At 60.9% G+C, this 44,126-nt stretch carries 35 protein-coding genes, 2 tRNA genes and 1 pseudogene (1 of these 38 only partly in view); 18 read left to right on the top strand and 20 right to left on the bottom strand.

The window, feature by feature from the left end; all coding sequences use genetic code 11:
* Positions 1-312: 312 nt before the first annotated feature.
* From JFX23_RS05235 to JFX23_RS05225, 3 genes are all read right to left on the bottom strand, one after another.
* Positions 313-400 (bottom strand) — tRNA-Ser (locus tag JFX23_RS05235).
* Positions 401-514: 114 nt separating this feature from the next.
* Positions 515-604, bottom strand: a tRNA-Ser gene (locus JFX23_RS05230).
* 393 nt (positions 605-997) lie between these two features.
* Complete coding sequence (locus tag JFX23_RS05225; protein ID WP_198776015.1) at positions 998-2,338, bottom strand: AGE family epimerase/isomerase; 1,341 nt, start codon at positions 2,336-2,338, stop codon at positions 998-1,000.
* Between the two features lie 517 nt (positions 2,339-2,855).
* On the opposite strand from JFX23_RS05225, the gene pgm reads away from it, so the two are divergent.
* From pgm to JFX23_RS05195, 6 genes are all read left to right on the top strand, one after another.
* A complete protein-coding gene (gene pgm, locus JFX23_RS05220) occupies positions 2,856-4,526 on the top strand; it encodes a phosphoglucomutase (alpha-D-glucose-1,6-bisphosphate-dependent) (protein ID WP_198776014.1) in 1,671 nt (556 codons plus the stop codon).
* 356 nt (positions 4,527-4,882) lie between these two features.
* Positions 4,883-5,281: a DUF6941 family protein gene (locus JFX23_RS05215; RefSeq protein ID WP_005962513.1), complete on the top strand. Its 399-nt coding sequence runs from the start codon at positions 4,883-4,885 to the stop codon at positions 5,279-5,281.
* Positions 5,282-5,287: 6 nt separating this feature from the next.
* The gene (locus JFX23_RS09640) at positions 5,288-5,527 is read left to right on the top strand and encodes a DUF4258 domain-containing protein (protein ID WP_131247193.1); all 240 of its coding nucleotides are present in this window, start codon (positions 5,288-5,290) and stop codon (positions 5,525-5,527) included.
* Between the two features lie 26 nt (positions 5,528-5,553).
* On the top strand, positions 5,554-5,910 hold the full coding sequence (locus tag JFX23_RS05205; protein ID WP_131247195.1) for a DUF2283 domain-containing protein: 357 nt from the start codon (positions 5,554-5,556) through the stop codon (positions 5,908-5,910).
* Positions 5,911-6,247: 337 nt separating this feature from the next.
* On the top strand, positions 6,248-7,465 hold the full coding sequence (locus JFX23_RS05200; protein WP_198776013.1) for an MFS transporter: 1,218 nt from the start codon (positions 6,248-6,250) through the stop codon (positions 7,463-7,465).
* Positions 7,466-7,540: 75 nt separating this feature from the next.
* A complete protein-coding gene (locus tag JFX23_RS05195) occupies positions 7,541-8,929 on the top strand; it encodes an App1 family protein (protein WP_198776012.1) in 1,389 nt (462 codons plus the stop codon).
* Between the two features lie 576 nt (positions 8,930-9,505).
* Here the strand turns inward: JFX23_RS05195 and JFX23_RS05190 are convergent.
* Positions 9,506-10,177, bottom strand: a complete 672-nt coding sequence (locus JFX23_RS05190) for a LytR C-terminal domain-containing protein (RefSeq protein ID WP_198776011.1) — start codon at positions 10,175-10,177, stop codon at positions 9,506-9,508.
* 125 nt (positions 10,178-10,302) lie between these two features.
* Here JFX23_RS05190 and JFX23_RS05185 point away from each other — a divergent pair, with 125 nt between their 5' ends.
* Positions 10,303-11,448 (top strand): acyl-CoA dehydrogenase family protein, encoded by a 1,146-nt coding sequence (locus JFX23_RS05185; RefSeq protein ID WP_198776010.1) that lies wholly within the window; start codon positions 10,303-10,305, stop codon positions 11,446-11,448.
* A gap of 361 nt (positions 11,449-11,809) precedes the next feature.
* Here the strand turns inward: JFX23_RS05185 and JFX23_RS05180 are convergent, their stop codons facing one another.
* The 5 genes and pseudogenes from JFX23_RS05180 to JFX23_RS05165 all read right to left on the bottom strand — a co-directional run bounded on the left by JFX23_RS05180 (position 11,810) and on the right by JFX23_RS05165 (position 18,365).
* Entirely contained in the window at positions 11,810-12,394 is a 585-nt protein-coding gene (locus JFX23_RS05180) for a hypothetical protein (protein ID WP_198776009.1), read from the bottom strand.
* Between the two features lie 972 nt (positions 12,395-13,366).
* Positions 13,367-13,528: pseudogene (locus tag JFX23_RS09690) on the bottom strand (variant leucine-rich repeat-containing protein); the annotation flags it as partial.
* 705 nt (positions 13,529-14,233) lie between these two features.
* Complete coding sequence (locus JFX23_RS05175) at positions 14,234-15,010, bottom strand: anaerobic ribonucleoside-triphosphate reductase activating protein (RefSeq protein ID WP_233050598.1); 777 nt, start codon at positions 15,008-15,010, stop codon at positions 14,234-14,236.
* Between the two features lie 23 nt (positions 15,011-15,033).
* Positions 15,034-16,914, bottom strand: coding sequence for a ribonucleoside triphosphate reductase (locus tag JFX23_RS05170; RefSeq protein WP_198776008.1), 1,881 nt, complete (start codon positions 16,912-16,914; stop codon positions 15,034-15,036).
* A 479-nt stretch (positions 16,915-17,393) separates the two neighbouring features.
* The gene (locus JFX23_RS05165; RefSeq protein WP_233050597.1) at positions 17,394-18,365 is read right to left on the bottom strand and encodes a phosphatase PAP2 family protein; all 972 of its coding nucleotides are present in this window, start codon (positions 18,363-18,365) and stop codon (positions 17,394-17,396) included.
* Between the two features lie 290 nt (positions 18,366-18,655).
* On the opposite strand from JFX23_RS05165, the gene JFX23_RS05160 reads away from it, so the two are divergent.
* From JFX23_RS05160 to JFX23_RS05140, 5 genes are all read left to right on the top strand, one after another.
* On the top strand, positions 18,656-19,183 hold the full coding sequence (locus JFX23_RS05160) for a YbjN domain-containing protein (RefSeq protein ID WP_276671032.1): 528 nt from the start codon (positions 18,656-18,658) through the stop codon (positions 19,181-19,183).
* Positions 19,180-19,662 (top strand): YbjN domain-containing protein, encoded by a 483-nt coding sequence (locus tag JFX23_RS05155; protein ID WP_198776006.1) that lies wholly within the window; start codon positions 19,180-19,182, stop codon positions 19,660-19,662. Before JFX23_RS05160 ends, JFX23_RS05155 begins: the two co-directional genes overlap by 4 nt.
* 497 nt (positions 19,663-20,159) lie before the next feature.
* Positions 20,160-22,946 carry a DEAD/DEAH box helicase gene (locus tag JFX23_RS05150; RefSeq protein WP_233050596.1) on the top strand — a complete coding sequence of 929 codons (2,787 nt, stop codon included), beginning with the start codon at positions 20,160-20,162 and terminating at the stop codon, positions 22,944-22,946.
* Between the two features lie 419 nt (positions 22,947-23,365).
* Positions 23,366-23,539 carry a hypothetical protein gene (locus JFX23_RS05145; RefSeq protein WP_198776005.1) on the top strand — a complete coding sequence of 58 codons (174 nt, stop codon included), beginning with the start codon at positions 23,366-23,368 and terminating at the stop codon, positions 23,537-23,539.
* An 889-nt stretch (positions 23,540-24,428) separates the two neighbouring features.
* Positions 24,429-24,920 carry a Dps family protein gene (locus JFX23_RS05140; protein WP_005962530.1) on the top strand — a complete coding sequence of 164 codons (492 nt, stop codon included), beginning with the start codon at positions 24,429-24,431 and terminating at the stop codon, positions 24,918-24,920.
* Between the two features lie 550 nt (positions 24,921-25,470).
* Here JFX23_RS05140 and JFX23_RS05135 read toward each other — a convergent pair.
* The 6 genes from JFX23_RS05135 to JFX23_RS05110 form a co-directional block, all read right to left on the bottom strand.
* Positions 25,471-25,833, bottom strand: a complete 363-nt coding sequence (locus JFX23_RS05135) for an Rv3654c family TadE-like protein (protein ID WP_198776004.1) — start codon at positions 25,831-25,833, stop codon at positions 25,471-25,473.
* Positions 25,830-26,201: a hypothetical protein gene (locus tag JFX23_RS05130; RefSeq protein WP_198776003.1), complete on the bottom strand. Its 372-nt coding sequence runs from the start codon at positions 26,199-26,201 to the stop codon at positions 25,830-25,832. Before JFX23_RS05130 ends, JFX23_RS05135 begins: the two co-directional genes overlap by 4 nt.
* Complete coding sequence (locus tag JFX23_RS05125; RefSeq protein WP_198776002.1) at positions 26,198-26,467, bottom strand: DUF4244 domain-containing protein; 270 nt, start codon at positions 26,465-26,467, stop codon at positions 26,198-26,200. Before JFX23_RS05125 ends, JFX23_RS05130 begins: the two co-directional genes overlap by 4 nt.
* Before the next feature lie 370 nt (positions 26,468-26,837).
* On the bottom strand, positions 26,838-28,055 hold the full coding sequence (locus JFX23_RS05120; protein ID WP_332874679.1) for a type II secretion system F family protein: 1,218 nt from the start codon (positions 28,053-28,055) through the stop codon (positions 26,838-26,840).
* A 116-nt stretch (positions 28,056-28,171) separates the two neighbouring features.
* On the bottom strand, positions 28,172-29,446 hold the full coding sequence (locus tag JFX23_RS05115; RefSeq protein ID WP_198776001.1) for a TadA family conjugal transfer-associated ATPase: 1,275 nt from the start codon (positions 29,444-29,446) through the stop codon (positions 28,172-28,174).
* Between the two features lie 86 nt (positions 29,447-29,532).
* Positions 29,533-30,387 carry a hypothetical protein gene (locus JFX23_RS05110; protein ID WP_198776000.1) on the bottom strand — a complete coding sequence of 285 codons (855 nt, stop codon included), beginning with the start codon at positions 30,385-30,387 and terminating at the stop codon, positions 29,533-29,535.
* Between the two features lie 378 nt (positions 30,388-30,765).
* Here JFX23_RS05110 and JFX23_RS05105 point away from each other — a divergent pair, with 378 nt between their 5' ends.
* A complete protein-coding gene (locus tag JFX23_RS05105) occupies positions 30,766-31,584 on the top strand; it encodes an HAD family hydrolase (protein WP_198775999.1) in 819 nt (272 codons plus the stop codon).
* A gap of 238 nt (positions 31,585-31,822) precedes the next feature.
* Here the strand turns inward: JFX23_RS05105 and JFX23_RS05100 are convergent, their stop codons facing one another.
* Positions 31,823-32,740, bottom strand: coding sequence for a hypothetical protein (locus JFX23_RS05100; RefSeq protein ID WP_198775998.1), 918 nt, complete (start codon positions 32,738-32,740; stop codon positions 31,823-31,825).
* Positions 32,741-32,811: 71 nt separating this feature from the next.
* On the opposite strand from JFX23_RS05100, the gene JFX23_RS05095 reads away from it, so the two are divergent.
* Complete coding sequence (locus JFX23_RS05095; protein ID WP_198775997.1) at positions 32,812-33,780, top strand: hypothetical protein; 969 nt, start codon at positions 32,812-32,814, stop codon at positions 33,778-33,780.
* 480 nt (positions 33,781-34,260) lie between these two features.
* Here JFX23_RS05095 and JFX23_RS05090 read toward each other — a convergent pair whose 3' ends face one another.
* Positions 34,261-34,680: a hypothetical protein gene (locus JFX23_RS05090; protein WP_198775996.1), complete on the bottom strand. Its 420-nt coding sequence runs from the start codon at positions 34,678-34,680 to the stop codon at positions 34,261-34,263.
* Between the two features lie 10 nt (positions 34,681-34,690).
* On the opposite strand from JFX23_RS05090, the gene JFX23_RS05085 reads away from it, so the two are divergent.
* Positions 34,691-35,800, top strand: a complete 1,110-nt coding sequence (locus JFX23_RS05085) for a hypothetical protein (RefSeq protein WP_198775995.1) — start codon at positions 34,691-34,693, stop codon at positions 35,798-35,800.
* A gap of 191 nt (positions 35,801-35,991) precedes the next feature.
* Positions 35,992-36,675 (top strand): Crp/Fnr family transcriptional regulator, encoded by a 684-nt coding sequence (locus JFX23_RS05080; protein WP_005962542.1) that lies wholly within the window; start codon positions 35,992-35,994, stop codon positions 36,673-36,675.
* Positions 36,676-36,936: 261 nt separating this feature from the next.
* On the opposite strand, the gene JFX23_RS05075 is transcribed toward JFX23_RS05080, so the two are convergent.
* The 3 genes from JFX23_RS05075 to JFX23_RS05065 form a co-directional block, all read right to left on the bottom strand.
* Positions 36,937-40,377 (bottom strand): Cna B-type domain-containing protein, encoded by a 3,441-nt coding sequence (locus JFX23_RS05075; RefSeq protein WP_198775994.1) that lies wholly within the window; start codon positions 40,375-40,377, stop codon positions 36,937-36,939.
* A gap of 454 nt (positions 40,378-40,831) precedes the next feature.
* Positions 40,832-40,993 (bottom strand): DUF4177 domain-containing protein, encoded by a 162-nt coding sequence (locus JFX23_RS05070; RefSeq protein WP_198775993.1) that lies wholly within the window; start codon positions 40,991-40,993, stop codon positions 40,832-40,834.
* Positions 40,994-41,094: 101 nt separating this feature from the next.
* A complete protein-coding gene (locus JFX23_RS05065; RefSeq protein ID WP_005962546.1) occupies positions 41,095-41,430 on the bottom strand; it encodes a WhiB family transcriptional regulator in 336 nt (111 codons plus the stop codon).
* A 149-nt stretch (positions 41,431-41,579) separates the two neighbouring features.
* Here JFX23_RS05065 and JFX23_RS05060 point away from each other — a divergent pair, with 149 nt between their 5' ends.
* Both JFX23_RS05060 and JFX23_RS05055 read left to right on the top strand, forming a co-directional pair.
* Positions 41,580-43,664, top strand: coding sequence for a transglycosylase domain-containing protein (locus tag JFX23_RS05060; RefSeq protein ID WP_198775992.1), 2,085 nt, complete (start codon positions 41,580-41,582; stop codon positions 43,662-43,664).
* A gap of 85 nt (positions 43,665-43,749) precedes the next feature.
* Positions 43,750-44,126, top strand: the start of a protein-coding gene (locus tag JFX23_RS05055) for a metallophosphoesterase (RefSeq protein ID WP_198775991.1). It continues 730 nt past the right edge of the window; only the first 377 of its 1,107 coding nucleotides appear in the window; it begins with the start codon at positions 43,750-43,752; its stop codon lies beyond the right edge, outside the window.

Here is a 44,126-nt window from a genome sequence, read left to right as displayed (position 1 = left end):
ACGGGCCCACACACTACGACAACGCCTACAGCCCCGACACCGGCTTCCACACCCGAAAAGGCTGGGCCGGACGCACATAACCCCCACGACACGCCCGAGCGATGCCACACTTTCCTGCCGGTAACCCCAAAGTTGGCCCCCAACAACTTTGAACCAGACTTTCTCGCACCACAAAGCCGAAAAGTCGGGTTCAGTCCAACTCTTTTCGTCCTTTAAGGGAAGTCATCGCCCCAAGGCCCGAACCAACTACCCAGGGCCCGAGCGCGGGGAGCGAAAAACCCCGGGATCTTCACGATCCCGGGGTTTATTCCGCGGAGACGAGGGGATTCGAACCCCTGAATCGCGCAACACGATTAACTCCTTAGCAGGGAGCCCCTTTCGGCCGCTCAGGCACGTCTCCAGTACCGACAAGCCTAAAGCATGAACCCCGAGCGTTGAAATCGTGGACCCCAACACCACACAGGGCTCAGCCGGAGCCTGGCTCGAAGAGCAAGAGCTCCCGACGAAATCGGCCTGGCGGAGGGCGAGGGATTCGAACCCCCGGTGCCATTGCTGACACAGCGGTTTTCAAGACCGCCACCTTCGGCCACTCGGTCAGCCCTCCAGACTCGTTGATCTTACCCGACTGACACCACTCAGGCAGAGCACCGTCCGTTGTGTCTGTCACGACAGACGGCACTCACACGCCGCACTCAGCTACAAGCACCCGCCACGCTCAGTTATCAGCTCGAAGAAAACTCGCGTCGCACCACCTTTCCCATCTGGGCAAATTCCGGCGTCTCACACCCGAGGAAAACCCTGGTCGTGCTTTCGTCCTCGGGACTCTCGGCACCACAGCGCGCACCCACAGAAGAAGCCGCACCGAACCTCGTACGCAGGAAGAGTCCAGAGCGAACTTCACACGTGGGGCAAGTCGAAGCTCCTACACGGGAAAGACCCGCACCGCGCCTCGTAGCTCGCCAAGAACCTCACTGAGGAAAAGAGGCGGAGCAGAGAATCAGTGGCGACGGAAGAAACTGTTCCACGACTTCTTGTCCGAGGGCGCTTCCTTCGGCTTATCGAGCAGGTCTCGCGACAACGCCGAAGCGTAGGGTGGCCACAGGGGCACCCGCACGGCGAGCGTCGTCTGGATGGAGTGGTAAACATCCCAGGGCGAGCACTTCAGAGTTGCATACCTCTTGTTATTCGCGTCGAGACTGCGCAGCCACCGGCCGGGCTTGAGAATCAAGTAGTCGTTCACATAGTCGAGGAAGGAACGGTAGCAGTGCTCGAAGTGTTCGATTTCGCCGGGTGTGGCACCATCGTCAAGCATCGCACGACGGATTGCGACGGTCGCACAGATTCCCTCGCACACGACCCACTGCTGGTGTTCGTCCTCGCCCGTGACAGGGCTACCTTCAAAGTCGACTGAAGTTGCAAAACCGGGTTCCCCATTGTTACGGCGCCACCCATCGACGCGAGCCCGCTCAAACAGGTTGACAGCGCACTCCATGAGGTAATCGGGCTGGGGTCGGCCGAGTGAACGTAAAGCGGCGCGCAGCTGCAGCATGATGCGCGTCCACTGCATGGCGTGCCCGGTCACGTACCCGTGGTAGATGCGTCGACCGTCCACGTACCCTTCGGGTTCTTCGCCTAGGGGCTTCCAATTCTCGTCGTAGTATTCGGGAAGGCGAGAGCTCTTTTCAGCGGCGACCTTATTCGCGAAGGCTGCCATCTGCTCGGCCCGGTCGATCCACACTGGGTCGGTCGTCGCCTCCGCTGCCGCCAGATATGCCTCGGCCGTGTGCAAAAGGGTCCCCAGAGTGCGCCGAGGCAGCGCATGAGTGAAGGCCTCATCGTATTGGTCGCGCACGAGCCCATTCGGCTCGATCCAGTGCCGCTCCTGATCGTGAAGGGCGTCGTTGAGGAGTTCGTAGGCTCCCTGACGGTTCGCGACCGTCGCCGCAGCGAGGCCGAGGATCACATAAGCATTGTGGTACTGGGACTTCGAGCGACCCTCCTCATCCCAGGGGATGCCGTGACCGTCCTCGTCCGGCTCGGGTTTGATGGAAATCCACAAGCCCCCATTGACCGGGTCTTTGAAGTAGGTGCCGATGCTCTTGAGCGCATGGTCCGCGTAGCGCCGTGTTCCGGGCAGCCCCATGAGGACGCCGAGGGAGAAGACGTAGAGCATGCGCCCGGTGACGGCGAGGTCGATGCCTCGTTCAGGATCCGGTTCGCCCTCTTCGGTGAGATGAGCGAAACCCGTGGGGACGATCGCTCCTTCTGCTTCGGCGATCAGCGCCTGCATCTGCGTCGATAGCCATCTGTTGTGCTCAACGGAGTCAAACCACCCCACGAGAGCCTCCTTCGCATCATCATCGTTGCACCGTGAGTGACCGGCCTAACACAGCGTAGCGGCATATTTCGCCATCTCATATGACCATTGGCCAAGATCATCGCCTCGATGACTCCAAAGAGAACGAGGGGAGCGGAAGGAGAGTCTGCGAAGGGACAGTCAGAGCAGAACAGGAGACGAGGCCGAGGAGGGAGAGTCTGCGGAGAGACAGCCAGAGAAGGATGGGAACGTGGCCGGGCCTCGCCCAAGAAAGACGGGAGACGAAGACGGGGGCGGCGCGGTAGTAGCGCCCGAGAACGATGCGCCACTGACACCACACCCGAGAACGTCGCGCAATGGACACCAAACCCGAGAAAGCCGAGTCAAGGACACCAAGCCCAAGAAATGCCGAATCACGGACGAGGAGTCAAACGAAGAACGGGCCCGCTTCGCGAACACGGAGCCATTGCTTCACAAGAGCAAGGCCGGACTTCGAGAATCCCTTCCGCGAGCGCACCCAAAGTGAAACACTGTGGGCATGCATGAGAGAGCTGGCACACTTGCCCTTCCCGAAGACCTCATCAACGTCGAAGAGGTCCTGTCCGCCTATTACGACATCGAACCCGACCCGAGCATTATCGACCAGCGTGTGTCCTTCGGAACTTCCGGACACCGCGGATCCTCGCTCGACGGCAAGTTCAACGAAGCACACATCGTCGCGATCACCGCAGCGATCGTCGAGTACCGAGCGAGCCAGGGCATTGATGGCCCGCTCTTCATCGGCCGTGACACCCACGCACTGTCCGAGCCCGCCTGGCGCACCGCCCTCGAGGTTCTTGCTGCTGCGGGAGTGAGTGTGAAGATCGACTCGCACTCCTCCTACACCCCGACCCCCGCCGTGTCCGTGGCGATCCTCGGCGCAAATGGAGCCCCGCAGGCGCTGCGCACCTCCGGGCCTGGTCTCGCCGACGGTATCGTCGTCACCCCCTCGCACAATCCCCCGCGCGACGGCGGCTTCAAGTACAACCCGCCTCACGGCGGACCTGCCGACACGGACGCGACCGGATGGATCGCGAACCGCGCCAACGAGATCCTCGAGGAGGGCTGGCGCAAGATCCCGCGCATCATCGGCGCGCCGCTCTTCGAAGACGAGCACTTGGAGAAGTTCGACTACCTCACCTACTACGTCGATCAGCTTGACCAGGTCATCGACATAGATGCGATTCGCGAGGCCGGGGTCCGCATCGGCGCAGACCCCCTCGGCGGAGCCTCCGTCGACTATTGGGCGGCGATCGCGGAACGCTACGGCCTCGAACTCACGGTCGTGAACCCCGTTGTGGATCCGGCCTGGCCTTTCATGACGCTCGACTGGGACGGCAAGATCCGCATGGACTGCTCTTCCCCGAACGCCATGGCTTCCCTGCGTCGCGCCATGACACCGGACGAGAACGGCAACACCCCCTACGACATTGCGACCGGCAACGACGCCGACTCGGATCGTCACGGGATCGTGACGCCCGACGGTCTCATGAACCCGAACCACTACCTCGCGGTCGCGATCGACTACCTGTTCCAGCATCGCCCGGGATGGAAGGAGGATGCTGCGGTCGGCAAGACCCTCGTCTCCTCCGCCCTCATCGACCGCGTTGTCGCCTCAATGGGCCGCAAGCTCATCGAGGTCCCCGTTGGCTTCAAGTATTTCGTTCCCGGTCTGCTCGACGGCTCCGTCGGTTTCGGCGGCGAAGAGTCCGCCGGAGCCTCCTTCCTACGTAAGGACGGCACCGTGTGGTCGACGGACAAGGACGGCATCATCCTCGCGCTGCTCGCCTCGGAGATCCTCGCGGTCACCGGCAAAACCCCCTCGCAGTTGCACGCTGAACTGGTTGAGCGTTTCGGCGCCTCCGCTTATGCGCGCATCGACGCCCCCGCGAACCGCGAGCAGAAGGCGAAGCTCGCCGCCCTCTCACCCGAGGACGTGACCGCGACTGAGCTCGCGGGGGAGCCGATCACTGCTCGCCTGGTCCGCGCGCCTGGGAATGACGCTGCGATCGGCGGCTTGAAGGTCACGACCGAGAATGCGTGGTTCGCTGCACGCCCCTCGGGCACCGAGGACGTGTACAAGATCTACGCCGAGTCCTTCAAAGGCGCCGAGCACCTCGCCGAAGTCCAGGAGGAAGCGAAGAAGGTCGTCTCCGACGCCTTCGGCTAAGACACACTGATCTGGGGTGTCACCCCGATTTTTGGCCCCGTCCTCGTCCCGCTCGACGAGGACGGGGCCAAGTCTTCGAACACCGACACTCACGCGGAGCGGAGGGGATTTCTCTTCCATGCCCAGGAAATACGCTTATTCACCGATGAGGGCGTAGCGGCAGCTCGGGATCTGTAGTTCTGGAAGGTGTGGCGCGCGGGTTTAAGCAGAGCAGTAATGGTCACCCTCGAACCGCTCGCGTCTGAGTTCATGGCGCCCGAGTTTAAGGAGGGCTGTGATGACTGGAAGGCGGTCTTTGTCGCGCCCCGAAGGTAAGTATCCCTTCGAGGGTTACGTGGGCGTGTTAGATTCGAAACGTGATTGAACTGGATTACGCGTTCCTGGCTGATTACGCTGCGATTCAGGAATCAAAGCTGACCGCAGTAGGAGCGAGCTTCACTCGCATGGTAGTGCGCGAGATACCCAGTCAAATCATGCTCAGTGTTGCCGGTCGAGTTCGGGTATCGACGGATATTGATGAACTCAATCTCGCCATCAGGGCCACAGTTCCGCAGCAGAGCTATCAGTTGGATGGAACCTTGAGGATTTCCGACCTGAAGAACTTACCCGAGTATGGAGAAGGCAAACGCGGAGCAATGTTTGCACTACAGTTCAGTCTTCCCCTCATGGAATTAGGAACCTACGTGATTGAGGTTGACATCCTCGAGACTGAGGGAGTGGACCGCGTCCTCAAGTTTGAGGCCGTTTCTCTCTAAACGCCCATGCCTCGGATTAAACGCATCAGCTATCACGGTCGTCGAAGAGCGGCCGAACGGCAGATCAGCGAGCAAGAACTCCTTGAGGTTCTGAACGACTACTCCTTGTCGAGACCGGCAGCTAATGGCGACAGAATGCTCTTCGAGGGGTATGTACATGCTGACGGAAGCCGAGTGTGCGTCGTTGTATCCTGGCCCCCGGACGAGACTGACGGCGTCGTAGTGGTCACTTGCTGGCGAAAATGACTTTCTCAGACACTAGGGTGGAGGGCATGAACGCACAGACGATCAAGGTCGAGCTGGATTGGACGGCGCGAGCGTGCTACATCCGTCTGTCGGATGCGACCGTCGCACGCACAGAACCCTTTGACGACGATATGTGTCTGTTCGTTGATCTGGATGATATGGACGAGGTTGTCGGAATTGAGATTCTCGACCTGGATCGGGATATTCCGCTGAGTGACTTGTGTCGACAGTTTCATATCCGTGAGAAGAGAGCGGCGATGATCGCTCACCTTTTGCCTAGCGTCACCAAGACTCCTCTGTTCACCGTCGTGGCAGACCCGGTGATTGGCCACGGTCAGACCATCACCATGCAGAAGAACACCTCCCGGCTTGCACAGCATTAGTGCGACAGTCCGCCGAGGGCAGTCTCGGAGGCCACAGGGATCGCGGATCCTGCGATCACGTCACCTCCGATGATGAGGGTGGTCGCGTACCGCACAGCAAGTACTACATGGAGACTTCTGCACAGGGACACACCACCTAACCCTCGTTACCACTAAAGACTGCGCCAACACCGTCATAGCCAACAGCAGCTCGTTTTGAGCGGCTCCACGGTCACCAACTGAGGATCGGCAGAGTCTCGACAAGGCGGGGAGGCGCTCAAGCTCAGCCGAGCTGCGGGTGCGCGATCTGACACGAAGGAGTGAGGTTTTCGCACTTGCTGGTCGATAGGATCAACGGGTGCTCGGCCCCTATCTCGACGTCTTGAAACTCGACGGCTCTTGGAAATTCTCCCTCGCCGGACTGATCCTGCGCCTACCGATGTCGATGACCTCCATCTCCATCGTCCTGCTCATCAAAGCAAGCTACGGGAACTACTCTCTCGCGGGCTTCATGGCAGCCCTCAATGTCATCGCAACCGCACTATGCGCTCCCATCATCGCCCGCTACGTCGATCGTTTGGGCCAGCGTAAGGTCATGGTTCCGCTCCTCACAATCGAGGTCGCGGCGAACGCCGCTTTCCTCCTTGGCGCAATCATGCACGCCTCCCCAGTCCTCGTAGCTCTCATCACCGTCATCGCGGGTGCAACGTGGGGAGCTCCCGGAGCCTTCGTGCGAGCCCGATGGACGAACGCACTGAAAGACCACCCCAAAGGCCTGACGACCGCCTTCGCTCTCGAGTCCGCCATCGACGAGTTCGTCTATATCATCGGCCCTGTCCTTTCAACGGTGCTCGGCACGCTCTTCCACCCCGGTGTCGGTCTCGTCCTCATCTGCCTATTCCTCGGGGGCGGCGGATTCTGGTTCTTCTCGCAGAGCGCCTCCGAACCCGCTCCCCGTCCCAAAGTCGAAGGACAGCATCACCGTTCGGTCCTGCGCAATCCCGCTGTGATCGTCATGGTCCTCACCTACATCGCAATGGGCTCCATGTTCGGCGCAAACGATGTCGCCGTCGTCGCTTTCGCCGCTGCCCTCGGCGCCCCCTCCATGTCGGGCGTTCTCCTCGCTTTCTTTTCCATCGGGTCACTGCTCGCGGGCCTGTGGTACGGCTCGCGAAAGTGGACGCAGCCACTGTGGAGCCTCTTCGCCTTCGGCGTCGTGCTTCTGGCGATCGGCACCTCGACCTATCTCTTGGCCCATTCGATTCCCGTCATGGCGCTCGTCATGACCCTAACGGGGATCACCTGCGCGCCAACAATGACGAATGTCAACACTGTGATCGCGAGGATCGTCGCACCCGAGCGCCTCACCGAGGGCCTGACCTGGGTTGGTACCTCTCTCAATATTGGCTTGTCCCTCGGCTCGGCCATGGCGGGCCCTGTGATTGATGCCGGTGGGGCCCGCTCCGGCTACTTCGTCATGGTGGGCGCAGCTTGGGTGATGGTTGCGATCATGGTCCTCGGTCTTCCTTCCCTGCGTCGGGCGACCACCTCACTGCACCCCAGGATTGAAGAATAAGGCCCGTGTACGAGGGGCCTTGTCTTCTCTTCATCGCAAATTCGGGCAGAATAGGCCTGTCCCGCTAGGAGGCCCATGTTCGCCAGACCACTCATCGACGATGAGTCACCGTCCCTGCTTCTCACCCTGAGTTCCTCTTTCGGGGAAGCGGGTTCGAAAGCGCTCTCCAGATTCCTGAGTGAATGGGGTTTTCACCCGGGGATCGTTGGCTTCGGCGGCCACGGCTCCACTCACCGCGCGCGCGTCCTCGGCCGCGTCATCATGGAGCGCTCCGGTGATGAACGCTCCTGGCTGGCGCAACGGCGCGGGTGGCGTCAATTCTTCGACGCGCAAGTCCCCCGCCAGCCCGTCCTCGTCACCGTTGGGGATCAAAAGCGCATCGCCTTCGCAGATCGGGGCGGCTATATCGACCTGTCCGTTTCAGGACACGGTCTTGCGGCGGGGTGGCACAGCGCGTGGATGCAGGTTCTTCACGAGGGCGATGTGCGCGCTGCTGGTCTTCACGAGGGCGACGCCCTCTACTCGGCCCCTACGAAGAAGGGCCTTGTCAAGGAGCGCCCCCTAGAAGACCCTCTCCCCGGCGACAAGGTCTCAAATGGGGTCTGCGCGCTTGAGCCTTGCTTGGATGAGTCCCTCCCAGGCGAGACCTGGCTGGACGAGGCCTGCACCTTTGAGCCCTGCTTGGACAAGCCCTGCCCGCATGAGCCCTGTGACTGTCAGTCCCCTGCGACTCATCGTGTCGGCAGGGTGCGCGCGGGGACACCCGTGTCCGTCGCGCTACGCATTGTCGGCGACGAGGAGCGGATCGGCGTCGTCTCAGACATTGACGACACCGTCATGGTGACAATGCTGCCGCGTCCCCTCGTCGCAGCGAAACACTCCTTCGTCGACCGCGTCTCCGCACGCGAAGCCGTGCCCGGAATGGCGAACTTTCTTCGCTGCCTCGCCCGGAGGGGAGCTCGCGGACGCGCTGTGGCCACCGAGTATGCGCCTGCCTTCGGCGCTCCCATCATCTACCTGTCAACCGGAGCGTGGAATGTCGTGCCCACTCTGCGCGATTTCCTTCAACGCCTCGGCTACCCGCGCGGCGGATTCCTCATGACGGATTTTGGACCGTCGAACACCGGTTGGTTCCGTTCTGGACCCGAGCACAAGCGGCGCGAATTGCGTCGGCTCGCCCGTATGTTCCCGACGATGAAATGGTTCCTCGTGGGCGATGACGGGCAGCACGACCCTGAAATCTATGCCGAGTTCGCCCGCGAGTTCCCACTCAATGTTGCGGGGATCGCGATTCGTTCGCTTTCCGAGATCGAACAGTTCCTCTCGCACGGCACCTTTGAAGCTCTTGTTCCCGATGCCCTATGGACCGTTCCCCGCAGGATTCCAGTGTGGTTCGGTTCAGACGGGGACGCCCTCGTCAAGGAGATCCACGAGGGCGGGATCTCCCGGAATGAGAGGCCTTGAAATGAAGGGTGCGGGGCTGAGGGCTGCACGGTGAAGGGGCTGCTCGAAGGGGGATCTCTCGGCGCCCACGCTCTGTTTCCCCGCTGTGATGTTTACCCTGCCCTGGTTCCCCTGCCCTGTTTTCTGAGGGACCCGGTTATGAAGAACCTGGCTACGGGGACCTGCTTCCTCTGGGAACACTTCTCCGCACTAGGGGAACGCTTTTTCTCCGCCTAGTGACGCCTCACGGGAGGACACAGAATCTGCAACTTGCTCCCGTGAACACCTCGTGAGCTGACATGGGCTCTGCCGCCTGCCCCGGTGAACACCTCGTGAGCGGACACAGAATCTGCAGCCTGCCCCAGAGAACACCTCGTCTCCAGCACGGGGAGAGCTCTGCTCCACCCTGGGAACGCCTCCGGGCCGCGTGTTCTCCTTCAACACTCCCCATAGAACAGCTCGACCCCATTCAGATCTCCAAGCAGCCAGGGGAGCTCAAAGGCCGCAACTGTCCTCAACGCCCCTCCGGCAAGTTCACAGCTCAAAGCCGCAAGCAGCCCGATCCCCTACCTTGGTTTTGAGCTCGCAGCTCGAGCTTCAGTTCTCCGATTGCGAATCGGCGTCCGACTGTCCTTCCGCAGAATCTGATTGCGCAGCCGCCAGCTCGGCCTTCTTCAGACTCTCCTCCGAAAGGGGAAGACACCCCGAAGGCCCCTTCAAGGGGTCCTTCGATTCTGCGATACGGCCGACCTCATCGGAAACGGAGGAAGAATCGTAGAAAGTCCCCAAGAGGACCGTCACCGTCTTATCAGTCGACTCACTGAGAACGACCTTCGACTTCGGGAAGAAACGAGCAACCGTATACGCCTCATCCACTGCGGCCGGGCCAACGTCGATCTGCACGACTCCAGCGTATTCAGGGCTGGCATTGCTCGGCTCGAGAGGCTCATAACCGGCATTGACGAGCAGAGTCGTCGCCTCACTGGCCAAGCCCTGACGCGAAGTCGTATTGAGGACTCGCACCTGAATCGTCGAGGGATCAACAGGAGTTGCGCCCTCGGCCGGACACGGGATCGTCCCCGGGGTCGCGTACTTCGTGCCCTTGGAGAAGTCATTCGCGAAAGGCACAGGAATCAGCCCAGTCAAAACGAGGAGACTGATCAGCGCGAGGGCGAGCATCACAGCTCCAGTCGAAGCGAAGACGATGTTCTGTCGGCGCTGCCTTTGCTTGAGGAAACGCTGACGCGGAGTGAGGGGATACGAAGTCACAAGACCAACCTACTTCACCCAGAGTCAACACCGGGAGTGCGACACATCCTGCACCCATCTCGGGCACTCCTTGACCTGGCGCGCTAGCGTTGGCCCATCCGTCGAGCTTCATTGAAAGGACCAGCATGGGTTTCCTGAGCAACGATCTTCTCACGCGCATTCACGAGCGCGCTGGCGCTCACGACCTCGCAAATGAGTTCCCCGTGGATGACCTCAAGGATCTTCGAGAAGCGGGGTACCTCTCAGCTTTCGTGCCGGAAGAGTACGGAGGCGCAGGACTGAGCCTGGAGGAGATCGCGGCCGAGCAGACTCGCCTCGCAAAAGCGGCTCCGGGCACCGCCCTGGGCATCAACATGCACCAGATCATTGTCGGCCTGGGGCGCCACCTCCTTCGTAATGGGAACCCTCGTGGTGAGATCATTTTGCGCGACGCCGTTGCCGGTGAGCTCTACGGTTTCGGTATTTCTGAACCTGGCAACGACCTCGTCCTCTTCGGCTCCATCACGAAAGCCCTACCCGACTCTGAGGGCGGCTATTCCTTCGAAGGAGTTAAGGTCTTCACCTCCCTCGCTCCGGTGTGGACGCGCCTGATGACCTTCGGCCGCGATGATTCGGGGGAAGACGGGCCACGCTCGGTATTCGCGATTCTCAAGCGCGAGGACGGGGGCTTTTCAATCAAGGACGATTGGAACACCCTGGGTATGCGCGCCACCCAGTCGAATACGACGATCCTCGAAGGCGCATACGCGCCCGAGGATCACATCCTCACCCGCTGTGAGCCCGGCCCCTCGAAAGACCCGGTCGTCTTCGGCATCTTCTCGCACTTCGAGATTCTTCTCGCCGCAACCTACATGGGCATTGGGGAACGCGCGATCGAGGTTGCGGCTGAGCACGTCAAGACCCGTCGCTCCGTGAAGAACCAGAGCGTGTACGCCAATGATCCTGATATCCGTTGGAGGATCGCCGAGGCCGCCATCACCATGAATGCCGTCGGCCCGCAGATCCGCGAACTCGCCCGAGACATCGAAGGGGGCGTAGATCGGGGTCCGATCTGGATGCCGCAGCTGTCTGCTGTGAAGAATGCTGCTGCGGAGGCGAGTCTGCGTGCGGTTGAGCAGTCGATCCGTGCCTGCGGCGGAGGCGCCTATTACAACGGACACGAGCTTTCTCGCCTTTACCGGGATGTTCTGGCTGGGCTGTTCCAGCCCAGCGACCAAGAGTCGTTGCACGGTGCGTGGGCGAAGGTGGTCCTCGGACCCGTCACCGAATAGTCCTGGATTGTCCTGGTGTTTGGTGGTCCCTGCCTTTACTCGCCCTCTGGACACTCCCTGCCTTGCCTCCCCGCGCTGGGCGACCCCTGCCTTTACTCGCCCTCTGGACACTCCCTGCCTTGCCTCCCTGCCCTGGGCAACCCCTGCCTTTACTCGCCCTCTGGACACTCCCTGCCTTGCCTCCCTGCCCTGGGCGACCCCTGCCTTTACTCGCCCTCTGGACACAAATCGGACAATGGCTGCGTCAAGCACCGTTTGACGGTTTTGTTTTCCCTGATCAAAGACTCTTCAGTCTCGTCGCGGATGGTGCGCGCACTCCAGCGGGGGTGCCATTGTCCGACTTGTGCCCAGGCAGGGAGCTTCACCAGGTGAAAGCGTCGGGTGTGATCTCACCTTGGGAGGAAGTCATCCAACCGCCCCTCGCGAGGGCGAAGGACTTGCCATTGGCCTGGTTCCAACACGAGATGCCGTCCATCGTGGAGGTACAGGCGATCTGCCCATTCTTCGCGTACTCGCCGTAAGCAAGCACCGGTGCCTGCGCGAGGTCCAGGGCGACACAGGATGCCTCCGCACGGTTCCCCTTGAGGGAGAGGACTCCGACGCCCTCATCTCCTCGGCAGGTCTGATATGCGGTGCCCTCCCAGGAGTTCTGGGCGATCTTGCAAGTGGCCTGATCATCCGACAAGAAACAGACAATGTTGCCCGAAGGTGAGGAGAATCCGGGCATGGTCTTCGCGGTGGCCGGAGCCGGGAAAACGATAGTGCTCTGGGCGGTATCGGGCTGTTGAGGTTTGTTCTCAGCTTCAGGTGCCGTGGGCTGTGTCTGATTTGTTTGAGAATCCGTAGAGTTCGGGGAGGTGGAATCTCCTTTGCCACTGGAGAAGTCAAAGAAGATAAAACCGAGGATCGCGAGCAGAGCCACAACAAGTCCGATCAGGATCCACATGGTTTTCCTATCGCGGGGCGCAGCTTTCTTTTGAGGGGGAGTGCTGAACTCGGGGAAAGACGCTGTGGCGGAGCTAGGCGCAAAGGCAGGAGACGGTGAAGCAGAAGGAGCTTGTGTACGAAGCGTTGGCGGATAGGTCTGGGCACGAGTGGACGCTGTGGGACCGACAGGGGGATGGGCAGGCCCTGAATTCGGCGCGGCAGGGCCAACAGGAGGATGCGCCACCCCTGGATTCTGTGCAGGAAGGCCGACAGGGGGATAGCCAAGACCTGGATTCGGTGTGGGAGGGCGAACAGGAGGATAGCTCAGCGTCGAATCCGGCCCCCTGGACGCAGCAGACGGATAGCTGAGCGTCGGATCGGGCAGCATGGGAGCACGCTGCGGATAAGTGAGCTCAGGGCCTGAGGGCACATCGGTGGGACCTGAATGAACAGGTGCAGCAGGGCCAACAGGGGGATGGGCCACCCCTGGATTCTGTGCAGGAAGGCCGACAGGGGGGTAGGCAAGACCTGGATTCGGTGTGGGAGGGTGGACAGGAGGATAGCTCAGCGTCGAATCCGGCCCCGTGGGAGTGGCAGGCGGAGTCGGCACTGCAGACGGATTGGGCACCACTTCGGGATGATTTGGGTAGACCAGAACAGAATCAGGCGTGACGGGATCTGGCCCTCGAACAGGAAGCGCAGACTCGGGGGTCATGGGAGCGGGCCGCGGATAAGTGAGTTCAAGATCCGCAAGCGCGTCGCCTGGCCCCGGATGAGTAGGCCGCGCATCGGGAACGCTGCTCTTCTGGGGAGTGTTGTCCGACTCGGGCCTCTGAGAAGCGACGGCCGGGAAGATGGACCGCCGGTCCACGGCCACGTCCTCGTCTTGGGGAAGATCCTGAATGGGAATGATGGCCGTTGCCTCAGCATCGACGGACACGGCGGCAGGCCTAAGGGGTTCACCAGAGTCTGCTCTACGGCGTTCGCCGACCAGCGCAACGATCTCAGGGTCCCCTATGTCCTCCAACCAGTCGAGTAGCCCCGGATACACCTTCGGGTGACGAATGACTTGGGCGCGCAGATCCGGCGCGAAGTAGGCGATGAGTCTGAGCTGTTCAGCCGATGTCGTGGGATCGACGACGAGGCCTTCCATTTCAGCGAGGGTCATCGGGCTTTCCATCAGTCCTCCAAAGGGGTGTCGCCCCTCCACTCTAGCTGCGGGCGGCTCCTTCTCGGTCTTGTCTGCACAACACACATGCTCATTGACGAGGAGGCGGGGGCTGTGCGCAGGTCAGTGGCATGCGCCCGCGCGCTAGAGCCGTCCCCGATTCCGCATTGTCGTGGGCGACTGAACTCAGAGGCATGCACGTGCGGGCCAGAACGGATGCTGACGAGGACACTCCCCCGGGCCCACAGGTCAGTGGCGTACGCGTGGGCCAAAGCCGCCCGGTGCACGGGGGATCAGCTCTACGCGCTTAGAGGCATGCATGTGCGGGCCAGAACGGATGCTGCGAGAGAAAACCCAAGCCCCACAGCTCAGGAAACATGCACACGCGAACCAGAGAGCCACGCCTGAACATCCTGGCGGATATCGCTAAAATCAAGGAGGTTCATTACTAACAGAGCCCCCACGTCTACGCATCAGGCGAGTGCAGCGACATGTGAAGAATGCACGAACCCGGCGACAAAAGCGCGTGCGTCAACTCGCGATAGCCGCCTGTCTCTAACGGACCACGAACTTTCTCGAAGCGTCCGACACCTTCGAAGCATCAGAAACGTTCACAGCATCCGAAGAGGCGATGCAGAATCCGACGGAAAGACCACGAACTACGTCTACACTTCGAGGCGTCTTGCCAGATCAGTCGGGACGGAACTCGAAACTCTCGAAGCCCAGGGCTGTGCAATCACGCGCGAGCGCCGCGACCTGATCGTCCCAGCCCGCCCCCTTCGCCTCGAAGCCTTCCGGGGCTCCGAAAGCCCGAGCCTGCTGCAAGGCGAAAGCCCTCACTCCACGCTCTTTGAGTTCTCGGGCGACTTCAAGCCCATCGAAGGGGCCACCCGGATAGACGGTGAGTCGGACCTCGTGCGCAACTTCCGGATGAGCAAGAACGAGATCGAGGGAGGCCCAAGCCTTCTCAGCCGCACCGGCTCTGCCCGACACCTGCTCGTAGTTCTCCGGCATTGCCTTCACGTCGATCCCCACCCAGTCGACAAGGCCCTCTTCCAGGATCGTCTCCAGTCGCTTCGGATAGGCGCCCGCGGTGTGCAGTCCAACGTGGAAGCCGAGTTCCTTCACTCTGCGCATCGCGGGAAGGAGGGCGAGCTGGCGCGTCGCCTCCCCGCCGGAGAAAACGACCCCATCGAGAAGTCCGTGCCGACGCGACAGCAGATCTTCCACGGCGCTCCACGCAACCACACCGGGGATCTTCGGATCCAGGATCGCCGAGTTCTGGCAGTACGGGCACCTCCAGGGGCATCCCTGGCAAAAGACCGAGGCCACGAATCGTCCTGGCCAGTCCACGGTCGATAGGGGAACGAGTCCGGCGATCTGCAGATCATCGGGGGTGAATCCTCCGATGCGGAGCGGGGCCCCGGCCTGCTCGGCCCGGGCCCCAGCTTCACTCGATTCGCTCATGATGAGTGATTCGACCTCGCTTTTCAGCGCTGGTCGACCGGCGGGAAGGCGGACACCAGTTCACCGTGCTGACCAGCCGCGTCCTCGGAGAACATCTGGCGTTCCGCGTATTCGCCCTTCTTGCCGATGTTGAAGGACTGGACGGGGCGGAAGTACCCCATGACCCGGGTCCAGACCTCGCAGGCCTGGGGTTCACGCTCGGGGTGCGCTTCCTGGCACTTCGGGCATTCGAAGTGTTCACCGGCGAGGTAACCGTGGACCGGACAGATCGAGAAGGTCGGTGTGATCGTGATGTACGGGAGTTTGAAGGCGGTCAGCGAGCGCTTCACCATTTCCTTACAGGCCGCTCCCGAGCTCATGCGCTCCCCCATGTAGAGGTGCAGGACCGTGCCTCCCGTGTACTTGCCCTGAAGGACTTCCTGATCCTCAAGAGCCTGGAAGGGGTCGTCGGTGTAGCCGACAGGCAGCTGAGAGGAGTTCGTGTAATAGGGCTGCTCTTCGGTTCCTGCCTGGAGGATGCCGGGGTAGCGTTTGCGGTCCTCTTTCGCGAAACGGTATGTCGTGCCCTCAGCTGGGGTTGCTTCGAGGTTGTAGAGGTGGCCGGTCTTTTCCTGGAGTTCCACCATGCGTTCACGCACGTGGTCGAGGATGCGCACGCACATGTCGAAGCCGCGTGGGTCGGTCAGGTCGTACTCGTCATGCGTGAAGTTGCGGACCATTTCGTTCATGCCATTGACGCCGATGGTGGAGAAGTGGTTGTCGAGGTGGCCCAGGTAGCGCTTCGAGTAGGGGAAGAGCCCGTGGTCCATGTGGAATTGGATCGTTTCGCGCTTGCGCTCGAGGGAATCGGAAGCGAGGTCGATGAGCCGGTCGAGTTCAGTGACGAGGGCGTCCTCGTCGCCTGCGAAACGGTAGCCGAGTCGTGCCATGTTCATCGTGACGACGCCGATGGAGCCGGTGAGTTCAGCCGAGCCGAAGAGGCCGTTGCCGCGCTTGAGGAGTTCACGCAGGTCGAGCTGGAGGCGGCAGCACATGGAACGGATCATGTGCGGGTCGAGATCGGAGTTGATGAAGTTCTGGAAGTAGGGAAGGCCGTACTTCGCGGTCATGTCGAAAAGGAGGTCCGTGTTCTCACTGTCCCAGTTGAAGTCCGGCGTGATGTTGTAGGTCGGGATCGGGAAGGTGAAGACCCGACCGTCCGCGTCGCCGTGGGTCATGACCTCGATGAATGCCTTGTTGATGAGGTCCATTTCGTGCTGGAGTTCGCCGTAGGTGAAGTCGCAGACCTCATCGGCGATGAGGGGGTACTCGTCTCGCAGGTCGTCCGGGCACGTCCAGTCGAAGGTGAGGTTCGTGAAGGGGCATTGGCTGCCCCAGCGTGAGGGGACGTTGAGGTTGTAGATGAGCTCTTGCATGTTCTGGACGATCTGCTTGTAGGACATGTTGTCCAGACGCACGAAGGGCGCCATGTAGGTGTCGAAGGAGGAGAAGGCTTGAGCGCCGGCCCACTCGTTTTGGAGGGTGCCGAGGAAGTTGACGATCTGGCCGCACGCGGAGGAGAAGTGGGCGGGAGGCGCGGAGGCGATTGCGCCGGGAACGCCGTTGAAGCCCTCCTGGATCAGGCGCTTGAGGGACCAGCCCGCGCAGTAGCCGGCGAACATGTCGAGGTCGTGGATGTGGTAGTCGCCGCGGCGGTGAGCCTCACCGATCTGCGGGGTGTAGACCCGTTCAAGCCAGTAGTTCGCAACGACTTTGCCTGCGGTGTTGAGGATCAGTCCGCCAAGAGAGTAGCCCTGGTTCGCGTTCGCGTTGACTCGCCAGTCAGAGCGGTCGAGGTACTCCTCGACGGTGGCGATGGCATCGACGTCATACCGGGCGGCGTTGTCCGGGGTGGGCTGATCCATGGTGGACACCTCTCAGGTCGTTGCGCTTTCGCGCGGAAGGCGCCCCTGCATCCGAGGAACAGTGTTGTTTCAGGGCGAGTCCAAGAGTGTGGGGCGCATTTGGGAACATCGCCTACGGTACTACATATTGTGCCCAAGTCGATACAACACCAGCACATCTAGGGAATTTCAAGTTCTCAAAGAACGCGTCGGCATAGCGGAGTGCAGCAGCGGTACGTTTGGGCTCAGCTGATGTGCTTGTATGACAGGCGAACACGAAAGGCTCGCCTGAGCGGGGCAAATAACCGGTCTTAGTCCGTGCTCTGCTCGCGCCTCAAGAGCCTTTATCCTCTTGTCATCTCCCCCGCCCTCAGAGCCCGGGCCCCCTCAGAGCCCACGACACCGAGCCACTGTGCTCTCAGCTCCCTGAGTCCCTTGGCGCGGTGTTGCCTCTAGCCGGGAGCGCTACGAAGAAAAACCGCTTCTCAGGCTCACGCCCTTCAATCGCGCCTCGAGCACAGGACATCGACCTCGTTAATGACCCAACCCGCGACGGAGAGCACCCACGTGGAAGCGGCGAGCGCGAGAACTCGGGACCGCCAAGGAGCGCTTTCAAGGTAGGCGTCGTAACCGAAGCTGTAGGCCCCCGGCGAGGAGATCTCCTTCAAGGAGATGCCCGCCAAAGCGAAAATGGTGAGGAGCACGGCCACGATCAAGAAGGCGAGGACACCGATCGACATCGCACGCTGCATGGCAGGAGCATGACGTTCACGCCCCTCAATCGGCGCGAGCGCCAATGCCCACGCTCCGCAGATGAAGAAGGCGACGAGGACGTCCGCCAAACGATGCCAGGCGGAAATCATCACCGAAATCCCCATAAGAGACGCCCAGATCCAGCCGGCCCAGGCTGAGGGGGCGCGCAACCACTGGGGTGCGACCATCACCAGTGCAAGAGTGATCGACATGGCGACCGTCGTATGACCCGAGGGCAGGGAGTTCGGTAGGGCCGTGGATAAGCCGAGGTCTGGCCGGTCGAGCAGAGCCTTCGCGATCTGCGTGGTGGCGTTCGCACCGAGGACCATGACGATCGCCCTGCCTGCGAGAGTCGGGCGCCTCCTCGCAAGAGCAACGAGGAAAACGAGCGTGCCCACAAAAACAATCGCCGGCACAGACACGAGCGAAGTGACGAGCTGAACGAAAGGATCGAAGCGGCGCGCGCTTTTAGCGGCGGCCTCCATGAAGATCGTGTCCACGCCCTGACCGCGAGCGGTACTCAAAGCCACCCTCGTCACAACGACGCTCAAGAAGGCACAGACCAGCGCAGCAAAGATCCTTCGCCTCAATTTGCGCGCATACCAGCGGTCGGAGGAAACTCCGGGCCGCGGCGAGGAGGGGAGAGGCTTCTTCGCGTCGGCGCGCTGATTCACGGGCCGCCCTTTGGGGCGCCTAGACGGGGGCATCCCCACGCTCATCGGCTCTCCTCTCGCGATCCTCAGGTGTTTCAACCCCCACTGTATCGGTGCGTCACGGCCAGTGGCCGCAGCGGACACGGGTGCATCCCCGCGCTGAGGGGCTCCATCTACGCAATCACCGCCACTCAAGGGCATCTTCAGAAGCATCCCCGCGCTGGGATGTTCACGAAGGAAAACTACGCCACCACCTACGGGTGAGAAGTGCATCCCCGCGCTGAGGGGCCCGCCCTCGGATACAGTGGACGCGTTCCTCGTTCAGATGAGGCCATTACCGAGCATCAGGAGAGCACGTGTCCGCCACACCAGTGAGCACCGAACGCGTCAGAGACCTGCTCTCTTCGCGCGATCTCAACTTCGGGGAGTACTCCGAAGCGGAACTTGTCGTTCCCACTCGCAACGCCGTCTATTTCTGGAACACCTCAAACCCGCAGATCCTCCAGGTTCGCGCCCAATGGCGTGGGATCGCCGAGGACGACACCCAGTTCGGCGCCCTCGTTGACGAGATCGCGAACTGTAATTCGACTCGGAGCGGCCCGAAAGCCTACCTCGCTCCTTTGGAGGACTCGAGCCGCTACGGGCTCATCGCCGAATGCAATGTCGTCGCGATGGACGGTCTCACCCAAGCTCAGCTCGACGGCTTTTACGAGACCAGTCTGTCGATGATCATGGGATTCTTCGCTGACTTGGAAAAGGCACTTCCCGACTTCGTGACCTGGGCCGATGATGCGGAAAACACGAGCGACGCCGGGGAGGCCATGGAGCAGGCGAAACCCCGCCTTGCCGCCTCAGTCCCGATCGTGGAGGAGGACCAGGAATGAGCGTCCCCTTCGCAGTGCCGAACGATGAGTGCACCCCCTACCCCTTGACTTTTGAGCGCTTGCTCTCGCACGTCCACGAAATGGGCTACGAGCTTGATGTGATCGCCGAGGGACGGGCCGCCGGAGCGGTCTTCGACTCCGTTCCCTTCCTCATTTCGATCGATCAGTCCGGTCGTTTCCTCTCGATCCGGGCGATGTGGGAGACCGGTCTTGATGTTCCGCGCTCCACTCGTCCTCTCTTCGCGGCGGCGGATTCGTGGAACCGTGAGAAGTATTTCCCGACCGTCTACTCGATGCCCTCGGAGCAGGGGACGTCGATTGTTTTCGCGGATTTCGTCCTCGACACTGCGGCGGGTGTGTCGAAGGATCAGCTCACCCAGAACGTGTCCGCTGGCGTGTCCACCGGTATTGGCGCGATCGAGTACATGAAGCAGGCTGCCGAGCAGACCCTCGGGTGGACCGATCCTCGGGCGAAGTGAGAAATGAGGACGGCTCGCACCCTGAGGGCGAAGTGGGCGGTGAGGATCGCTCACCCTGTGAGGGCGAAGTGAGCGTCGAAGAGCGTTGTCGCACTGAAGGCGCGGGGCCTAGCGTTTTCTCAGCCGGTCATCCTCTTATCGGCGCAGCCGGGGATTCTCTCGCCGCTAGCGAAGTCGGGGAGCCTGTGCCCGGTGGCGCAGCCGGGGATTCTCTCACCGTCGGCGCACACAAAAGCCCGAGTGACAAGTCACGCGAAGGTCCTCGTACCACCGCAAGCACAAGCCCCCTCCCACGTGATGCGCTCAAGAACCCGCAGACGACACCTGACGAAAGCCCGAGTAAAAAGTCAAGCGAAAGTCCTCGTACCACCGCAAGCGCAAGCCCCCTCCCACGTGATGCGCTCAAGAACCCGCAGGCTGTCGCAGACGAACGCCCCTGCACCAGTAGTGGGCCCGAAAGCCCGCGTGCCAGCAGTGCGGCTGAGATCCCTCATCCCATGTCAGCCGAAAGCCCCCTCACCACGCCACCCCTTCCCGTTTCGACTCCCCGTGCCCCCAAAAACTTTGGCGACGCCGACCTCGTGGATCTGCTGAAAAGTCTCAGCGCAGGTGATGACCGTCTTATTGACCTGCGCGAAATCCCCGGGCGCAGAGCCCGCGTGGGCGACTGGCCCAGCTGGGTCGCATCCGCTGTGGTCGAAGCCTGGCGAGCACAGGGGGCGACAATGCCCTGGAGTCACCAGGTCAGCGCCCTCGACGCAATCCATTCGGGCAGCGATGTCGTCCTCGCGAGCGGAACCGGCTCGGGCAAGTCGGTAGCCGCGTGGACTCCGATCCTTTCTGATCTATGCCAGGTCGAAGATTCCGCCCGGATCTCCGCAATCCGCAGGCGACCGACCTGCCTGTACCTCTCACCGACGAAAGCGCTGGCCGCCGATCAACTCGCCGGACTGACGCGCCTACTCACGGCCTGCGCACAAGACTCTCCTCTCAGCACAGTCCGAGCGATGAGCGCCGACGGGGACACCCCACGAGAGGCGAAGGAATGGGCGCGCGCCAACGCCGATATTCTCTTGTCGAATCCGGATTTTCTGCACTACGTCATGCTTGCGAGCCATCAGCGCTGGACCCGTTTCCTCGCCTCCTTGAAGTACATCGTCATCGACGAGCTGCATCATTGGCGCGGCGTCCTGGGCGCGCACGTCTCCCTCGTGATCCGTCGGCTGTTGCGCATCGCCCACAGCCTCGGTGCCAATCCGATCATCATCATGCTCTCAGCGACGATCCGCGACCCCGCCTCCGTCGCCGAAGCCATAACCGGGCGCGGGGCGGAAGCAATCGACGAGGACGGCTCCCCTTGCGGCTCGCATCACCTGGCTCTGTGGCAGGGGCGTCTCATCCCCGAAGAATCTGAAGTCGACATCTCCGAGTTCCTGCGCGCGATCAACGGGGAGGATGTTGTTCTTGAGGCCCCGATGCGTCGCATCAGTGCACAGAGCGAAGCCGCGAACCTGGGTGCGGCATTCATGGAAGAGGGCGCTCGACTCCTCCTCTTCTGTCGCTCGCGCGCTGGCGCAGAATCTCTCGCCGCACAGGTCAAGGATCGATTGGGGGCGCACGGTTCCGCCCTCGCCGGGCAAGTCGCGGCCTACCGGGGCGGGTATCTGCCCGAAGAGCGTCGAGCCCTGGAGAGGGGCTTGCGCTCTGGCAAGCTGCGCGCACTTGCCACCACCTCCGCATTGGAATTGGGCCTGGACGTGTCAGCTTTGGATGCGACGGTCACCGTGGGCTGGCCGGGAACACGCGCCTCGTTGCGTCAACAGATGGGCCGGGCGGGCAGAGCCGGAGCCCCCGGGGTCAGAGTGCTCATCGCTTCCGAGAACCCGCTCGATGCCTACCTGCTTCACCACCCAGAGGAGATCCTCGCGCCCGTTGAGACCGTGGTCATCGACCCTTTCAACCCCTATGTCCTCGCCCCACACCTGTGTGCGGCAGCTGGCGAGCTCCCCCTGTCCGAGTCGCGTGCGCAGGGGGAGGACCTCGCCTTATTCGGACCGGGCATGACCGCCCTCGCCGAGCGACTCGCGGCGGAGGGGTATCTGCGTCGCCGCCCCGCAGGCTGGTATTGGGATGCGACCCGAAAAGAGCGAGCCAGTGATCTGACCGATTTACGAGGCTCGAGTGGTGAGGTGCAGATCGTCGATGCGAGGAGCGGTGCGCTCATCGGCACGATTGACGAGGCTTCAGCTGATGCGCATGTCTTCCCCGACGCGGTCTACATCCATCAGGGACGCACCTTCCACGTTTTGTCCTTGTCCTCAATGATGGCGCCCCTCAGTCACGAGGCCGGGGCTGGTGTCGAAAGTGAGGCAGAGGCTGGTGTCGGGGCCTGGGCAGGTGTCGAGAGTGAGGCAGAGGTTGGCGTCGGTGCCGGGACATCGGCTAGAGCGGAACCTAACGCCGGGGCCGGGGTTGGGACCTGGGCTGGTGCCGCGGACGAAGTTGACATCGAGAGTAGGGTCCGGGTCGGAAGCAGAGCTGACATCTGGGGAGAATCCGGTGCCAGAGCAAAAGCCTGGGGCGCGCCCTCGCTCATCCCAGCGTCTTCGAGGGGTGCACAACGTCAACGCATCGCCGTCGTCGAAGAGGTCCGCACTCCCCTTCGCACTCGCGCAAAACAGCATGTGAGCGTCTCCGTGCGACAGGTCGAACGCTCCTGGACCAGCGAGGATGGGCTTGTGACCTGGCGTTTCGGCGCGGTCGATGTGACAAGTCGCGTCACCGACTACGACCTGCTGCGCCTGCCCGGGCTCGAGTTCATCCGCAACTGCGAACTGCGCTTGCCAACCCGAGTCCTGGAGACGAAAGCCGTCTGGTACGAGCTTTCTGCTCATGCGCTCGCTGTGCTGGGGCTCGGACGCGATGAGCTTCCTGGTACTCTCCACGCCGCCGAGCACGCGGCAATCGGCATACTCCCACTGTTCGCGACCTGTGACCGTTGGGACCTCGGGGGATTGTCCACCGCCGAGCATGAGGACACGGGCCTGCCGAGCGTTTTCGTGCACGATGCGTTTCGCGGTGGAGCCGGGCATGCTGAGACTGGATTCGAAAGGGCAGGCTCATGGATGCGGGCGACCCTGGACACTCTTCTCGGATGCGAATGCGAGGAGGGGTGCCCGCGCTGCGTCCAGTCACCGAAATGCGGCAATGGGAACGAGCCCTTGTCAAAAGCGGGCGCGATCCTCCTCTTGAACTTCCTGGTTGATCACTGCCCGCCCGGCTAGGTGGCCTTCTAAGCGGCCCGCGTTGACCGCAGTCGCATGGATCGTCATGAGTCGACCACTGCCCCACCCGGCTCAGTGACCTGCGCTGGCCACAGTTGTGTGCATTGTCATGAGTCGATCACTGCCCGCCCCAGTTCAGCACCCAGCCAACCCTGGTGTCGGCACTATGCCCAAAGGCAGGATGCTGGAGGGCCACCGGATTCGAAGAGGCTCAATCCCCACTCCTTCCACCAGAGCTTTTCCATCAGGGGCACTTCCCACCAGGGCTTTCCGCATCAGCGGCTCCTCCCACCAGAGCTTTTCCATCAGATCCTGCTCCCGGCTACGCTTCCCGCTTCAAGGGCTCTTCCCCGAGGCTCCTCGCACTAGGACTTTCCACCTCAGGAGCTCTTCCCACCAAGGTTCCTCGCATCAGGGCTTTGCCCATCAGGGACCTCAATCTTTCTGATGTTGGCAGCTCGCGGATCACGGCCTCAATCTCAGAGGCCAGGTCTTCTCAGCCACTCGGATACGGGCGCGGCGAGGTCGATGCCGCCGTGTCTGAGTTGCCGGAGATCTCCGGCGCTCGGATATGGGAGGGAATCGTGGTCTGAGGGTTCTCGAACTCCACCCGACCATCACCCGAAGAACCCCAAATATGATCTCGGTGCCACCACCCACCCCTCAGCCCTGCCGAAAACACAAACGGGGTAGCACAACACCCGCCAACCCCCACCCACACAACCCCAAACACAATCTCGGCACCACCACCCACCCCCCAGCCCTGCCGAAAGCACAAGCGGGGTAGCAGAACAGGGATATGGGCCCGAATGTGTAGTGCCGTTCGGGTCTGGCAGCGCTCGGGTTTTGCACCACTCGGGTTTGGTGTCGTTCGGGGATGGCGCCGTTCGGATGTGTCGATGCGGCTGTCCACAAATCGAACATTGCGTCCTAGTTCCTTAGGAAAACCCCAGGTCAAAGGGTGAATTGTTCGACTTGCACTGCCCCACTGTCCGACTTGTGGCCTCACTTGGGAGTTCAGTGTCCGACTTGTGGACGTGAGCAGAGGCTTGGTCTTCAACTTGCGGCCTCACCCAGGGAATACAGGATAAGAACGGGGCATTTCGAACGGAGCCGAAGGCTTTGGGATGTTGGAGAGGTAGGCGCAGATGCAGGGAAGCGGGCATGGAACGTACCAAGACGCTGATACGGAAAGACATAGTCGCGGACTGACAAGGGATATGCGCACGCTCGGCACGCAGACCCTGGGATACCGCAAGGTGTCGGCGAGGTTTGAAGCTAGATTCCAGTGGTGGTTGCAACGGAGTCTTTGTGCAGGGAGTTCGTTGTGGCTGATCTTGGTCGTGCTTTTGGTGGGGTTATGTACCCCTCCCGTCGGCTGACGTGGCGGGGTACAGGCGCACAGGAAACGCATACAGGCGCTGGCGTGCTGAAAAGCACATCTGTGGCCGCATTCAAGGAGCGCACCTAAACTTGAGGACTATGAGCGATACTCCTGTGAAGAACCCCTCTGTCATCCCCGTTTTCTCCGCCACGCCGGAACTCAGCGACGCCCTTGAGCGTGTCCTCGTTGATGTGACCGCTCTGAGCCTCGTTTCCAAACAGATCCACTGGAACGTGGTCGGCCCGAACTTCCGCGATATTCACCTCAACCTCGATGAGGTCGTCACCATTGCCCGTGAGGCCTCCGATGAGATCGCAGAGCGCATGCGCGCCATCAACGCGATCCCGGACGGGCGCCCTGAGGCCATCGCAGAGCGCACCTCCGTCCCGAGTGCGCCCGAGGGCGTTCTCATGGTGTCCGACGCTGTCGACTACATGGTGAATGCGCTCAACGCAGTCGTTTCCACTCTGCGTGAGGTCCACAAGGTCGTCGATGAGACCGATTCCATGTCTTCCGGAATTGTCGAGGACTACGTGCTCAGGCTTGAGCAGCAAGCGTGGTTCCTCTCCTCTCAGAACTACTCGGCCTGATCGACTGGCCCTTCTCGCTCTGATCGAGCAAAACTCCTCGCCCCTGATCACAATGGTGGGTTCGCAGCCCTGTGCTGCGAACCCACCATTTCACGTCAACTGGCGCTCTCCTACTCTGTTCAGCGAGGCTTCCGCCACTGTGGTGTTCTCAGCCTCTCTGATACCCAAGATCCCGAAGCACCCCGAGCGAGGAGTGCCCCCTCTGGCTCCTCAGCGGCTCAGCCTTTCCGCGAGCTCTCTATCATCAATGGGGACCCGAGCTTTGTATCGATGGGCACCCCTCTCGGACTCCCGGTCGGCACAGCTCCTTTCGACGCCTCCATATCCCGAGGCTCCCCAACGAGGTGTTCCCCGGGCCCACACCGGCGCATTCCCCTCCTGGGGGCTCCGTAGGAGGCGCCCTCCCCATACTCCCCATCAAGGCATGTCGGTCTGGCTCTCCGTTGATAGCGCCCCCGACGCCCCAATTCCCCAAGCTCTGCCCCGGCCTGTACCTCAGAGTCCTTTGAGTCCTTGAGGCTTCGGAGACTCACCTCTTCCCTCGTGCCCATCACTCCTTCGGCCCGGCTCTGGCCCTCGCGCGCACCGGAACTGACACGCCCATGAGCTTCACCGGTGAGGAGACGATGACTCGGGTGTGGGTCCCAAGGATTTCGCAAGAGTCGAGGGCAACACCATTCCTCGCAACCACTGCTCCGGCCTCCTCACAGGGACGTGAGCCGACATCCTCCCATTGGGCGGTCGCCGACACGTCCGCGCCCGCCAATGCTGCAAGGTCTGCGATTGCGTCGAGCCTCGCTCGAGTGGAGGCCTCAACCCCATATGCGCCGATCACAAGCGCGAAGAGAACTACCACCGCGCACACTCCCGCTGTGAGGATCGTGCCCGAGCCCTCCTCCTTTAAGCTCCTCACGGGGCCAAACTCCCGAGCTTCGCATGGACCTCGCATGTGAGCGGGGGAAGCGGCATAGAGGCGATGCTCGATCCGGGCATGCTGGCGGATGCGAGCGCCCACTGCCCCGAACGAGTGACCGACACCTGTGCTCCTCGAGCCGCGAGGCTCCCCAGCGCCTGACGGCCAACCGCTTCAGCATCCGCAGTTCCACTCACCGCCGCCCTCGCTGCCTCCCCTGCCCCACGGCACAGCCCCTGGCGTGCGATCCCGAAGGAAGAGACCGCGAGGACGAGGACGAGCATCGCCGCGACGGCCACGAAACCGATCGCCAGTTCAACGCTCGTTGACCCCTCTTCCTCGCCTCCTACTCGGCCTCGTCTTTTCACAATGTCAGAGCCGAGGTGATGATGCCCTGAAGTAGGGCCTTGACCGCGCCCGACTTGAGGACGACGAGCAGGAGCCCCGCGAAACCCGCGGCAGCGACCGCGCCGATCGCGTATTCGACTGTTGTCGACCCTTCTTCATAATCCCCTTGAAGTGCTCCCGAGGTGAATGCGAGTTCTTCTTCGATTCTCGCTCGGGTGTGCGCGCCTTGACGTCGAGCACGTGTGATCGCCTCTTCAATGCCCGCAATGCTGATCAGGTGAGACATGAGTGAACCTCCTCTTTCTCCCGGTCTCTCCGGGATCTTCAGGATCTCCATCTCCCCGTTTCGGCGCGACCTGCTTCTCCCCCAGCTGTGCATGAGCGGGAAGAGGCTATGAGTTGTGGATGGCGCGCTTACGTGAAAGCTCCGAACCTCACTCATGCTGGAGCAGATCCGGGCTGCAACTAACGGACGCCCTTTGCCCCGCCCGAGCCCCACTCACGCTGGAGCACACAGTGGAAGAAACCGAGCACACAGTGGGAGAAACGGATTGCCCGCCCAAGTAACAATCCGAGTGAACAACTGCGGGTTATCTGAAGGCGCCCTTGGGATTGCCCGCCAACGCGAAAACTCCGAGCCTTTCCGCTCAACACCCTTAGACAAGTGAAGCGAAACCGCCCTCGAACAGGTGGAGCATCACGGGTCCGAGCCCGAGGGCCAGGAACGCGGGCAAGAGGAGCGCCCCGAGTGGGAGTGCGAGCTCCACCCCGAGGGCCTCGGCCTTTGCTCTCGCATCCGCGATGCGCCCGACTCGGATCGCCCGGGCACTGCGCCGCAGCAGCTCATCGGGCATGGCCCCATCAGTCCACGCTGGTTCGAGGGCGAGAGCGAGGGGATCATTCGGACGCTCCTCCCAGGCGCGCGACCATTTCAAACCAATACGCAGACCTCGCCCGGCTGCACGAAGCGTCGGATCCTCCGCCGATTCTCCAATCGCTTCGAGAACCTGCGGGATGGACCCTCCCGCTTCCAAGACTGCTTGGGCGAGATCGCAGGCGATTGCCGGGTCCAGTTCTCCAGCAGAGCCTGCGGCCCTGGCGATGAGGGTGCGGGAGACGAAAATTGAAGCGAGGAGGAGCGTCAGGCCGATGAGGCCGAGGACAGAACCGATCCCTGCGTCTGAGAATGTCCCAATCGGGTCCGCCCCCATTACCTGTGCGCCGATGATTCCCAGGAGGGGGAGTGCGATCAAGATCCTTGAGGAGGTGCGTGCCGATGATGAGGCGATCCTGCGGGCCTCTTCGGCGGCTTCGGATTCTTCGAGTCCGTCGGCGACCGCGTCGAGGATCTGCGCCAAAGGAGCTCCACTGCTCGCGCTGAGTCGGCAGGCACTGCGAAGGGCGAGGGTGGCACTATGAGCGGCGCGTCCTCGTCCTCTTTTCAGCCAGTGAATCCGACGAATGTCAGAAAAGGTTCTGATCTGCGTTAACGCAGGGACTTTTGTGAGCTCGGAGAGGACTCGCGGGCTCCCGTTCTCGTCAATCCCACTGAAGGGGACACCGGGGATCAGGCGGGTCCAGCTCGCTTCCCAGGCGTGCTCGACTGGCGCGCCCGCTCTCAAACGAGAGGCGACTTCCGTGACGAGGAGCGCGAGCTCTGCACCGGCGATCCGATAATCTGCGGGGCCACTGGGTTTTCGGGAGCGAAGAATCTTGGCCCGCGCAGCGCCCGAACCTGAAGCTTTTATTCTCGGGCCTCTTCCCCTTTCGGAGCAGTCCCCTCCCCAAATCCCGCTTCCGTAGCCTCCTGCGGAGCAAGCCCCTCCCAAGCATCTCCTTCCAGCCCCGCCCATGTGCGTCGAACATCCAGCCACCCTCCTCGCTTCTTCGCCACTTTCGCCCCACGCGCACACGACCCACCGACGCCACGAGCGCTTGGTGACAACACTGGCCACCGCTGCTACAAGTGCTGCGAGCGCGAGAACGATGCTCATGCGGATCCCGCAGGCTCGCGACCCGAAGCGGAGCCTGCGAGCCTCTTTTCAAGGTCTTCCCAACCAGGACCGTGCTCGCACTTCCCGAAACGAGTCGCTTTGATTGCCAGGTCGCACAACAGTTCAGAGCCTTGGCGGCGAAGGAGCGCGATCTCACTGACCCATCGTCCCGGCCCTTCGTCCATGCCGGAGCGCACAGGGGCCCGCTGCATGTGGACGACCGCATCAAGTGCCGCTACCGCCTGGGCGGCGACCGCCGCATCACTCATTCCCGCGAGCGCACCGAGAGCATGAAGCCGCGCAGGCACATCATTGGCTCCGTTCGCATGGATCGTGGCCCAGCCTCCGTCGTGCCCCGTATTCAAAGCGAGCAGAACATCGCGCACTTCAGGGCCTCGACACTCGCCAAGTACCAGTCGGTCGGGTCTCATGCGCATCGCGGCGCGCACGAGTTCCGACAGGGGGATTCCTCCTCGTCCTTGCACATTCGCTTTCCGTTCGACGAGGGAAATGACATGCGGGTGATCGGGGGAGAGCTCGGGGACCTCCTCAATGCAGATGATTCGCTCGTCGGCTGGAACCAGGCCGAGCAGGGCTGCGAGCAGTGTCGTCTTCCCGCTTCCCGTCGCCCCTGATACCAGGACATTCGCCCGCTGTTCGACGAGGTCGCGCAGTATTCTCCCGATCTCGGGGGTGATGGATCCCGTCTCGATCATGTCGTCCACACCCATGCCAGTGGCTCTCGCAGTCCGAAGGGAGAGCAGGGTCCCCGAGGCTGAGGGTGCTGGAAGGACTGCGTGGAGGCGGATTCCGCCCGGCAATGAGCCGTCGACGATGGGACTTGCGTCATCGAGTCGGCGTCCGCAGGCGGCAGCCATTCTCACCGCGAGCGCTCGAGTCTGCTCATCGCTGTCTAAGGGCAGGTCGAGAGGTTCAAGGCCTCGACCACGGTCAACCCAAGCCTGTGTCGAGTTGACGAGGACATCGCTCGTGAGAGGATCGACGAGGACGCGGGCGAGTTCGGGACCTGTTCCGGCGGCGATCGAGGTGACTTTCTCGAGGAGTTCGCTCATTTCACGGATGCCCGCGCCGGGTCGGGCGGCTTGGCGGACAGCGAGGCCGATGCCTTGGCCGGAGGCGATCCTGGCTAAGGCATCCTGTTCGAAGACTTCCTGTTCGAAGGTTTCCCCTCTCGGATCTGCGCTGTGCGCCACTGAAGCCCTTTCCACGCGTGTGCCATTCCGATCGCCTCCCTGAGTTCTCGCCTTCACGCTCCACTCCTCAACGAAGACACTGCCCGTGCTCCTTGTCCGCTCCTGAGAAAGCGTTTTTCGACTGAAACCACCCATGGATCCGCTCATGCTGTCGCCTCGAAAACCCCAGGCTTCGCCTCAGGCACGCAGTGCTTCGCCCCGAAAACCCCGCGCTTCACCTCAGGCGCGCAGTACTTCTCCTCGAGAGCCCATCTGCCCGCCCACTGGCGCCCAGATGCGCGCCGCAGTTCCTTTAAAAGAGGCCTGCCCCCTTTTCTCATCGCCGCCGATAATTGCATCGTCGGCACATCCGTGAGCTGTGCAATATACGGGCCGACTCTCCCCCGTGTCACGAGCACAGTGGGAACCAGCGGCGGATAGAGCGCCAGGACGCAGGCAAGGCGTGAGGCTCCAGCAAGATCACCGCTTCCAAGGAGAACCAGGTAGTCGATGCCCGCCATGAGGGCAAACTCCGCCCTTGAGTCCCAGCGCCCAAGGTCAAGGACGCAGCGCCCTGCGCTCGCCTCAATGACGGCTGAAAGACGAGGGTCTGCTCCGTCCGCAACTCCCCGAGCATCCCCGGCGAGGATGCGAATGCCTTGCGTTCGTGGCAGACGTTCGACGAGGTCGGGGCCGAATGCCCGCTCAGCTCGATCCAGGTCGGCCCAGCGGATTCCTGGCAGGTCTGGGGATTGCATGAGGAAGGGCGAGGGTGCAGTACCGGAGGCATCAATCAGGACTGAGTCTTCAGTTTTCGCGAGGAGTCCGGCGAGAACGGCTGCTCCTGAGGCGGGACTCCACTCGGCAAGGGCAATGACTTGCGGCCCAGATTCATTCAGCGCTCGTACAGGGGCTTGAGCGTGATTCGCGCTCGCGGCCCCCACGGCGTTCACGATCACCTCGGCGAGTAATGGCAGGTCTTCCGGGAGGTGGAATTGCCCTCCGGCCCCGATTTCCACACGAGGGCATTGGGGGTGAGAATCCCGGACTTGTGTATTCCCGTCTCCGTTCCTTCCTCCCACTCCCACGATTTCAAGATCAGGCGCACCATCTGCCCTGCCTTCCCTCCATTCAAGAATCTCCACAAGCTCTAGGAGATTGCGAATGCTTGTCTCATCTGTGGTTTTCAGGCCGCTCAGTCGCACACCTCCCGTCCTCGTTGATCGAGCCGAATCCACATGCACACTTTTTCTTCGCCACAGTCCCATACCTGAAGAAGACACCCATCCTCCCGGCCTTTCACCCCGCTCTTCTTTTACCTGTGGAAGACTTGATGGCATTAAATTCCCTGTGGACGCGCCACGATGGTGCTCTCTTCGCCCTCAAAAGGAGGCGTCATGCCCGATTTGCTCTCCCCCTTGAGCACTGCGCCTCATAAGAGCGCAGCGTTCTTCGACCTCGATAAGACCATTCTTGCGACGGCCTCATCCATGGCCTTGCGGGGGCCTTTCGTGGATGCCGGGCTGGTTACTCGCCGAGCCGCGATCATGTCCGTTCTCGTCCATCTGCCCTATATTCTTCGCGGCGCCGATGAGAACCGTATGAATGAGATGGCGAAAACGCTTGGCGATCTGGCGAAGGGGATTGACGCGCGCCGCCTTGAAGCGACCGTTGAAGAGTCCTTGGATTCAGTTATCGACCCGGTGTGCTACCTCGAAGCTCTTGAGGAGATCACCCGTCACCAAGCCGAAGGGCGGCCCGTCATCGTCGCTTCCGCTTCAGCACTGGAAGTCGTCAGGCCCATCGCGAAGCGCCTCGGAGCCGATGGGATTCTCGCGACCATTGTCGCGAAGGACGAAGAGGGGGCTTTCGCCGGCGAGATCCTCCACTTCAACCAGGCCGAGGGGAAGGCTCGCGCCTGCGCGGAGCTCGCCGCTGAGCGCGGCTGGAACCTCGCCGATTGCTGGGCCTACTCCGATTCGATTTCTGATGAGCCCCTCTTGGCTTCCGTCGGTCATCCGGTCGCGGTGAATCCTGATCGTGCGCTGCGCAAGATCGCTGAGGAACGCGAGTGGCGGATTGAAAGGTTTGAGAAGAAGGCGCGTGTCGGTCGTGCTCTGCCTCGTCCACCCCGCAAGGCAATTTTCGGTCTGGGATGTGCCCTGCTCGCCGTATCGGTCGCGGTGAGCGTGTCTCTTCGTCGCACGAGCGCCTGATCGCGTTGAGCCGTTGTTTACCTCGCTCGGCAGTTGGCTCTCACTCCAGTCGACTGTTGTGCCCCTACTCGTGCCCCGCGACCCGCGAGCACGCCTCGCCCCGCAACACCGCACACGCAACCCTCGCCCCGCAAACAGCGACTACACCTCGCCCCGGCCCCGGCCCCGGCCCCGGCCCCGATCAACTGTTAGCTCTCGCCCAGGCCTGCCACTGCGCTTTTGCCGCAGTCGGCCCGCTTTAGCCCAGTCGCCCCGCCTGCACGTGCAGGGCAATGTTCTCTCCCGCCTTCGCCCCATGCTCAACGGACTTTGTGAAGTGGAGGATCCAGCGGGCCACCCCCTCCTCGTCTGCGCTGACCCAGCCCGCGAGTTCCCGACTCGCCTGCACGGGATCGTGAGCATCGAGCACTGAGATCGTGCACACTCCCGTCGGATCGACTCCTTCGAGGACGAGGAGTCGCCTGGCGAGCGCCGCACCGACTGCCGGAGAGGCCGGAGTGAAGACCTCACGGAACCTGAAATGCGCGAGGATGGCGGCGGCCCTGGCGAGAGCGGGCGCATTCGCGCTCATATACCCTGCGAGTGGCGCGAGGAGCTCAGGTGAATTCGGCATCGCAACACCCCTGGTGCTCATTCTCCCGGATTCGACGAGGCCGGAGCAGATATCCCGGTGGATCGACGCCACAAGCGCAGGCAGGGGAATTTGACGAGGACGAGAGGGCACCCTGGAATTCAGGGGAGGAAATCCTGCGACAAGTCCGGTCTGCGACCTTTGAATCCCAATGGCCAGATCCATTGCTGGGTCTCTTCGAATCGGCGCCCCAGCCTCAGAGGGGCACGAAGCCGTATCAGCATGGGGTGAACCCGCCCCGGCGAGGAACGAATCCGCCCCGGCGGGGCGCTCCCCCACCCCGGCGAGGCTTGCGAGCCTCAGCTCGCTAACACTCGTCCTCGCGCCGAGGATCAGGGCGAGCGCTGTCGCCTCGTGAATGGTCGCCTCGGCTCGCGCCTCCTCCCATCCGCGACGCAGTCCCTCGTGGAATCTCAAGCGCGTGAGGGCATCAATCGCGGAGTTCATGGCTGCCTGCACCTCAGGTCGCGCCGAAGCGCGGGCGAGTACGTGCACCGAAGGGTCGATCAGAGCGTCGATTGTCACCGCATCAGCCTACGGCGCAAAGGAGCGGGGCGCTTTCGGCCATACCCAGCTGTCCTTGCGATACTGAATCCATGTCTTTGCGTTCCGTCATTCGCACACCACACGCGAAGAGCCTCCTCTTCGCCCTCGTGTTCGCACCAGTCGCGCTGATCCTCCTCGGCTCCTCAATGGCGGATGTGCAGGCGAAAACCGCGATCGGCCAGCCTCTCGCCTCCGTTGAGGGACTCATCGGGATGGGTATTGGCGCAGTCCTGTTGACTCTCGTGTCGTTGAACTGCGAGGAATCGCCTGCGGGCATGTTCCTGACGAGCGGTCTTTCTGTGATCGTTGGCGCAGGCCAGTTCGTGGGTTTCTTAAGGATCCCGATGCTCCAGTCCTCTTTCGTGGACTCACTGGATATGCAGGCCGCCGTCTCCTGGAGCCTCTACCCCCTTGCCGTCACTGCGATCACCCTGGGGGCGGCACTCGCTCTCATGGCGACGTTCAAGCGCGCCGCTCACCCGCAGCGGCTTGGTACTTCGCAGGGCCGCAGGATCTTCCACCATCGGCACGCGTGGGTTGCGGGTTTTGCGATCCCAAGCGCCCTGGGGGCGAGCATGCTGTTCATCGTGATTGCCCCTTCCGATACGACCGAGGTCGCCGCCCACGGCCTTGGAGCGCTCGGCCCCTTCACTCCCGGTGCGGCGATTATTGCTTTCACGGCGGCACTTCTGCTGGGGGTTGTTGCATTCATGGCATGCCTATCCTTGACGGGACCTCAGCTGACCGCCTGGTTGTTCATGGTGCTCCCCAGCTACATGCTGTGGCCGCTGTGGACGTCCATCACGGGTTCGGTCGTCAGGCCCGGAGCTTCGATCCTCACTTCCCTGTCGATGGCCGCACCTGTGGTGGCGACCCTCGGCCTCGTCCTCGGTTCCTCCACGATCGGAATCTACTGGGCGAGGTCCTTCGCACTGTCGAATAGTGTCGTCGAGGGCGAGGACGACACTGAAAACGGTGACGTGCACGACGCTCCTGATCCGCGCCTAGCCGAAGAATGAGCCCGCTTCTGCCTCTTTCGCTCGTTATCGTGTGTCAACGAGTAGGAGGAGACGCATGTCTGAGCAGGATTTCCCCCAGCGCCCTGAAGAGGGCGACGCTGAAGAGGCACTGACCCTCGATCCGAATTTCATCTTCGATCGGGGCGAGGAAGAAAACGTTGATCGGGACGAGGAGACGGCGGCGACTGAGGCGCCCCTCGCGCAGGTGCAGACCGTACCCCTCGCGCAGGCGCAGACCGCGCCTCTAGCGCAGACAGAGACCGCGCCCCTAGCCCCCCGCATCCCCCTCCTGAAGGCAGAAGAACCCTCACCCACCGAACCAGAAGCTTCTTCCACACAAAGCCCCTCCCCTATTCAGACGGAGGAGGCTTCCCCCACCGAATCAGAAGCCTCCCCCACGCAGGCGCCCTCCGCCACTCATGCAGAGAGTTTCCCCCCAACCGAATCGAGCGCGCCTCTCGCGCAGGCCTCCTCCCCCATTCAGATGGAGGAGACTTTCGACGAGCCAGAAGCTCCGGAGGCGCGGGACTCCTCGATCGCCACTGGCGAGCAGACTGTGGCTTCAGGGAGCAGCACAGTCCGTCCCGAGCCGCGCGTCGTCTCTGCGGACGCTACGGGGATCCCTGCTGCTCCGACGAGCTCCACGCTCTCGAGCACAGCGAGCAGGTCACCCCTCTCGGACACACCTGCTAGCTCGCCACTTTCGAGCACGTCAGACACCCCGCCCCTCTCGCCGACCTCTGCTAGCTCTCGCATCGCGTCGCTTCCCGCCACCTCATCCATCTCAGAGACACCGAGCAGCTCCCCCGTCTTGGAAACGCAGTCTGTTGGCGACGAGGGAGCAACGAGTAGCTCATCTCCCTCGGCTTCAGCTCCGCCCGACGAGCTCGCCGAGTCCATGTGGGCCGCTGTGCGTGACCGCAGCCGCCAGAGTGACACTGAGAGCGCTCCCGCACTGGCGCAGCCGGTCCTCGCAGGCGAGCAGCCCCTTACTGGCGAGGAGGTTGAGCTTCCCGGTGAGGTTACGCCTGAGGATGACATTGTCGGAGAGTCCGCTCCTGTGATCACGGGTCAGATCGAGACTGTCACGCTGGGCTCGCATACGACCACGATCCCGGTGATGACTGGAGAGATTCCCGTCATGACTCGAATCGACCCGACACCGACTCCTCGTGATGTGCTCGCTCATCGCGTGGAGGGCGAGGACGTTGAGGCGGAGTTCTTTGAAGAATTTGAAGATAGGGAAGAGGGTGAATCCCTCTTTGAGCCTCTCGATGAGACTTCTGTGCAGCGCCGCTCGCTCATAAACCCGAGTGTTGACCTTGATGAGCCTGAGCCTGAAGCCTCATGGCGTCCTCGTGAGGACATTGGCGAGCAGGCCGTCGAAGAGTTGGGAGCCTCAGCAGCCCCGCATTCTCTCGATGACGCGATTTTTGATGGTGCCTCTGTTCAGGCTGAGGTTCCTTCTCGGACGGGAGCCCACTGGGCGAGCCTCTTTGGGTATCTTCTGCTTGCGCCCCTGGCGTGGTTCTTCATCGCAGATTCGGGGGCTCGTCTGACGCTGAATGATGCTGGTTCCGTGGCGACGGGGAGCTTCGCACTCTTGCCTTTCCTTGAGCTCCTCGGTGGACTCGTGCTCGTCCTCTTCCTTTTCCTTCTGGCCCGTAAGTCCTCTTTGGGCCCGTGGTTTGTTGGCGTGTTGACGACGCTTGTGGGACTGCCTTCGCTCATCGTTCCGGGTCTGACCGCTGAGTTTTTTCTGCCGTATTTGCGGATGCTGAGTTCTTCGAGCACGTTCGGCCAGAACCTGAGCCACCATGTGCAGGCTTCAGCCTATTCAGGTCGTTGTTTGCTGGCTGGTTTCGTGCTCATGGGGATTGGCTTTCTTTCCCATTCTGTACGTCGCATTGGCCGGAATGAGGAAGTGCTTCGTGCTGAGGTTGAAAGGATCAATCCTGCGGGGGCTCATTTCACTGCGCGTGCCCGTCGTCGCGCTGCGAAGGCCGCTGCCCGCTTCTGATTTTCCTCTGCCTTAACCGCTTCGACGCGCCGAGTTTTCAACACTTTCGGCGCGTCGAAGCGTATGCGCACACCTTTACGCATCTAAAGGGGCATAATATCCAGTGATCCTCCACACCCCCTTAGAGCGCGGGGGTCGTGACCCACGGCCCGGACGTCCCGGAGCCTTGAGAAGAACGGAGCCAACGCCTCATGATCGGCGACGGAAACTTCATCAGCCAGGTCCCGCTCTTCGGCGGCCTGGATGAGACTCAGCAGATTTCCCTTCAGCAGAAGATGGGGCATACGACCCTTCGACGCGGGGAGACCCTTTTTGACGAGGGCGACCTGGGTGATCGCCTGTACATCGTGACTGAGGGCAAGGTGAAGCTCGGTCACACCTCGAATGACGGACGCGAGTCTTTGCTCGCTGTCCTCGGCCCCGGCGAGATTATCGGTGAGCTCACTCTTTTCGATCCGGGCCCGCGTTCAACGACTGCGACCGCTGTTTCCCCGGTGTCTCTTTTGTACCTCGATCATGAGGATCTGATGGAGATTCTTGATACGAATCCGACTCTCGCGAAGCATATGCTCAAGGCTTTGGCTCAGCGTCTGCGTCGCACGAACGAGTCTCTTTCGGATCTTGTCTTCTCTGATGTTCCGGGTCGTGTTGCGAAGGCGCTGCTTGATCTTGCGGATCGTTTTGGTACTGCGACGGATAAGGGTGTGCATGTTCCCCATGACCTGACTCAGGAGGAGCTTGCGCAGCTTGTCGGCGCTTCGCGGGAAACGGTGAATAAGTCGCTCGCAGACTTCGTTTCGCGCGGTTGGATTCGTCTTGAGGGCCGTGCGGTGACTTTGCTGGATGTTGATCGGCTTGCGCGTCGCGCACGCTGATTCACTGCGGGGGCTTGGTCATCCTGGGAGCTTCTGGTGTTGAGAAGTTGCCTGGCTGATTGAGAGCCCACTTCCACTTGGGGCGTCCGGAGCTTGTGCTCTGGGCGCCCTTCGCGTTCATTCAGGACGTCCTTCGGCACCCGGGCACATTTCGTTTTCTGAGTTGGGTGTGTGTAAAGCGGTGGGGGTTGGGAGCAGTTTCCTGTTCCCAACCCCCACCAGTCAGCGTCGGCGTTTCAGCGCCTCAACGCTTCGCGTGTCTCAGGCCTGTTCACGCTTGCGACGCACCGCGAGCATCACAGCACCCGCCCCACCCAAGATGGTCGAACCAAGGAGGAGCCCACTACCGGACAAACCAGTCTTGGCGAGCTTCTTGTCCACATAGGTGTTCGTCACGGTGAAGCCATCTCGCATATCACCCTTCACCTTCGCCTCATAACCTTCCAAGGCATCTTCAGTGATGGTGTAAGCGATCTCCTTACCGTCCTTGAACTTAGGAAGACCATCGAAGGAACCCTTCCAGTCCACGGCGGCATCAAGGGTCAACACCTTGCCCGTATCATCCTTGCCAGCGTAGAGGTGGAAAGTCGCGCTCGCGCCCGTCTTCCCTTCCCACTTCTTGACAACTGGGATGGAGACCTGCTCAGGAACATGAGTATTCGTCACGGTGTAACCCTTTTGGGCATCACCTTCAACCTTCGCCTCATACCCCTGGGGAACGTCCACCTCTTCAACCGTGTACCCGATCTTCTTGCCATTGTTGTTGATGAACAGATCCGTCCACGTGTGAGTCCACTTGTTGTCAGCGTTCAACACAACCGGCTCACCAAGAGCCTTCTCATCGGCCTTCAACTGGACCTTCACCGAATCAGGACGCACACCATCTTGGTTATCAGCGTCATCCCACACCTTCGACACCGACACAGACGTCTTACCCGGAGTGTACGAGTTCGTGATCGTCCCATCAGCATCAATCTTCGTCGCATACTCCCCGACAGCATCCTCAGTCACCGTGTAGACGATCTCATCACCCTTATCGGTGTACTTGGGAAGATCCGTGAACGAATACGCCCAGTTATTAGCAGCCGTGACCTTCTGAGATGCCTGCTCCCCATCCTTCGTCTTCAAACGAACAGTAATCTCACCCGGACGCTTACTATCACGATCATTGTCATCGTCCCAGGTCTTCACACCCTCAACTTTGACCTTCTCAATATTCGTGTTCGTGATCGTGAAGCCACACTCCGCATCCGCACGGACCTGCTGATCCGCACGAGGAAGCGGACACGGAACGAAGTCACTCACCGTCACCTCATACTTCGAGGTATCAACATCTACCTCCTTGACCGTGTACTTGATCTCGTGACCATCTTTGTACTTCGGAAGAGGATTGAAAACGCCCTGCCAGCCATTGCCTTCGTTCAAGGTCAAGGTCTTACCCGCAACCTCACCATCAGTGTCGAACAACTGAACGGTTGCTTGCGTACCCTTCGGGCCGACCCAGACTTTCTTCACAGGTACTGCAACGGTGTCAGGATTTCGAATGTTCGTGATATTGAAACCGTTGATGTCGGGGATCTCATATCCTTCGACTTGATCTTCAGCAATTGTGTAGCTGATTTCCGTGCCTGTAGTCGGGTCGTACTTCGGAAGGTCTCTGAAGGTGTACGTCCACTCGCCGTCAGGGCCGGCCTCCACCTTTTCTTCCTTCACGAGCTTGCCGTCGCCCAGAAGCTTGACCGTGATCTCTTTCGGACGCTTCCGATCGCGATCATTGTCATCGTTCCACGTCTTCACTCCGAAGATGGTGGTCGTCTCTATGTTCGTGTTCTTGATCGTGAAGCCGTCCGCCACAGAACCGGTGATCTCTGACTTGTAGCCCGGGACGGCAACCTCTTCGAGCGAGTACTCGACCTTCTTCTTATTCTTGTGTGTCGGAAGATCCTTAAAGGTGCCTTGCCAGTTGTTGTCCTTGTTGAGAGTCAGCGTCTTCCCTTCGGGCTGATTATCAGCCAGGAGCTTGACGGTGACAGAATCCGTGGCGGGACCAACCCACTCCTTTTTGACAGAAATGTTCACTGTCTCGAGAGTGTTCGTCACGGTAAATGTACGGGTCTGCGGATCGTACGAAGGCGCACTGGTCGTATACCCGACCGGAACAGGATCCTCTTCAACCGTGTAATTGATTTCCTCACCCGTAGAGGAGAACTTGCGAAGGCCCGTGAAGACGCCCTTCCACCCCTCTGACTTCTTCAAAGTCAGAGTCTGAGCAGGAATATCAGGGTCATCGGCCACAAGCTTGACAACCACCTCATCCGGACGGTTACCGTCTACGCCGTCAGAGTCAACCCAATTCTTCTCAGCGGTGATCTCGATGGTTATCGGCTCGTTCTTAACTGTCAGCTCAGCGGCGGAGTCGGCATTAACCGTGAGGACATGCTCGGTCTCATCCGCGATATACCCTTTCGGAGCTTCAATCTCTTTGACCTTGTATTGCTGGCCTGCGACGAGGGCATCAGATGTCACGGTGCCGTCATCGCCAGTGGTGAGTTTGAAAGTCTGCCCATCCGGTTTCGTGACCTCGAACACAGCGCCCTTTAAAGTGATGGTGGGATCTGTCGCATCGACCTTCTTGAGTTTAATCTTCGAAGCATCGTCATTCGAGCCCGTGCCACCTGACTCAGCGGACTGGTAGGTATAGGTCTTCGAGAAATCCTTAATCTGGTCTGAATTCAGAGTCAGCTTATTCTTCAACTGCTTGCCAGGCTTCGTGTAGGTCGTCGAATAACGCAGCGCTAACTGCTTACCGGAAATGTCGCCGAGCCTAATCGTGAACGACCGCTTGTCGGGAGCGAGCGTAAAATTACCTCCTGGCCCCTCGATTAAATCAATCGTTTTAAGAGTTGTCGATTGTTCACCATTTTCACTGTATTCTCGTTCCTCTAGGATGAAGCTACCGGGAATGTAGGTTTCATCCCCCATTCCTTCAGAAAGTGAGTCAGTAATCACAGCATTCTTATGGTCATGCTTAGCATGGTTGATTCGAGCCCCCCATTTTACCACATGAGGGTCCATTGAATCAGGATTACCCCATTTCAGAAGATCCTCGTTAACAATAGGTCCCGGCAGGTAGGGAGTCATCTCAGTAGTTATAGGGACCTTCGACACTGTGACCGTGAACTTGTTAACCTCATTCACTTTCAGTTTGTCCATATTGAACTGAGCGCCCATCCAGAGCGTTCCATGATTATTGAGTTTACCCTCAACCTTTTCATTGAATGTTACGGTAACCGTCCCCCCAATATCACCGGGCCCGGGCTGAATTATTCCCTTGCCAATGACGACACTAGGGTCATCCTTCCGAGTGAGATTAAATTCCCGCTGCACTGCCCCAGCTGGAAACTTCATAGTGTCAGGGAGTTCGATATGGAATTGATCGCCTGACTTAAGCGTGTCACCCAGATGGTCAGCATTCCAATCCATCTTCAGGAGGAAGGTCTGCGTGTGGTGGATCTTCTCGACTGTCTCCTTAGTGATATTACGAATCTCGAAGTTCGTAATCTTCACATCCACGTCAACTACTTGACCCTCTTCGGCTCTTGCCATCGTCGTCAAGCCTGGGACCACCAGGGCGAAGGCGAGAATGAACGCGACGAACGCCGCTAAACGCCGAATATTCAATCGATCAGATCGTGGGAACACGAATCAACCTTCCACTCGTCTGGACCGCACAGCGCGGATACAAAAGCTGTGGCTCACAAAGAGAACGATACGACAGAGCCGACACCACTCCCTGGAGAGATAACCCCGCCAGTGTTTCATAGCGTGGCGCGCAGAAGCAAGGGATTTACGTGCAAAATGGCCCATTCGCGCCTCAGATTTTCGACAACACCCCTTGGCTCATCGACCGCGAGGACTAGCCGCATTGGCAGCGATTGCAGGGAAAACGGGGTGAGGTAGCTGGTGTGACATGTCCAAACACCCGTCTCCAAACACCCGTACACCTGTAGGATTTACCACAGCAGTTGAGATCAGAAGCATGACATGAAGCAGCCCACTAAAGGAGACCAGTGCACGAACATGGATATTTCAAACTTTGAGCGATTTCACCGCTTTCAAAGTGAAAAGATCCATTAGGCCCCTCTCACGGCAAAGCTCAATCTTCAACAGGACGCTTTAAATAGGCGACAAGATTCTCCGAACCAGTCGGACCTGGGATCACCTGGACCAACTCCCAACCCTCAGCCCCCCACTGATCAAGGATCGCCTTCGTCGCATGCGTCAACAACGGAATCGTCACATACTCCCACTTCACCATGAGCCCATCCTATCGAAACACACAACGCACCCAGCACTCACCAAGCCTGGGAGTCCACGAAGAAACAATAGAACCCACAGGCCAAGCGCTTCACAGTTACTTCAAGCGCGAACATGCGCAAGAACCCTCGGCACCTTCGGGGAACGGATCTCAACAGCGAGAGGATCATCAGATTCCCTCAACCACCCATACCAGTTCTCCACACCCTCATAATGGCGCAGCATCGCACGGCGTTCACGCTCGGTCAGTCCACCCCATACACCGAAGTTCGCTTCGGACTGAAGAGCGTCAGCCAGGCACTCCAGACGCACCTCGCATTGAAGACACCGAACGCGGACCTGACGCTGAGTCGCTCCCTGAACGAACAGGGCATCAGGTTCACAAGAAGCGCAAAGAGCCCGCGCAACCCAACTCTGGTCGTCATCGACACTGTTCATGGATTGATACTCCAAATCGCTCGCCAATGAGCTTTCACATGTGACGATACACACATTTTGCGAGAGAGTCCAAACCTGGATCCCACCACGCGGACCACCCACCGGCCCCAGCCCGCCCCTCACCTTGTGGTACCACGTATTCTGGACCTATGTCGCAACACCATCCGCGCCTCGTGAGCCCGGCACAACTCCTCGGACTCCTCCTCTCCTTCATCTCCGTCTCCGCTCTTATGGGCATCCTCGGAGCCGGCCTCCTCGTCCCTCTCACCGGATCAGCGGCAATCGCAACAAAAGCAGTTCCCTCAATCCTCAACGATCTCCCCAGCAAAATCGAAGTCGTCGAACCCGCAGAAGAATCCCAACTCCTCGACGCCAATGGCGGTGTCATCGCCCGCTTCTACGACAAGCAACGGATCGTCGTCCCCTCCGCGAACATCGCCGACATCATGAAACAAGCGATCGTCGCAATTGAAGACAAACGCTTCTACGAACACAACGGCGTCGACGCCACAGGAATCGCCCGCGCCCTCATCAACAACCTCGGCGAATCAGGGACCCAAGGCGCATCCACCATCACCCAACAGTACGTGCGCAACGCCCTCGCCGAAAAAGGCTACCTCGAAGGCGACGCCGACCAAGTCAGCGCAGCCACCGAACAAACCACCGCCCGCAAACTCCGCGAAATCAAATACGCCCTCGCCATCGAAAGGACGATGGACAAAGACCAAATCCTCACCGGATACCTCAACATCGCGCCCTTCGGCCCCATCACCTACGGCGCCGAAGCCGCATCCCAACGCTACTTCTCCAAATCGGCCTCCGAACTGAACTACCTCGAAGCAGCAACTCTCGCCGGCCTCGTCCAATCCCCCGTCGAGTACGACCCACTCATCTACCCGGAAGCCTCCCAAGAACGACGCAACTTGGTCCTCAGCGTCATGCTCGAACAAGGAGTCATCACAAGCGAGGAGTACGACGCCGGAATCGAAACCCCCCTTGTCGACACACTCAACCCCACCAACACCGCCGAAGGTTGTATCGGCGCAAACGGTTCGACCGGTTACTTCTGCAACTACGTCATCACTCGATTCCTCCAAGATGAAGCCTTCGGTCAAACCGCAGCCGAACGCGAACACCTCCTCAAGACCGGCGGTCTCACCATCCGCACAACCCTCGACCCGGCGAAGCAACAAGCCGCCTACGCGGCCCTCACAAGCGCCATCCCCGTTGACGACCCCTCCGACGTAGACGATGCTCTCGTCTCACTCATACCCAGCACCGGCGCAATCGTCGCCATGGCCCAAAACACAACCTACGGCGTCGAAGCAGGCCAGACCATGAGCTCCTACGCCGCAGACGGCCAATTCCAGATCGGCTCAACATTCAAAGTCTTCACCCTGGCTGAATGGTTCAAAGAAGGCCACTCCGCATACGAAACCGTCGGCTCAACCAACAGGAACTACGGTTCAGGCGCCTTCCGGTGCGGCGGCACCCCCATCGGCACCGAACCCTGGAGAGTAGAAGACCTCGCAGGTAAAGACGGCCCAATGAATGTCGTCAAAGCGACCGGGCTATCCGTCAACCAAGCCTTCGTCAACATGGCATCCAGAGTCGACTTCTGCCAAATCTTCCAAACCGCCGCCGACATGGGCATCACCGAAAACGGTGAAACGATCGCGGCCCTACCCGCAAACATCATCGGATCCTCCTCCGCATCCCCCCTCCAAGTCGCCAGCGCCTTCGCAGTTTTCGACAACGGCGGATTACTCTGCGAACCCATGTCGATCTCAACAGTCACCGACCGCGATGAGAACACCGTGAAGGAATTCGCCCCCAACTGCTCGCAAGTCCTCGACTCAAACGTCGCCAACCAGGTTGCAACCCTCCTGACGGCATCCGCCAGCCAGTACTACACCTCCACACGGCTCGCCGACGGACGACCCTTCGCCGCAAAATCCGGCACAACCGACTACTCCGCGAACACCTGGCTCACCGGCTTCACCCCCTCCCTCGTCACCTCCGCCTGGGTCGGCCACGCTGATTCTTCGACCACCCCGGTCCGCGATATCGTCATCAACGGCACCTACTACCACGCAATCTTCGGCGAGACCTTCGTCGGACAACAGATCTGGGCGCCCTACATGTCCGCGGCCCTCGCCGACACAGGGATTGAACCCATGCATAACGCTTCACTCGGCAACTCCGCGGTAGGCACGCCTCGACAGCCTCGGTAAGGAGCCCGGGCCGACACTGACTCCACCCCTCAGAACACGGCACCTGTAGCGCCGCAAGACTCACCCAAGGAATAGGAGACTGACGATGACGAGCGACGCTCTTCCCCTCGGGCTCGACCTCATCGCCGACCGCCCCTCGATCGCCCCGCGCGCCCTCATTGCGACAGGCCGCGCGCTCGGCATCGCCGCCGGGACCCTCACCGGAACAGGGCTCCTCGCCCTCGCATGGGGAAGCGTGGAAAGACGCATGCCGGTTCTGCGCAGAATCGCCATCGACATGCCCGCACACCGCGGCATCAAAACAATGACGATCCTGCACCTGTCCGACCTTCACCTCTTCCCCGGACAGGAGTTCCTCGTTACCTTCCTTCGACGCGTCGCCGCTGAAGAACACATCGACCTCGTCGTCTCAACGGGCGACAACTTCGGACTCTCAGAGGGACTGCCGCTGCTCGAAGACGC

The organism is Schaalia cardiffensis, assembly GCF_016405145.1.
Taxonomy (GTDB): Bacteria; Actinomycetota; Actinomycetes; order Actinomycetales; family Actinomycetaceae; genus Pauljensenia; species Pauljensenia cardiffensis.
Note: the sequence above shows the minus strand (reverse complement) of the source record. Positions and strands in the feature narration are given on the sequence as shown.

Bases quoted from the DNA above. Each gene is read 5' to 3' on its own strand.
- JFX23_RS05170 (WP_198776008.1), bottom strand. From the start codon at position 16,914: ATGGATCAGCCCACCCCGGACAACGCCGCCCGGTATGACGTCGATGCC.
- JFX23_RS09640 (WP_131247193.1), top strand. From the start codon at position 5,288: ATGCCTCGGATTAAACGCATCAGCTATCACGGTCGTCGAAGAGCGGCC.
- JFX23_RS05180 (WP_198776009.1), bottom strand. From the start codon at position 12,394: ATGTGGATCCTGATCGGACTTGTTGTGGCTCTGCTCGCGATCCTCGGT.
- JFX23_RS05065 (WP_005962546.1), bottom strand. From the start codon at position 41,430: ATGAACAGTGTCGATGACGACCAGAGTTGGGTTGCGCGGGCTCTTTGC.
- JFX23_RS05140 (WP_005962530.1), top strand. From the start codon at position 24,429: ATGAGCGATACTCCTGTGAAGAACCCCTCTGTCATCCCCGTTTTCTCC.
- JFX23_RS05185 (WP_198776010.1), top strand. From the start codon at position 10,303: ATGGGTTTCCTGAGCAACGATCTTCTCACGCGCATTCACGAGCGCGCT.
- JFX23_RS05195 (WP_198776012.1), top strand. From the start codon at position 7,541: ATGTTCGCCAGACCACTCATCGACGATGAGTCACCGTCCCTGCTTCTC.
- JFX23_RS05165 (WP_233050597.1), bottom strand. From the start codon at position 18,365: ATGAGCGTGGGGATGCCCCCGTCTAGGCGCCCCAAAGGGCGGCCCGTG.
- JFX23_RS05205 (WP_131247195.1), top strand. From the start codon at position 5,554: ATGAACGCACAGACGATCAAGGTCGAGCTGGATTGGACGGCGCGAGCG.
- JFX23_RS05105 (WP_198775999.1), top strand. From the start codon at position 30,766: ATGCCCGATTTGCTCTCCCCCTTGAGCACTGCGCCTCATAAGAGCGCA.
- JFX23_RS05070 (WP_198775993.1), bottom strand. From the start codon at position 40,993: ATGGTGAAGTGGGAGTATGTGACGATTCCGTTGTTGACGCATGCGACG.
- JFX23_RS05090 (WP_198775996.1), bottom strand. From the start codon at position 34,680: ATGGACTCGGCGAGCTCGTCGGGCGGAGCTGAAGCCGAGGGAGATGAG.
- JFX23_RS05150 (WP_233050596.1), top strand. From the start codon at position 20,160: ATGTCAGCCGAAAGCCCCCTCACCACGCCACCCCTTCCCGTTTCGACT.
- JFX23_RS05080 (WP_005962542.1), top strand. From the start codon at position 35,992: ATGATCGGCGACGGAAACTTCATCAGCCAGGTCCCGCTCTTCGGCGGC.
- JFX23_RS05060 (WP_198775992.1), top strand. From the start codon at position 41,580: ATGTCGCAACACCATCCGCGCCTCGTGAGCCCGGCACAACTCCTCGGA.
- JFX23_RS05125 (WP_198776002.1), bottom strand. From the start codon at position 26,467: ATGTCTCACCTGATCAGCATTGCGGGCATTGAAGAGGCGATCACACGT.
- pgm (WP_198776014.1), top strand. From the start codon at position 2,856: ATGCATGAGAGAGCTGGCACACTTGCCCTTCCCGAAGACCTCATCAAC.
- JFX23_RS05175 (WP_233050598.1), bottom strand. From the start codon at position 15,010: ATGAGCGAATCGAGTGAAGCTGGGGCCCGGGCCGAGCAGGCCGGGGCC.
- JFX23_RS05155 (WP_198776006.1), top strand. From the start codon at position 19,180: ATGAGCGTCCCCTTCGCAGTGCCGAACGATGAGTGCACCCCCTACCCC.
- JFX23_RS05095 (WP_198775997.1), top strand. From the start codon at position 32,812: ATGTCTTTGCGTTCCGTCATTCGCACACCACACGCGAAGAGCCTCCTC.